The 49,259-nt window shown below is 66.4% G+C and carries 32 protein-coding genes and 1 pseudogene; 20 read left to right on the top strand and 13 right to left on the bottom strand.

Annotation, left to right across the window (positions count from 1 at the left end; all coding sequences use genetic code 11):
• The first annotated feature begins 472 nt into the window (after positions 1 to 472).
• The 3 genes from C3Y15_RS21660 to C3Y15_RS21670 are packed head-to-tail and all read left to right on the top strand — an operon-like array spanning position 473 to position 2,398.
• Complete coding sequence (locus C3Y15_RS21660; RefSeq protein ID WP_011881143.1) at positions 473 to 841, top strand: response regulator; 369 nt, start codon at positions 473 to 475, stop codon at positions 839 to 841.
• A complete protein-coding gene (locus tag C3Y15_RS21665; RefSeq protein WP_011881144.1) occupies positions 834 to 1,460 on the top strand; it encodes a chemotaxis protein CheC in 627 nt (208 codons plus the stop codon). The genes C3Y15_RS21660 and C3Y15_RS21665 overlap by 8 nt, the downstream gene beginning before the upstream one ends.
• Entirely contained in the window at positions 1,457 to 2,398 is a 942-nt protein-coding gene (locus tag C3Y15_RS21670) for a sensor domain-containing diguanylate cyclase (RefSeq protein WP_011881145.1), read from the top strand. The genes C3Y15_RS21665 and C3Y15_RS21670 overlap by 4 nt, the downstream gene beginning before the upstream one ends.
• Before the next feature lie 22 nt (positions 2,399 to 2,420).
• Here the strand turns inward: C3Y15_RS21670 and C3Y15_RS21675 are convergent, their stop codons facing one another.
• A complete protein-coding gene (locus C3Y15_RS21675; protein ID WP_011881146.1) occupies positions 2,421 to 3,305 on the bottom strand; it encodes an alpha/beta fold hydrolase in 885 nt (294 codons plus the stop codon).
• Positions 3,306 to 3,516: 211 nt separating this feature from the next.
• Here C3Y15_RS21675 and C3Y15_RS21680 point away from each other — a divergent pair, with 211 nt between their 5' ends.
• From C3Y15_RS21680 to C3Y15_RS21710, 6 genes are all read left to right on the top strand, one after another.
• Positions 3,517 to 3,849: a hypothetical protein gene (locus C3Y15_RS21680; RefSeq protein WP_011881147.1), complete on the top strand. Its 333-nt coding sequence runs from the start codon at positions 3,517 to 3,519 to the stop codon at positions 3,847 to 3,849.
• Between the two features lie 251 nt (positions 3,850 to 4,100).
• A complete protein-coding gene (gene hpnD, locus C3Y15_RS21690; protein WP_014724262.1) occupies positions 4,101 to 4,949 on the top strand; it encodes a presqualene diphosphate synthase HpnD in 849 nt (282 codons plus the stop codon).
• Positions 4,950 to 4,953: 4 nt separating this feature from the next.
• A complete protein-coding gene (gene hpnE, locus C3Y15_RS21695) occupies positions 4,954 to 6,210 on the top strand; it encodes a hydroxysqualene dehydroxylase HpnE (RefSeq protein WP_069246587.1) in 1,257 nt (418 codons plus the stop codon).
• A 15-nt stretch (positions 6,211 to 6,225) separates the two neighbouring features.
• Entirely contained in the window at positions 6,226 to 8,199 is a 1,974-nt protein-coding gene (gene shc, locus C3Y15_RS21700) for a squalene--hopene cyclase (RefSeq protein WP_014724264.1), read from the top strand.
• A gap of 3 nt (positions 8,200 to 8,202) precedes the next feature.
• Positions 8,203 to 8,910 (top strand): phosphorylase, encoded by a 708-nt coding sequence (locus C3Y15_RS21705; RefSeq protein WP_069246586.1) that lies wholly within the window; start codon positions 8,203 to 8,205, stop codon positions 8,908 to 8,910.
• A 187-nt stretch (positions 8,911 to 9,097) separates the two neighbouring features.
• Positions 9,098 to 10,261 carry a GGDEF domain-containing protein gene (locus C3Y15_RS21710; RefSeq protein WP_034193760.1) on the top strand — a complete coding sequence of 388 codons (1,164 nt, stop codon included), beginning with the start codon at positions 9,098 to 9,100 and terminating at the stop codon, positions 10,259 to 10,261.
• A 234-nt stretch (positions 10,262 to 10,495) separates the two neighbouring features.
• Here C3Y15_RS21710 and C3Y15_RS21715 read toward each other — a convergent pair whose 3' ends face one another.
• Complete coding sequence (locus C3Y15_RS21715; protein ID WP_041494040.1) at positions 10,496 to 11,563, bottom strand: VacJ family lipoprotein; 1,068 nt, start codon at positions 11,561 to 11,563, stop codon at positions 10,496 to 10,498.
• Entirely contained in the window at positions 11,556 to 14,189 is a 2,634-nt protein-coding gene (locus C3Y15_RS21720; RefSeq protein WP_059561657.1) for an MMPL family transporter, read from the bottom strand. Before C3Y15_RS21720 ends, C3Y15_RS21715 begins: the two co-directional genes overlap by 8 nt.
• A 328-nt stretch (positions 14,190 to 14,517) precedes the next feature.
• Between C3Y15_RS21720 and C3Y15_RS21725 the strand changes: the two genes are divergently transcribed.
• Positions 14,518 to 15,114, top strand: coding sequence for an ABC transporter substrate-binding protein (locus tag C3Y15_RS21725; RefSeq protein WP_011881155.1), 597 nt, complete (start codon positions 14,518 to 14,520; stop codon positions 15,112 to 15,114).
• Positions 15,115 to 15,372: 258 nt separating this feature from the next.
• On the opposite strand, the gene C3Y15_RS21730 is transcribed toward C3Y15_RS21725, so the two are convergent.
• The 5 genes and pseudogenes from C3Y15_RS21730 to C3Y15_RS21750 all read right to left on the bottom strand — a co-directional run.
• Positions 15,373 to 16,017, bottom strand: coding sequence for a response regulator transcription factor (locus C3Y15_RS21730; protein WP_011881156.1), 645 nt, complete (start codon positions 16,015 to 16,017; stop codon positions 15,373 to 15,375).
• A 32-nt stretch (positions 16,018 to 16,049) separates the two neighbouring features.
• Complete coding sequence (locus C3Y15_RS21735) at positions 16,050 to 17,432, bottom strand: cache domain-containing protein (protein WP_034193757.1); 1,383 nt, start codon at positions 17,430 to 17,432, stop codon at positions 16,050 to 16,052.
• 116 nt (positions 17,433 to 17,548) lie between these two features.
• A complete protein-coding gene (locus C3Y15_RS21740; protein ID WP_059462435.1) occupies positions 17,549 to 19,111 on the bottom strand; it encodes a GGDEF domain-containing protein in 1,563 nt (520 codons plus the stop codon).
• Between the two features lie 444 nt (positions 19,112 to 19,555).
• Entirely contained in the window at positions 19,556 to 21,730 is a 2,175-nt protein-coding gene (locus C3Y15_RS21745) for a malate synthase G (RefSeq protein ID WP_011881159.1), read from the bottom strand.
• Positions 21,727 to 21,957 (bottom strand): annotated as a pseudogene (locus C3Y15_RS21750) (heme-binding protein); the annotation flags it as partial. The pseudogene C3Y15_RS21750 and the gene C3Y15_RS21745, both read right to left, overlap by 4 nt.
• A 590-nt stretch (positions 21,958 to 22,547) precedes the next feature.
• Here C3Y15_RS21750 and C3Y15_RS21755 point away from each other — a divergent pair.
• The 9 genes from C3Y15_RS21755 (at position 22,548) to C3Y15_RS21795 (ending at position 41,348) form a co-directional block, all read left to right on the top strand.
• A complete protein-coding gene (locus C3Y15_RS21755) occupies positions 22,548 to 24,029 on the top strand; it encodes a nitronate monooxygenase (protein WP_124259654.1) in 1,482 nt (493 codons plus the stop codon).
• A 69-nt stretch (positions 24,030 to 24,098) separates the two neighbouring features.
• Complete coding sequence (locus tag C3Y15_RS21760) at positions 24,099 to 25,550, top strand: DEAD/DEAH box helicase (protein ID WP_060044734.1); 1,452 nt, start codon at positions 24,099 to 24,101, stop codon at positions 25,548 to 25,550.
• A 176-nt stretch (positions 25,551 to 25,726) separates the two neighbouring features.
• Positions 25,727 to 25,915 (top strand): hypothetical protein, encoded by a 189-nt coding sequence (locus C3Y15_RS21765; RefSeq protein WP_014724274.1) that lies wholly within the window; start codon positions 25,727 to 25,729, stop codon positions 25,913 to 25,915.
• Positions 25,916 to 26,963: 1,048 nt separating this feature from the next.
• The gene (locus C3Y15_RS21770; protein ID WP_124259655.1) at positions 26,964 to 34,805 is read left to right on the top strand and encodes a filamentous hemagglutinin N-terminal domain-containing protein; all 7,842 of its coding nucleotides are present in this window, start codon (positions 26,964 to 26,966) and stop codon (positions 34,803 to 34,805) included.
• A 25-nt stretch (positions 34,806 to 34,830) separates the two neighbouring features.
• Positions 34,831 to 35,571: a hypothetical protein gene (locus C3Y15_RS21775; RefSeq protein ID WP_124259656.1), complete on the top strand. Its 741-nt coding sequence runs from the start codon at positions 34,831 to 34,833 to the stop codon at positions 35,569 to 35,571.
• A 367-nt stretch (positions 35,572 to 35,938) separates the two neighbouring features.
• Complete coding sequence (locus C3Y15_RS21780) at positions 35,939 to 36,511, top strand: hypothetical protein (RefSeq protein ID WP_124259657.1); 573 nt, start codon at positions 35,939 to 35,941, stop codon at positions 36,509 to 36,511.
• 58 nt (positions 36,512 to 36,569) lie between these two features.
• Positions 36,570 to 38,606 carry a filamentous hemagglutinin N-terminal domain-containing protein gene (locus C3Y15_RS21785; protein WP_124259658.1) on the top strand — a complete coding sequence of 679 codons (2,037 nt, stop codon included), beginning with the start codon at positions 36,570 to 36,572 and terminating at the stop codon, positions 38,604 to 38,606.
• A 130-nt stretch (positions 38,607 to 38,736) separates the two neighbouring features.
• Positions 38,737 to 40,500 carry a ShlB/FhaC/HecB family hemolysin secretion/activation protein gene (locus C3Y15_RS21790; protein WP_124259669.1) on the top strand — a complete coding sequence of 588 codons (1,764 nt, stop codon included), beginning with the start codon at positions 38,737 to 38,739 and terminating at the stop codon, positions 40,498 to 40,500.
• A complete protein-coding gene (locus tag C3Y15_RS21795; protein WP_059568661.1) occupies positions 40,500 to 41,348 on the top strand; it encodes a peptidyl-prolyl cis-trans isomerase in 849 nt (282 codons plus the stop codon). The genes C3Y15_RS21790 and C3Y15_RS21795 overlap by 1 nt, the downstream gene beginning before the upstream one ends.
• A gap of 333 nt (positions 41,349 to 41,681) precedes the next feature.
• On the opposite strand, the gene C3Y15_RS21800 is transcribed toward C3Y15_RS21795, so the two are convergent.
• From C3Y15_RS21800 to ugpC, 5 genes are read right to left on the bottom strand one after another with little or no spacing between them, the layout of a single operon-like run.
• Complete coding sequence (locus C3Y15_RS21800; RefSeq protein ID WP_011881166.1) at positions 41,682 to 42,533, bottom strand: carbohydrate ABC transporter permease; 852 nt, start codon at positions 42,531 to 42,533, stop codon at positions 41,682 to 41,684.
• Positions 42,534 to 42,553: 20 nt separating this feature from the next.
• A complete protein-coding gene (locus C3Y15_RS21805) occupies positions 42,554 to 43,510 on the bottom strand; it encodes a sugar ABC transporter permease (RefSeq protein ID WP_046425808.1) in 957 nt (318 codons plus the stop codon).
• Positions 43,511 to 43,568: 58 nt separating this feature from the next.
• The gene (locus C3Y15_RS21810) at positions 43,569 to 44,828 is read right to left on the bottom strand and encodes an extracellular solute-binding protein (protein WP_014724276.1); all 1,260 of its coding nucleotides are present in this window, start codon (positions 44,826 to 44,828) and stop codon (positions 43,569 to 43,571) included.
• Positions 44,829 to 44,886: 58 nt separating this feature from the next.
• Entirely contained in the window at positions 44,887 to 46,866 is a 1,980-nt protein-coding gene (locus C3Y15_RS21815; RefSeq protein WP_045578348.1) for a beta-galactosidase, read from the bottom strand.
• A gap of 9 nt (positions 46,867 to 46,875) precedes the next feature.
• On the bottom strand, positions 46,876 to 48,024 hold the full coding sequence (ugpC, locus tag C3Y15_RS21820) for a sn-glycerol-3-phosphate ABC transporter ATP-binding protein UgpC (RefSeq protein ID WP_124259659.1): 1,149 nt from the start codon (positions 48,022 to 48,024) through the stop codon (positions 46,876 to 46,878).
• Positions 48,025 to 48,214: 190 nt separating this feature from the next.
• Here ugpC and C3Y15_RS21825 point away from each other — a divergent pair, with 190 nt between their 5' ends.
• Positions 48,215 to 49,249 (top strand): LacI family DNA-binding transcriptional regulator, encoded by a 1,035-nt coding sequence (locus C3Y15_RS21825; RefSeq protein WP_060090927.1) that lies wholly within the window; start codon positions 48,215 to 48,217, stop codon positions 49,247 to 49,249.
• Positions 49,250 to 49,259: the final 10 nt, after the last annotated feature.

Below are 49,259 nucleotides of genomic sequence, written 5' to 3' on the forward strand. Positions count from 1 at the left end.
TCATTGAACAGGGCGACGAGGCTGGAGTGCCCCATCATAAACGAGTTGTGCACGCCCACCGTCTCGCCCGGACGCACCCGCAAACCTGTCGAATCCGACAGGGCTGCATTGAAAGAATGAAAACGCTATGAATCCGGCAGCGCAAACGTACACAAGGAAAAATTTTGCGTGCTTATCTCGAAAATGATCGAGCCTGTTTCGACAACGCGCGGAGATCGGACCGATTCTGTTCGAAATGGTGAAAATGGCGAGTTGCACCGCCTCCGGTTTACTCCGAGAATCGCCCCTTGCTTTCCCTATGACAGATACATGCGCCCGCCGGCGATTGCGGCGCGGTGTGTCGCGTGCTTCGTGCCGCGCCGCCCGCGTGCGATTGCAAGGCGGTGCCAGCGTTTGATTGCACGGCGCCTCAAGAACGGCGCCGAGCGGTCGTTAACGCGAGAGAGACCATTCCGTACACCGCTTCGCTGCCATGCCTTTGCCGATCGTGATCGCCGACGACTCCTTGCTCGCCCGCAAGCTTTTGACCAAGGCGTTGCCGGGAGACTGGGACGTTGACGTAGCATATGCGGCGAATGGTCATGAGGCCCTGGCGCTCTATCGTGACGGCAAAGCTTCCGTAATGTTTCTGGACCTGACGATGCCCGACATGACTGGCTATCAGGTCCTCGAGACACTGCGCCACGAAGATCTGAACACGTTCGTGATCGTGGTATCCGCCGATATTCAGCCGCAGGCGCGAGCCCGCGTGCGCGAACTCGGCGCGATCGCATTCGTAGCCAAGCCCGTGACGTCGGAGGCATTGCTGCCCATTCTCAAGGAGTATGGGTTGTATGCCTGAATCGGTGTTCACGGCGGAGCAACGCGACGCGTTGCAGGAAATCGCCAACCTCGCGATGGGTCGTGCCGCTGCACGGCTCGCGCTGCTGCTCGGCCACTTCATCGAGCTGTCGGTCCCGCGCGTGCGGGTCGTCGGGGCGTCGGAAGCCGGCGCCGCGCTGCGCGAGATGACGGGGATTCACGAGAACGTGACGGCCGTACGCCAGGGCTTCCGTTCCGACATCAAGGGCGAGGCGATCGTGCTGTGCCGCACCGCCGGCGTCGCGCGGCTCATGTCGCTGATGGAGCGCACGTTCGGCGACGGCGTGTATGCCGGCATGGCGACGCAGGACGAACTCGTGTTCGACGTCGCCAACGTGCTGATGAGCGCGTGCGTCGCGTCGATTCTCGACGAACTCGGCCGCAAGCCGGTGTTCTTCCCGCCCGGGCTGCTGGGCGCGAACGTGTCGTTCGAGGACGTATTCCAGCCGAACGCGCTCGCATGGAGCGTCGCGTTGCTGCTGGAAGTGAACTTCGGCCTCGAGGATCACGGGTTCCGCGCGCACTTCGTGATGCTGATGGCCGAGGATTCGATCCGGCTGATGGGCGACGCGCTCGACGCGTTGCTGTCCGCGCTATGAATACCGCCGGCACGCCGTCGTTGAGCGATCTCGTGATCGAGCGGGTCGGTTTCGGCCTGTTCGTGCTGGATCGCGCGATGAACGTGCTGATGTGGAACCGCTTCATGCAGGACCACAGCGGCACGGTGGCCGCCGATGTGATCGGCCGCAACCTGTTCGACTGCTTTCCGGATCTGCCGCGCGCGTGGCTCGAGCGCAAGCTCCAGAGCGTGTTCCAGCTCGGCAGCTTCGCGTTCAGCTCGTGGGAGCAGCGGCCCTACCTGTTTCGCTTCGAGCACGACCGGCCGATCACCGGCGGCGTCGACTACATGCAGCAGGACTGCACGTTCATGCCGCTCACGCGCGGCCGCGACGTCGAGGCCGTGTGCGTGACGATCTCGGACGTCACGCACGTGAGCGTGATGCAGCGCGAGCGCGAGGAGGCGGTCGCGAAGCTGCGCGAGCACGCGAACGTCGATGGCCTGACCGGCATCGCGAACCGGCGCTACTTCGAGGCGCGGCTCGGCGACGAATTCGCGCGCTGGCAGCGCTACGGCGGCGACCTGTCGGTGCTGCTGTTCGATCTCGATCACTTCAAGACGATCAACGACCGCTTCGGGCATGCCGTCGGCGACGCGGTGCTGCGCGAGACCGCGCGCCGCGTGGCGTCGATCGTGCGCGCCCAGGACACGTTCGGCCGCTTCGGCGGCGAGGAATTCGCGCTGCTGCTGCCCTGCACGAATCTCGACGAGGCGCTGCTCGTCGCCGACAAGGTGCGCGACGCGATCGGCAGCACGCCGGTCGAGGCGGAAGGCGTCAGCGTGGCGGTGACCGCGAGCGTCGGCGCCGCGTACGCGACGCCTGGGCTCGCATCGTGCGACGTGCTCGTCAACGGGGCCGACACCGCGCTGTATCGTGCGAAGCGGCTCGGACGCGACCGCTCGGTCGCGTTCGGCTGAGCGCGGCGGCGCTGCGCGCCGCTCAGCTTTTCGCGATATCCGCCAGCACGCCGGCGAGCACGGCGGGCTGCGACATGAACGGCGAATGGCTGCTGTCGAGCTGATGCACGTGGGTCGGATTGTCGGGCGCGAACGCATCGGCTTCGTCGATGAAGCGTTGTTGCAACGCGGGCAGCAGCACGCGGTCGGCCAGGCACTTGATGTAATGGCGATCGATCGCGCCCCACCGCGCGGCGCTGGTCGGGATCGCGGTCGCGAACGGCGCGGCCGGCACGTCGCAGGTCATCAGGTTCGCGACTGCGTCGAAATCGGCTTGCGGCACGTCGTCGTACAGCGCCTGTTTCAACTGCGCGCGATAGGCCGCATCGCCGCTGCGCGGATCGATCCGCAGCGCGCCGGCCACGCGCGGGCTCGCCAGCATCAGCGCGCCGAGCATGTCGCCGTGGTTCTCCGGCGCACGCACGTAGTCGAGGCCGGGCACGCCCGAGGCGGGCATGAACGCCGCGAGATAGACGAGCTTCGCGATCTTCTCCGGCGCGCGTTCCGCGGCGGCCGTGATCGCGAGGCCGCCCATGCTGTGCCCGACCAGAACGACCTTGCCGCGGCCGAGCGCATACGCGTCGTCGACGGCCTGCAGCACCTGGGTCGCGTAGTCGTCGAGCGTGGTGTTCGCGACCGGCGACGGCTCCGCGCCGAACGCGTCCTTGTCGAGCGGTCGTGCGAGATACGACGCGGGAAAGCGGGCGTTGATGCCGTGCGCGGGCAGGTCGCGCGCGATCGACAGATAACCGCGCGCGGCCAGCGCGGCCGCGACCGGCGCATAGGACCATGCGCCGTGCCACGCACCGTGCACGAGCACGAAAACGGGATGGTCGGACTGCTGGGCGGCGGTTACGTTCGTCTCCATGGCGTTCGTCTTGTTCGAGAGAGGTGTCCATCTTAGACGATGCGGCGCGCGTGCAAGCATGCGGACGCACATCGCGGCACGCGCCCGCCCCGCCGTTGCGTTGCGCGCGAAATGGCGCTATTTTGTGTCGTACAGATCACATTTCATAGTGATCTGATTTCAATATGTCACGAAGCGCGCCAATTTGGCGCTTTCGTTCCGATTGCGCCCCATGAACGTCGACTATCTCTTCTACCGCAAGCCGGACAAGCCCGGCCCCTATTCCCTCGACGATCTCGGCGACGTCGCGCCACCGATCGGCCCGACAGACGCCGTGCGTGCGGGCATCACGCGCGTGTTCGACGAGATCGACTGGCACGAATCGCCCGACGTGCCCGGCGCGTGGTTCGGCACCGGCGCGTCGTCGTTCCAGTTCACCGCGGAGCCCGACGGCCGCGTGACGAGCTTCATGGGCTCGCGGCTCGATCGTCGCGCGATGCTGCAACTCACGCGCGAAATGGGCCTCATCGCGCTCGACCTGCAGCGCGACATCGTTTACGGCTGAGGCCGCCCCGATGCCATTGCACGCGGGCGCCCGCCGCGCAGGCCCCGCGCGGCGGCCCGCGACGCGCGGAGAGTCTCCGCCATCGAACTTCAAAGATTGCTATACTTTCGCCCAATTCCGGCTTCCGGCCGGTAATTTATGCCTGTCTGCGTCGATCGTTCGCATATCTCGCACGCATCCGACGCCCTGACCAACCCAGCCGGGCCTGGCCTCTTCAATCGCCCCGCGTGGGTGTCTCCGTGGAGCTCGTCTTGGCCGTTTCCAATCTCGTCGTGGACGAACAAGAAACCGACGCCGCTGCCGTCACATCGGGCAGCTCCTTCTATCTGGCGATGCGCATCCTGCCGGCCGCGCAGCGCGACGCGATGTTCCAGGTCTACGCGTTCTGTCGCGCCGTCGATGACATCGCCGACAGCGACCTGCCGCGCGCCGAGCGCAACGCGGGCCTCGACCGCTGGCGCGCGGACATCGACGCGTGCTTCGCCGGCCAGCCGCCGCGCCATCTGGTTGCGCTCGAGCGCGAGATCCGCGCGTTCGACCTGCGCCGCGAAGACTTTCACGCCATGATCGACGGCATGGCGATGGACGCCGCCGAGGATATCTGCGCGCCCGACGAGCCGACGCTCGACCTGTTCTGCGATCGCGTCGCCAGCGCGGCCGGCCGCTTGTCGGTGAGGATTTTCGGGATCCCCGAAGCGGAAGGCATCGAGCTGTCGCACCATCTCGGCCGCGCGTTGCAGCTGACGAACATCCTGCGCGACATCGACGACGACGCGGCGATCAACCGCTGCTATCTGCCGCGCGAGCTGCTCGCGCGCGAGGGCATCGCGATCGCCGATCCCGCGACGATCGTGCGCGACCCGGCGCTGCCGCGCGTGTGCGCGACGCTCGTCGAACGCGCGCTCGCGCATTTCCGCGCCGCCGATGCGGTGATGGACACCTGCACGCGCGCGCAGGTGAAGGCGCCGCGCATCATGTCGGGCGCGTATCGCTGCATTCTGGAAGCCGCGATCGCGCGCGGTTTCGCGTATCCGCGCGCGCCGCTGCGCAAGCCGAAGGCGCGCATGCTGATGATCGCCGCGCGCTACGCGCTGTTCTGAGCCGATGCCCAGAACCGTCCACGTGATCGGTGCAGGACTCGCCGGCCTGTCGGCTGCCGTCGAGCTGCAACGCCGCGGGCGGCGCATCGTGCTGCACGACGCGCATGCGCAGGCGGGCGGCCGTTGCCGCTCGTGGTTCGACGGGATGCTGAACACGACGCTCGACAGCGGGCTGCATCAGGTGTTCGCGGGACAGACGGCGATGCAGCGCTATCTGCGCGGGATCGGCGCGGCCGACCAGCTGACGGGGCCGGCGCTCGCCGAATACCCGGTGGTCGACGTCGCGTCGCAGCAGCGCTGGACGCTGCGCTTCGGCAGCGGACACTGGCCGGCCTGGCTGTTCGACGCCGCTTCGCGCGCACCGGGCACCACGCCGCTCGACTACGCGGCGCTCGCTGCGCTCGCGTTCGCGCGCCCGGGCCGCTCGCTCGCGCAGACGATGCGATGCGACGGCGTGCTGTGGGACCGCTGGCTGCGGCCGTATTTCCTCGCGGCGCTGAATGTCGAGCCGCGCCACGCGAGCGCGGAGCTCGCGCTTGCGGTGCTGTGCGGGATGTTTGCCGCGGGCGGCGCGGGCTGCCGGCCGCTCGTCGCGCGCCACGGGCTCGGCAGCGCGTTCGTCGAGCCGGCGCTGCGGATGCTGCAGCACGGCGGCGCGCAGATCCGGCTGAACTCGCGGCTCGATGCACTCGAATTCGGCGCGCACGGCAATGCGGTCGATGCGGTCGCGATCGGCGGCGAGCGCATCGATCTCGCGCCGGGCGACGCGGTCGTGCTGGCCGTGCCGCCCGAGGTCGCGCAGCCGCTCGTGCCCGAGCTCACCGCGCCCGATGCGTTCAGCGCGGTCGTGACCGCGTATTTCGCGCACGACACGCCGGCGGCAGGCAGTGCGCTGCAGACGACGGTCGTCAACGGCGTCGTCGACGCGGTGCGCAGCGGCGCCGGCGCGCTCGCCGCGACGATCCGCGATGCGGGCCGCTGGCTCGACATGCCGCGCGATGCGCTCGCGCGGCGCGTCTGGGAAGATGTCGCGCGCGTGAGCGGCGCGCGTCCGGAACCGCTTCCCGCGTGGCAGCTCGTCGTCGAGCCGCGCGCGGGCTTTGCGGCGGTGCCGTCGCAGGAAATGAAACGTCCGGCCGTGCGCACGCGCTGGACCAATCTCGTGCTGGCGGGCGACTGGATTGCCACCGGTTTGCCCGCCACGATCGAGGGCGCGATCCGTTCCGGCCAGCTGGCCGCGGACGTGCTCCAGACACAGTAAGCAACAGAGGGACCGATGAACGATCTCACCGATATGGCTAACCTGTCCGCCGGCACCGTGCCGGCCGGACTCGACGCGTCCGTCGCCCGCGCGACCGACGCGCTGCTGGCCGCACAGAACGCGGACGGACACTGGGTCTACGAACTCGAAGCCGATTCGACGATTCCCGCCGAATACGTGCTGCTCGTCCACTTTCTCGGCGAGACGCCGAATCTCGAGCTCGAACAGAAGATCGGCCGCTATCTGCGCCGCATCCAGCAGGCCGACGGCGGCTGGCCGCTGTTCACCGACGGCGCGCCGAACGTCAGCGCGAGCGTGAAGGCGTATTTCGCGCTGAAGGTGATCGGCGACGACGAGAATGCCGAGCACATGCAGCGCGCGCGGCGCGCGATCCACGCGATGGGCGGCGCCGAGATGTCGAACGTGTTCACGCGCATCCAGCTCGCGCTGTTCGGCGCGATTCCGTGGCGCGCGGTGCCGATGATGCCGGTCGAGATCATGCTGCTGCCGCAGTGGTTCCCGTTCCACCTGTCGAAGGTGTCGTACTGGGCGCGCACCGTGATCGTGCCGCTGCTGGTGCTGAACGCGAAGCGGCCGCTCGCGAAGAACCCGCGCGGCGTGCGGATCGACGAGCTGTTCATCGACCCGCCGGTCAACGCCGGGCTGCTGCCGCGTCAGGGCCACCAGAGCCCCGGCTGGTTCGCCTTCTTCCGCGTGGTCGACCATGCGCTGCGCGCGGCGGACGGCCTGTTCCCGAGCTACACGCGCGAACGCGCGATCCGCCAGGCCGTGTCGTTCGTCGACGAGCGCCTGAACGGCGAGGACGGGCTCGGCGCGATCTATCCGGCGATGGCCAACGCCGTGATGATGTACGACGTGCTCGGCTATCCCGAAGATCATCCGAATCGGGCGATCGCGCGCAAGTCGATCGAGAAGCTGCTCGTCGTGCACGACGACGAAGCGTATTGCCAGCCGTGCCTGTCGCCGGTGTGGGACACGTCGCTCGTCGCGCATGCGCTGCTCGAAACCGGCGACGCGCGTGCGGAGCAAGCTGTGCTGCGCGGCCTCGACTGGCTGCGTCCGCTGCAGATCCTCGACGTGCGCGGCGACTGGATCTCGCGCCGTCCGAACGTGCGCCCCGGCGGCTGGGCGTTCCAGTACGCGAACGCGCACTACCCCGACGTCGACGACACGGCCGTGGTCGTGATGGCGATGGATCGCGCGCAGAAGCTGCAGAACACGGACACGTATCGCGAATCGATCGCGCGCGCGCGCGAATGGGTCGTCGGCATGCAGAGCAGCGACGGCGGCTGGGGCGCGTTCGAACCGGAAAACACGCAGTACTACCTGAACAACATCCCGTTCTCCGATCATGGCGCGCTGCTCGATCCGCCGACGGCCGACGTGTCGGGCCGTTGCCTGTCGATGCTGGCGCAGCTCGGCGAAAGCGCGCTGAGCAGCGAGCCGGCCCGCCGCGCGCTCGACTACATGCTCAAGGAGCAGGAGCCGGACGGCAGCTGGTACGGGCGCTGGGGGATGAACTACGTGTACGGCACGTGGACGGCCCTGTGCTCGCTGAACGCAGCCGGCCTCGGGCCGGAAGATCCGCGCGTGAAGCGCGCCGCACAGTGGCTGCTGTCGATCCAGAACAAGGACGGCGGCTGGGGCGAGGACGGCGACAGCTACAAGCTCAACTACCGCGGCTTCGAACCGGCGCCGAGCACGGCGTCGCAGACCGCGTGGGCGCTGCTCGGCCTGATGGCCGCCGGTGAAGTGAACCACCCGGCCGTCGAGCGCGGGATCGGCTACCTGATCGCGCAGCAGAACGACGAAGGCCTGTGGGACGAGACGCGCTTCACGGCGACCGGCTTCCCGCGCGTGTTCTATCTGCGCTACCACGGCTATCGCAAGTTCTTCCCGCTGTGGGCGCTCGCGCGCTATCGCAACCTGAAGCGCGCCAACGCGACGCGCGTGACGGTCGGGATCTGACGCGTGGCTGCGACGCTGCACACCGGCACGTTGCCCGTCATCGCCGTCACGGGGATGGCGTTCGAGGCGCGCATCGCGCGCGGTCACGGCGTCGAGGCCGTATTCGCCGCACGCGCCGACCGGCTCGAGCGCGCGCTCGCCGAGGCGACCGCGCGCGGTTGTGCGGGCATCGTGAGCTTCGGCACGGCGGGCGGGCTCGCGCCCGATCTGGCGCCGGGCGCGCTCGTGATCGCGGACGCGATCGACGGGCCGTTCGGCCGCGTGCAGACCGATCCGGCCTGGAGCACGCGGCTCGTCGCCGCGTTGCACGACACGCCGGTGTGGTCGCGCGTCACGCGCGGCACGATGGCGGCCGTCGGCGCACCGGTGGTCAGCGAGCAGGAAAAGACGTCGCTGAATCGCGCCAAGGGCGCGCTCGCGGTCGACATGGAATCGCATATCGCAGCCGCGTTCGCGGCGTCGCGCGGCGTGCCGTTCGCGGTGTGCCGCGCGATCGTCGATCCCGCCTGGCGCACGCTGCCGCGCGCGGCGACGGCCGGGCTGCGCGACGACGGCAGCACGGCCATCCTGCCGATCCTGCGCGAACTGCTGAAGCAGCCGTCGCAGCTCGGCCCGCTGCTGCAGGTGGCCGCCGACGCGCGCGCGGCGCGCACGACGCTGATCCAGGCGCGGCACGCGTTCGAGCGTGCGGGCGCGATGCGGATGGTCTGAGCGGCGCGCGCCGCGTTTCGTTTCTCGTGCCGCTGCGTTGCCTGATTTCGCGCACGCGCACACGAGCGTCGTTCGCGGAAAATCGAGCGTCGGGATTGCGGCTGCCGCGATGAGCAGCACATCGTCGTCGAGATTCGCGCCGCGTTCCGCGGTAATCTGGCGAACCCCGATTTGGTCTACGACTGACATGCTCGATCCTGCCATGGCTATCGCCACGTCCGCACTCATGAGCGCGGTGCTGCTGGTGCTGCTCGGTTCGCTGCTCCGATCGGGGATACCGGGCGTGCTCGAATGGTTCGCCGCCAATGTCGCGACCGTCGTCGCTCTGCCGCTGTTCCTGATGCGGTTCAGGATTCCGGATACCCTGTCCGTCGTTGCTGCAAACATGCTGATGGCATGGGCGGCCGTCGCCTACTATGCCGGCTGTGCCCGTTTTCTGGGGCGTCCGGCCCACTGGCCGGTGCTGATGGTCTCCCTTCTGCCGCTGGGAATCGCGCTCGTCTACTGGCGCTATGCGGTCGACAGCATTCCGCTTCGTGTACTCGTCACCACGCTGTTCACTGCTGCGGTTTGCATCGCGGTCGCGCTTCTGGTGCTCCGGCACCGCCCGTCCGGACGATCGGCCTATTCCTATCGCGTGACCGCCGCGATGGCATTCCTCTTCGCGTTATGCCAGATCGCGCGCGGGATCTATTTCATGACGCTGGACGAAGCGTCGAGCCCGCTGATGTTCGCCTCCACCGGCAACGTGATCTTGCTGGTCGCGGCCGCGGCGATCATGCCGACGCTATCGATGTCCTCGATGATGATGGTGCACGACGTACTGCTCGCCGACGCGCGCGAGGCCGCGAACCGCGACTTCCTCACCGGCGCGCTTTCGCGCAAGGGCTTTGAAGCCGTTGCACACGTCCAGTTGGCGGAAGCGGGCAGGCAGGGTTCGCCGACCGCGCTGCTGATCGTCGATCTCGATCATTTCAAGGCGATCAACGATACGCTCGGCCATGCTGGCGGGGACGCCGTGCTGCGCGAATTCGTCCGCGTGACGCAGATGCAACTGAGGCGTGGCGACGTGCTTGGCCGCATGGGCGGCGAAGAATTTGCCGTGCTGCTGCCGGCAACGGCGCTGGACGACGCGCGGGCCATCGCGGAGCGGCTGCGCCATGCAGTCGCTGCCCAGCCCATGACGACCGCCGCCGGGCCGTGTCGATACAGCATCAGTTGCGGCGTGGCCGGCTGGCGAGCGGGCGAAACCCTGGACCACCTGAGCGCGAGAGCGGACGCAGCCCTCTACGAGGCGAAGCGCTCGGGACGCAACCGGGTGTGCCTTCACGGGGACCTCGCCATCGTGTAACGGCGAGCGGTTGCGCTGCGCGTCGGGCACGCGTGCGGGGGCTTCTACACGGCTTCGTGACGGCGACCTGGTAGCGATCTCGCGGGCTTGCTCGAACGGATCGCGCCATACCGCGTCAACCATGCTGCCGCCCAAAAAACAAAACCCCATGTTCCGAGAAACATGGGGTTCGTCGACGGTTCGAGCGCTGCATGATGCAGCGCTCGCCGGCATTGCGGCCGGCGCGGTGCCGCGTTACTGCGCGGCAGGCGCGCTCGCGGGGAGCGTCGGCATTGCCGGCGCGATCGGTGCGCCGTTGGCGGCCGGCGCAGTCGTTGCGCCGGTCGACGCCGATGCAGGCGTTGCCGGCGCCGCAGCGGGTGCTGCAGACACAGCAGGCACGGCGGACGCGGCAGGCACGGCAGAAGCCGCCGCCGCGCTCGCAGGCATCGCACTGTCCGCGCCCGGATCGTCGTACTGCGGCAAGCCGGCCGCGGCCGGCGCATTGTTCGGCGCTGCACCCGCTGCGCCGCCCGCGTCGCCCGGATCTTCGTAATTCGGCAGCCCCGGCGCGGACGGCGCGGCCGCCGGCGCCGCGCCCGATTCATCGGGCTGCGCGTAGTTCGGCGCTTCGGCCGACGCCGATTCGCCGTGGAACGTGAGCGACTTGCGCTGCTGCAGATACGCATCGCGGACGAACGAGTACGGATCGAGCGCCGCCTGCTTCAGCAGATCGGTCGCGCCGAGCAGGTCCGAACGCGCGCTGACGAACTGCGCGATGTACATCGGATTGCGCACGGCCGGCTCGATGTAGTTGAGCAGGTTGAAGCGCACGTCGACCGCGCGGCCGACGCCGTCGCGGATCGTGCTCGGCCCGAACACCGGCAGCACCAGGTACGGACCGGCCGGCATGCCCCAGCGCGCCATCGTCAGCCCGAAGTCCTGGTGATGCTTCGGCAGCCCTGCGGGCGTCGCGATGTCGATCAGGCCGCCGACGCCGAATACCGAGTTCATCGCGACGCGCATCAGATCCTGCGTCGCGTCGGTAATGCGCAGCTGCAACAGGTTGTTCGCGATGTTGCCGAGGTCGCCGAGGTTCGAGAAGAAGTTGCTGATCGCGGTACGCAGCGGCGTCGGCGTGATCTTCTGATAGCCCTTCGCGATCGGCTGGGCGATGTGCGTGTCGACCGTGTCGTTGAACGTGTACACCGCTCGATTCACCGGCTCGAACGGGTCGTTGGGGTTGCGGTTCGGGCCCGTCGCGCAGCCGCTCAGCAGAGCGCCGGCGGCGACGGTCACCGTCATGATTCGCACCTTATTCATTGTTTCCTTGCGATTGGTTCTTGACGCGCTTCACGCGCGGTTTGCCCATCAGAACGGGCTGAAATACCACGGCGCCGATCAGCGTGCAGGTCAACGCGAGCGCGAGCAGCTTGCCCATGCTCGACGTGCCCGGATGGTGCGATAGCCACAGGCTGCCGAACGCGGTCGCCGTCGTCGCGGCGCTGAACAGCACCGCGTGCGTGAGGCTCGAATGCAGCAGCCCCGTCTGCCCGGCGCGCCACGCCATCACGAAGTACACCTTGAACGCGACGCCGACGCCGAGCATCAGCGGCAGCGCGATGATGTTCGCGAAGTTCAGCGACATGCCGAGCACGACGCACATCTCGAGCGTCACGAGCCCCGACACGAGCAGCGGCACCAGCGTGCGCAGCACGTCGCCGAAGCGGCGCAGCGTGATCCACAACAGGATCGTGATCGAGATGATCGACCACAGCGCCGCGTGCTGGAACGCCTTGATGATCGTCTCCGCGGAATGCAGGATCGAGATCGGGCCGCCGATCGCGCCCGGCTCGGCCGCCTTCACGGCCTTCGCGAAGCGGCGCAGCATCGTGTCGTCGTTCGGGTCGACGCCCTTCGGCACCTTCGGCGAAATCTGCACGAGCGCGTGGCCGTCCGGCGCGACCCAGTCGCGCACCAGTTGCGGCGGCAACGATTCGCGCGTCACGTCCTGCGGTTGCAGCAGCGTCGCGAGCTGCTCGAGCGCGATACGCAGCGTGTCGGAGAACGCGTGTTCGGCGCGATCGCGCGTCGCGGCGTCGGCTGCGGCGAGCTTCGCGAGCGATGCCGACAAGTGCTGCGCGGCGGCCGCGCCCGGGCCCGGATGATCTTCCGCCGCGTAGCTCAGCAGGTCCGACACGCGCTTGAGCGCGGCGACGCGCTGCGCGTCGGTGGCGGGCGGCGCGGCCGGCTGCGTGAGCGCGGGCAGCAGATCGCTCGCGGCCGCGGCGATCGCCGCGCGCTTCTCCGGCTGGTCGGTCGGAATGAACGTCGACAGCGTCGTCGTGCGCCCCACTTCCGGCAGCGCGTCGAGGCGCTTGGCGGCCGCGTCGGCCGCGGCCAGCGACGGCGCGAGCAGCGTGACGTCGTTGACGGCCGCTTCGGGCGAATCCTTCAGCGCGAGCAGCGTCGCCATCGATTCGCTGTGCGGATCCTTCAGGTGCAGCGGGTTGAAGTCGAAGCGCAGGAACAGCAGCAGCGGCAGCGCGCCGATCACGACGCCGAGCGTGCCGATCAGGATCGGCTTGCGATGGCGATCGAGGAAATCGTCGACCGGCGCGAGCCACGGGAAGCCCGGCGTCTTCGATTCGCCCGGCGGCGCGAACAGGCGCAGCAGCGCCGGCAGCAGCGTGAGCGTGCTCAGCAGCGCGATGAACATCCCGACGCCCGCGATCAGGCCGAGCTCGGACACGCCGCGATAGGCGGTCGGAATGAACGAGAAGAAGCTCGCCGCGACCGCCGTGGTCGCGAGCGCGAGCGGCATGCCCATCGAGTGCGCGGCGCCGATCAGCGCGTGATCGATGCGCGGGTCGCGGAAGCGTTCCTCGCGGTACTTCACGCCGTACTGGATCGAGAAATCGACGCCGAGGCCGACGAACAGCACCATGAACGCGACCGAGATCATGTTCAGCGAACCGACCATCGCGAGGCCGAGCGCGGCCGTCACGACGAGGCCGACGAACAGCGTGACCAGCACCGAGCCGATCATCCGCTTGGAGCGCAGCGCGAGCCACAGGATCACGAGCACCGCGAGCAGCGTGAGCACGCCGTTGAGCGCGGCGCCGTCCTCGACCGAGGCGAATTCGTCGTCGGCGAGCGGCTGCTCGCCGGTGATGCGCACGACCGCGCCATAGCGTTGCGTGAGGTCGAGCGCCTTCGCGGTGTCGCGGATCACCTGCGTGGCTTGGGCGCCGGCCTTCAGCGCGCCGTAGTTCACGACCGGCTGCACCGTGACGAACGCGCGCGCCGGCTGCCGTGCGGCGTCGGCGTCGACCAGCCCGCGCCACGAAAACGCGGCCGGCTTGCCGGCCAGCACGTCGTCGACCGTCGCGGCGCTGCGTGCGAGCAGCTTGGCCATCTCGGGCAGCTTTACCTGGCCGGTCAGCAGCGGCTGGCCGAGCAGCGTGGACAGCGTCGTCGCGAGGCCCGTCAGGCTCGGGTTCTTCGCGAGCTCGTTGACGAGCGGCCGCGCGCTCGCGAGTTGCGTCGTCGTGTCCGACACTTCCTGCGGCGACAGGAACAACAGGCCGTTGTGCTCGAAGAACGGCCCGCCGCCGGGCTCGGCGACCTGGCCGATGCGGCCCGCGTCGGACTGCTTTTGCAGCGCGCCCGTGAGCGCGTGCGCGGCGGCCGTCGCGAACTCGGGCGCGGGCGCCTCGACGACCGCGAGGATCGTGCCGTTACGTTGCGGGAACGCGTTGTCGACCGCCTGACCCAGCGCGGCCCATTGCGGCTCGGCATCGACGAGCTTGCTGATGTCCGTGTTGATCTTGAAGTGCTGTGCCACGTACACGCCGCTGCATGCGGCAATGACGAGCGACAGCACGACGACCAGGACGGGGCGGCGTACCGACCATGCAACGAGTCGGATGATGAGAGATGTCACCATTTGGCGGTGGGGAGCGGCTGGCAAGGGCAAAGCAACGAGTATACCGGCGCAACGTGCGCTCGGTCGTGACGATGGCTCGTAAAGGGGCGGGAAGGATATTTGCTCCGCATAGCGGGAATCGGCCCCGCGCACCGGCAATTGGTAAGCGTGTGCTTAATAATCGGCACGCCTCGCCGCGCTATGCAGCGGCTGTGACAAAGGGGGCTGAAAGGTAACAGTCGGTCACGGCACGGCAGGCGCGCGTGCGGGCCGCTATACTTCGACCCACCGGCCGCTGCAATCGGTGCAATGCGCCGGCCGTTTTTTCTCATCGAGTGCGAATATCCGTATGAAACGTCATCTGTTTGCTTTCGTCGCGGCGGCCGCCGTGTCGGTTTCCGCTTTCGCGCAGAGCGCGCCGGTCGACGTCGTCCGCAATGCGGTCGAAGGCACCGTCAATGCGATGAAGGCCGATCCGGTCGCGCGCAGCGGCAACATGGCGAAGGTCACGCAAGTCGTCGAGCAGCGCTTCCTGCCCGCGACCAACTTCGAGCGCACGACGCGCATCGCGGTCGGCGACGCCTGGAAGCAGGCGAACCCGCAACAGCAGCAGGAGCTGTACAAGCAGTTCAAGCTGCTGATGACGCGCACCTATGCGGCGTCGCTCGCGCAGCTCGGCAGCCAGGACGCGAAGTTCTCGTTCAAGGCCGGCGGTGCATCGGGCGCCGATGCGCTGGTGCAATCGACGGTGACGACGCCCGGCGACAGCCAGTCGGTCGGCTACCGGCTCGGCAAGGTCGGCAACGACTGGAAGATCTACGACATCGACATGTCGGGCGCATGGCTGATCCAGGTCTATCAGGGCCAGTTCAAGAGCCAGCTCGCGTCGGGCGGCATCGACGGCTTGATCGCGTATCTGCAGAAGCACAACGCGCGCACGAACTGAGCGACGCGCTCGGTCGGTCCGTATGAATCAAGGGCGCTCCAGGGCGCCCTTTTTCATTGGCGTGCGGCCGAAATCCAGCTGGCGTGCGCAAGCGGTCGACGGGGTGATATACGTCGCGTGAACGGGGCGATGCCGTGGCGGGCCATCCGCTCGGCAGGCGACGACCTCCTTTTGCGGTCGCCGCCGCCGCACATGGCCACTGCGCGACGGTGGAACTGCCACGCGACGCACGCGCGCGCCCTGCCCTGCCCAGCCCCGCTACCGCCGCCGATGCTCGACCGCGAACTTGATCAGCTCCGCCTGCCCTTCGATGTCGAGCTTGCGTTTCAGATTGAGCCGGTGCGTCTCGACCGTGCGCACCGACAGCCCCGTCTGCTGCGCGATCTGCTTGCTCGACAGCCCCTCGGCCAGCGCGTCGAGGATGTCGCGTTCGCGCGGCGTCAGCCGGTCGAGCGGCGACGCGGTCGCGCTCGCGTGGATCATGCGCGCGGCCAGCCCTTCGCTGAAAAACGTCTGCCCGGCCAGCACCGCGCCGATCGCGCGCACGATCTCGCTCGCCGGCGAATCCTTCAGCAGATAACCGCTCGCGCCGGCGCGCACCGCTTGCGTCACGTATTCGAGGTTGTCGTGCATCGACAGCATCAGCACGCGAATCGCCGGAAAGCGTTCGTGGAAGACGCCGGCGAGCGTGATGCCGTTCATCCCGTTCATGCCGACGTCCATCAGCGCGAGATCGGGCTCGAGCGACGCGGCGAGCGCGAGCGCCTCGTCCGCGTTGCCGGCTTCGCCGACCACGGACAGGTCGGCGGCCTCGAGCCGCATCCGCAGCCCGTCGCGCACCAGCGGGTGATCGTCGACGAGCAGCAGTCGGGCGGCGGGCCGGGCGGTGTCGGGTGGGCTCATCGGCAAAGGTCTCCGGTTATGGTGGCGCGTCGTCACGCGGCGGCGCGCAGCGGCACGCGCGCGGCCACGACGGTGTGGCCGACCTGCGACGCGATCGTCAGCGTGCCGCCGAGCGCGTCGAGGCGCTCGCGCATGTTGCGCAGCCCGATTCCGCGGCGCGCGTCGGTTTGCGTGCGCTCGGCATCGAAGCCGCAGCCGTTGTCGGCGATGCTCAGCGTGACCGCATGCGCGCCGACGTCGAGCGTGACGGCCGCGCGCGACGCATGCGCATGATGCACGATGTTGCTGAGCGCTTCCTGTGCGATCCGGAACAGCGCCGTGTTGACGGGCGCCGGCAACGGCCGCGCGCCGCTGTGCGCGACCTGCGTGTAGCCGATGTCGATGCCGCTTTGCTCGCCGAGCTCGCGCACGAGCTGCTCGAGCGCGGCCGCGAGGCCGAGATCGTCGAGCATCGCCGGGCGCAGCGCATGGGAGATGCGCCGCACCTCGCGCAGCGTGTCGCCGAGCCGGCCGATGCCGGACGCGAGCGCCTGCTCGGCTGCGGGCATGCGCGTCGCGCCGCGCTCGAAGCGCGCGAGCGCGGATTCGAGCATCAGCTTCGCCGACACCATCATCTGGCTGATCCCGTCATGCAGTTCGCGCGACAAGCGCTCGCGCTCCTGTTCCTGCGATTCGACGACGCGCTGCGCGAGCTGCTTGAGCTTTGCGTCGGCGCTGCGCGACTCGCTGACGTTGAGCACCAGCGCGCACACGGCGATCGCCGCGGCGCCGGTCAGCGCGATCGCGGTGAGCCAGCTCATCGTGCGCTCGATGTTCGCCGACGCGCGCGCGTCGATGCGCTGCAGCGCGGTGTCGACGTCGTCGAGATAGATGCCGGTGCCGAGCATCCAGCCCCAGCGATCGAGCGCGACGACGTAGCCGAGTTTCGGCGCGATCCTGCCGGTGGACGGCCGCTGCCACGCGTAGCGCACGTAGCCGCCGCCGTGCGACGCGGCGCCGATCAGCTGCTGCATCGTCAGCGCGCCCTGCGGGTCGCGCATCGACCAGAAGTTGTGGCCGACCCGCTCGGGCTCGCGCGGATGCATCAGCGAATTGCCGTGCAGGTCGTATACGAAGAAATAGCCGTCCGGGCCGAAGTCCATCTTCTGCAGCATCGCGAGCGCCTGCGTGCGCAGCATCGCGTCGTCGCGGCCGTTGCGGCCGCTCGCTTCGTACAGCGGCATGATCGCGCTGGTCGCGAGCTCGACGTAATGCTTGAGCTCGCCTTCCTTGCTCGCCAGATACGCCGCCTCGATCGTCGCGTGCTGCGTGCGAGCGAGCGAGGTCGCCTGCTGGCGCACGCCGAAGCCGATCCCGGCGATCGCGAGCAGGAACGGCACGATGGCCAGGAGGAATATCTTCGCCTTGAGTCTCATGGTGGTCCGAAGCGGGCGCGGCGGTGCGCACGCGTGCTGCGCGCGGCGGCGCGGCGAGCCGACATTGTCGGCGATTTTGCGGTGCGCGGCGACGGTCGGTGCCGGCCGGCCGCCGCTCAGGCGCGGCGCGGTGCGCGCTCGCCGTCGGCCGCCGTGTGCACGACGACCTGGTTGCGCCCGCTCGCCTTCGCGCGATACAGCGCGTCGTCGGCGAGTTTCAGCGCGGCCTGGATGGTGTCGCCGCGTTCCGGATAGCAGGTCGTCACGCCGATGCTCGCGGTCACGCGGCCGCACATGCCCGCATCGTGGCGGATGCCGAGATCGAGGATGCCGGTGCGGATCGTCTCGGCGATCGCGACGGCGCCGTCCGTGTCGACGTCGGGCAGCACGACGACGAATTCCTCGCCGCCGTAGCGGGCCGCGTAATCGGCCGGCCGGCGCAGGCAGCCGGCGATGCAGCGGCCGACCGCGGCGAGCGCATCGTCGCCGGCCTGATGGCCCTGTGTGTCGTTGTAGCGCTTGAAATGATCGACGTCGACGAACAGCAGCGACAGCGCGTGCTGCGAGCGCGCGGCGCGCCGCCATTCGCGCGCGAGCGTGACGTCGAGCATGCGGCGGTTGTCGAGCCCGGTGAGGCCGTCGGTGCGCGCCAGCGCCTGCAGCTCGGCTTCCGCGCGCTGGCGCTTGCGCAACTGCACGTCGAGCAGCAGCGACAGCCCGATGAAGCCGATCGCGAGCGCGACCATCGCCGAGCCGATCGGGATCGCGCGGTCGTACCACGCGGCGTAGGTGTCGGCTTCGGAGCGCGCGACCATCAGGATCAGCGGCAGGTTCTCGAGGTGGCGGAACACGTACAGGCGGCGCACGCCGTCGATCGTCGCGGTGTCGGTGAAACTGCCCTCGCTTGCCGTCATGAAATGGCGGAACGTGCTTGCATGGCTGATGTCGCGGCCGACGATCGACGGATCGTACGGTTGACGCGCGACCATCCGGCCGTTGGTCTTGATCAGCGCGACCGAGCCGCGATCGCCGAGCGCCAGCCGCGCAAACAGGTTCTGGAAATATTCGAGCCGGATCGACATCACCGCGACGCCGCCGAACGACCCGTCGGGCCGCGTGATCCGTCGGCTGAGCGCGATGCTCAGGGAGCCGTCGCGCAGCCGCGAATGGTAAGGGTCGCTCACGTACAGCCCGACGTCCGGATGATCGCGATGGACGGCGAAATACGCTTCGTTGGCGAAGTTGAACTTGCGCGGGATGTCGGTCTTGCCGTCGACCGCGATGTCGCCGTTCGCGTCGAGCACGTAGATGCCGCCGAGGTATTTGGCCGTGGTCGCGCGGTCGAACAGCACCTGGCGCCGCAGCGGCATCGGCAGATTCGCGACTGCCGGGTCGTTCGCGCCGTCGACGACCGCCTGTAGCGACAGCGAGTAGATTTCGATGTTGCGCTCGATGTCCCACGACGCCATCAGCGCGATGTTCTGCTGCGTGGTGCGGGCGCGGTCGCGCGCGTCGATGCGGCCTTCGTACAGCACGATCGCGCACAGCAGCAACAGCAGCAGACCGATCAGCAGCCCCGAGTAGAAGATCAGGTGCGGCAGCAGCGCACGGCGCACGCGAGCGACGACGCGGCCGGTCCGGCGGGATTCGCGGGGCACTGCGTAGTCGGTTTCAGCCATGGCGCATGGAACGATGGGCATCGCGGCCGGACGGCGAGCCGATGCGATTATTCGTGTGACACGTAGCTGGCGGTCCGATACGCGCCCCCGGGGCGCCCGCGCTGACGGACCATCGAAAGACGAATGCCGATCGTCGGCAATCGCATCCGGGCGAACCGATCAGATCGCGTTCGCGGATGGGTTTATTCGTGAATCGAAGGTCGTACGAATCGTGCCGCAGATGGGTCCGAGTATAACGCGCGCATCAAGTGGCGCTGAATATGTCGCGCACCGTTGATTCGGATCAAATTGGGGTTTTAACCTCTACTTGCAAATTGCGCGCGGAAGGCAATTGGGTGACCGATTGCGCGGACGCGAGCCGCGATATTCATATTGAAAAACGGGCGGCCGAAATCGGCCACCCGTCTCGTCAAAACGCATGCGGGAAATCCCGCGTGCGGCTGCTTACGCGCTTTGCTGTTGCGCCTTGAACGCGAGCCGGAACCGATGCAGCAGCGGCTCGGTATAGCCGCTCGGCTGCGACGTGCCCTGCAGCGCGAGCGCGCATGCCGCGGCGAACGCGGTGGACTGCTCGTAGTCGGGCGCCATCGGCCGGTAGTTCGGATCGCCCGCGTTCTGCTGGTCGACGACGCGCGCCATCCGCTTGAACACGTCCAGCACGAACGCCTCGGTGATCACGCCGTGGCGCAGCCAGTTCGCGATGTGCTGGCTCGAGATGCGCAGCGTCGCGCGGTCTTCCATCAGGCCGACGTCGTGGATGTCCGGCACCTTCGAGCACCCGACCCCTTGTTCGACCCAGCGCACGACGTAGCCGAGGATGCCCTGCGCATTGTTCTCGACTTCGCTGAGGATCTCGCTGTCGCTCCACTCGGCGCGTTCGACCACCGGGACCGTCAGCAGCCCTTCGAGCAGCGCGTCGCGCTCGCTCGCGTACGGCGTCTTTTCGAGCGCCTGCTGGACGGCCTGCACGTCGACGAGGTGGTAATGCAGCGCGTGCAGCGTCGCCGCGGTCGGCGACGGCACCCACGCGGTGTTCGCGCCGGCGCGCGGATGCGCGATCTTCTGCTCGAGCATCGCGTGCATCAGGTCGGGCATCGCCCACATGCCCTTGCCGATCTGCGCACGGCCGCGCAGGCCGGCCGACAGGCCCGCGAGCACGTTGTTGCGCTCGTAGGCGGCGATCCACGCCGACGACTTCATGTCGCCCTTGCGGATCATCGGGCCGGCTTCCATCGCGGTGTGCATTTCGTCGCCGGTGCGGTCGAGGAAGCCGGTGTTGATGAACGCGACGCGCCCGGCCGCCGCCGCGATGCAGGCGGCGAGGTTCACGCTGGTGCGGCGCTCCTCGTCCATGATGCCCATCTTCAGCGTGTTGCGCGGCAGCCCGTACAGATCCTCGATGCGCGCGAACAGCGTGTCGGCGAACGCGACCTCGACCGGGCCGTGCATCTTCGGCTTCACGATGTAGATCGAGCCGGTGCGCGAGTTGCGCTTGGCCTTCCGGTCGTGCAGCGCGCACAGCGTCGTGACGACGCCGTCGAGGATCCCTTCCGGGATCTCGTTGCCGTCGCGATCGAGCACCGCGCCGTTGGTCATCAGATGGCCGACGTTGCGCACGAACAGCAGCGAGCGGCCGTGCAGCGTCAGCGTGCCGCCGGCCGGCGTCGTGTATTCGCGGTCGGCGTTCAGGCGGCGCGTGAAGGTCTTGCCGCCCTTCGCGACTTCCTCGACCAGCGTGCCCTGCATCAGCCCGAGCCAGTTGCGGTACAGCTGGACCTTGTCGTCGGCGTCGACCGCCGCGACCGAATCCTCGCAGTCGATGATCGTGCTGACCGCCGCTTCGAGCACGACGTCCTTCACGTTTGCGAGGTCCGCGCGGCCGATCGGTGTGGACGCATCGATCTGGATCTCGACGTGCAGGCCGTTGTGCTTCAGCAGGATCGCGGACGGCGCGCCGGCTGCGCCCTGGTAGCCGACGAACTGCGCCGGCTGCGCAAGGTGCACGACGCCGCTGGCCGTTTCGACGGCGAGCTGGCCGTCCTCCACGCGGTAGCGCAGCGCGTCGCGGTGCGAACCGCTCGCGAGCGGCGCCGCGTTGTCGAGCACGTTGCGCGCGTAGTCGATCACGCGCTGTCCGCGCGTCGGGTTGTAGGCCGTGGTGCGCTCGGCGCCGCCGTCTTCGGGCAGCGCATCGGTGCCGTACAGCGCGTCGTACAGGCTGCCCCAGCGCGCGTTCGCGGCGTTCAGCGCGTAGCGCGCGTTCGACAGCGGCACGACGAGCTGCGGGCCGGCCTGCGTCGCGATCTCGCTGTCGACGTTCGCGGTGGCTGCCGCGACGTTCGACGGGACCGGCACGAGGTAGCCGATTCGTTCGAGGAATGCGCGGTACGCGGCATGGTCGCGTACCGGGCCGGGGTGCGCGCGGTGCCACGCGTCCAGTTCGTGCTGCAGGCGCTCCCGCTCCGCGAGCAATTCGCGGTTGCGCGGCGCGAACTCGTGCACCAGCGCCGAAAAACCGCTCCAGAATGCGGCCTTGTCGATGCCGGTGCCCGGCAGTGCTTCGTCTTCAATGAACTGGCTCAGCGCTGGCGCGACTTGCAGTCCTGCTTGGTCGATCATCGTGATTCCTCCCGGGGAATGGAAAACGCGCGCGGATCAGGCCGCGACGCTTTGTATGCCGCGCGGGCGAGCCGTGCATCCGGTCCGGACTCTACGCCGGACACACCGATCGCGCCCGCAATACGGCCGCCCGCCGTGACCGGCGCGCCGCCTTCGGGCAAGCCCGCGCGCGGCGCGCCCGGAAACGCGGTGCGGCCACTGTGGATCATATCCCCATACGCGCGCGTAGCGCCCCGGGCGGCGTCAAGCCCAGGCGCGATCGTGCCCGGCGGCGCGTCAAGATCCGGTATGCGCGGGCGTGCTACTGTCGTCGATCGTGCTGCCGGTGGGTGCAGCGCCTGCCTCCGTCGGTGCGCAGACCGGGGGCGAGGCCGATCGTGGCCTTCGGGCTGGCCGGCGCGACATCAGCGCGCTTCATCGCCGCATGCGGCTGTGGAGGCGGAACGATCGCTGGCGTGCGCGGTTCTACAATGCGGTGACGGCGCATCCCTTCGGTCAGGGCCGGCAGCGCTGCTGCGCGAGCATGTCCGAGTGTGCGTTGGCTGCACCTGTGAGCGCGACGAATCGCAGCGCGTCATGCGGTCGACAGCTGCCGCTGTCGTGATCGACATGATTCGCATCGAGCGGGCCGATGCACCGTCGCCGCTGTAGCGGCGAATATCGGGCAATACCGGTTGCCGCCGCGGCCGAACGGTCGGATATGTCACAATGTGAGCAATTCGATGTGCGGCTCGCCACGCTCCGTTTCGTTGTCGCGCAATGCGCGCCGCGGGCGGTCGGCCGTGGTGCGCCGCCGATCCAGAAAGGAGGACGCTGCATGTCGATTCCGACGCGTGGCGACGGGCTCGACGCCCGCGCCGTAGAGATTCTGCATCGCCCCGTGTGCGACCTGCTCGGCTGTGCCTGGCCGATCGTGCTCGCGGGCATGGGCGGTGTCGCGCGGGCCGAGCTGGCGAGTGCGGTGAGCGCCGCCGGCGGGTTCGGTTTTCTCGGGATGGTGCGTGAGCCGGTCGCGTTGATCCGGCGCGAGGTCGAGCGGGTTCGCGCGGCCACCGCGCAACCGTTCGGCGTGAACCTGATTCCGGCGTCGACGCCGCGCGAACTGCTCGACGCGCAGCTCGATGCGTGCATCGAATTGCGGGTGCCGGTCGTCGCGCTGTTCTGGGACGTCATGCCGGACGTCGTGCGGCGCCTGCGCGATGCGGGCGTGCGCGTGGTTCATCAGGTCGGCTCGCTCGACGACGCGCAGGCGGCCGACGCGGCCGGCGCGCACGCGCTGATCGTCCAGGGGCACGAGGCCGGCGGGCATGTGCGCGGCGATCGGCCGCTCGTCGAGCTGTTGCCACAGGTGGTGCGCGCGACGCGCTTGCCGGTGCTGGCCGCGGGCGGGATCGCCGACGGCGCCGACGTGGCCGCCGCCATGGCGCTCGGCGCGCAGGGCGCGGTGATCGGCACCGCGTTCATCGCGACGCACGAGTCGTTCGCGCATCCATATCACCAGCAGCGGATCGTCGACGCACGCGACGGCGACACGCTGCTGACCGACGTCTTTCACATCAACTGGCCGCGCGGCGCGCGCGTGCGCGTGTTGCCGTCGAGCGTCACGCGCGGCGAGCGCGGCGATCCGTTCGGCGACGCGCGCGTGGTGATCGGCGACGAGGAAGGGCGGCCGATCTATCTGTTCAGCACCGATTCTCCGCTGCGCACGATGACCGGCGATTTCGAGGCGATGGCGCTGTATGCGGGCACGGGCGTCGGCCGCATCCGGGCGATCGAGCCGGCCGGCGACGTGCTGCGCCGGATCGCGCTCGATGCGGCGGCGCGCCTCGGCCAAGGCACCGGCGCGGCGCGCCCGGCCGACGCGGACGCCGACCGCAGCGCGTTGCTGGCCGCGCTCGACGAACTGCTGGAGGCTGAGCGCGCGGGCGCACGCGTCGCATCGGAGACGGCGGCCGAGATCGACGACGATCCCGACCTGCATCGGCTGATCGCGCATATTCGTCAGGACGAAGCGCACTGGTGCAGCGTGCTGGTGGACGCGATCCGCACGCTCGGCGCCACGCCGACGCGTGCGACCGGCGCGTTCTACCAAAAGGCGATGGCGATCGACGATCTGGGCGAGCGCATGGCGTTCCTGAACCGCGGGCAGCGCTGGGTCGTGCGCAGGCTGCAGGCGCTGCTGCCCACGCTCGCGAACCCGGATATCCATCACGCGTTGTCGCTGATGCTGGTCGCGCACGAGAAGAACGTCGGCGCGGTCGACATGCGGCTGCGGAAGACGGGCGCGGGCCGCGCGTAGGAATGCGCGCAGCCGCGGGCCGGCGGCGCGGCAACCGCTAGAATTGCGGTTTTAGCCCGGAATACGTCCATGTCCTTCGCCTCGCTTGGCCTGATCGATCCTCTGCTGCGCACTCTGCAGGATCTCAACTACCAGACACCGACGCCGGTGCAGGCCAACGCGATTCCTGCGGTGCTCGGCGGCAAGGACGTGATGGCCGCGGCACAAACCGGCACCGGAAAAACTGCCGGCTTTGCGCTGCCGTTGCTGCAGCGGCTGGTGCAGCATGGCCCGGCGGTGTCGAGCAACCGCGCGCGCGTGCTGGTCCTCGTGCCGACGCGCGAGCTGGCCGAGCAGGTGCTGCAGAGCTTCGTCGAATACGGCAAGGGTCTGGACCTGCGCTTTCTGGCCGCGTACGGCGGCGTCAGCATCAACCCGCAGATGATGAAGCTGCGCAAAGGCGTGGACGTGCTGGTCGCCACGCCGGGCCGTCTGCTGGACCTGAACCGCCAGAACGCGGTGCAGTTCGATCAGGTGGAAACGCTGGTGCTCGACGAAGCCGACCGCATGCTCGACCTCGGCTTTGCCCGCGAGCTCAACGCCGTGTTCGCCGCATTGCCGGCCCGGCGTCAGACCCTGCTGTTTTCCGCGACGTTCACCGACGACATCCGCGCGATGGCGGCGACCATTCTGCGCAACCCCGTCAACATCAGCGTGAGCCCGCCGAACACGACGGCCAGCCGGATCAAGCAGTGGGTGGTGCCGGTGGACAAGCGCAACAAGCCGGAACTGTTCATGCATCTGGTGGCGGAGAACAAGTGGGAGCACGCGCTGGTGTTCGTCAAGACGCGCGCGGGCGTCGATTACCTGGCGGCCATGCTCGACGAGGCCGGCTATGCGGTCGACACCATTCACGGCGACAAGCCGCAGCCGGCGCGTCTGCGCGCGCTCGAGCGCTTCAAGGCGCGCGACGTGCAGATGCTCGTCGCCACCGATGTGGCGGCGCGCGGCCTCGACATCGACGATCTGCCGATGGTGATCAACGTCGATCTGCCGATCGTCGCGCAGGACTATGTGCACCGCATCGGCCGGACTGGGCGCGCGGGCGCGAGCGGCGTCGCGGTGTCGCTCGTGTGCGCGGACGAAGCGCCGCAATTGGCTGCGATCGAGGCGCTGATCGGCAAGACGTTGCGCCGCGAGGAAGAGCCTGGATTCGAAGCCGAGCATCGCGTGCCGGAAACCAGCGCGACGGGCCAGCTCATCAAGAAACCGAAAAAGCCGAAGACGCCGAAAGTGTTGCAGGCCGCGCCGGCCGCCAAGCCGATGCCGGGCAAGCAGGCGCGGCCGCGGAGTGGGGAAGGGAGCGGCAAGCCGGGGGCGAAGCGCGCGGGCGGCGCGGGTGCGGCAAGCGGGAAAGGCGCGAAAAGCGTGATCAGCGGCAGCCCGTTCAGCGTGCAGAAGCCGCGCGGTAAATCGGGCGGCAAGCCGGGCGGTGGTTCGGGCTCGGCGGGCAAAGCGACGGGTGGGCGCGGCAAAGGCTGAGCCTGTTGCTGATCCGCGTTCGGGCGAAGGCTCGTACGCGTTGCGGCGGGTACATACGGGCGCAAGGTTCTTCCAGGCAGCGGCGGCAATCCGGCTGGCCGGCCTGCCGTCGAAGTTGCGAACCGGACCATGACAGCTAGACTGGAAGTTCCCCCATGCAAACCATCGAGGGCCACATGGCGAACATCTACGTGGTTAAAACCGGCGAGCAATTCCTCTGCACCGGCGAGGACGGCGACATCGGCCTCGCGCCCGTGATCGAGGACGCCATGTCCTTTTTGTCCTACGACGAAGCACTCGCGGCGGCGAACGAACACGCCGAACCGGGGTTCGAAATCCTGTCCGTCGATATGACGCGTCGCTGATGCGGATGTCGATGGTGAGCGGCCGGTGATGGTGCGCGAATGCCGGGCGGTTGGTCGACGCGGTGGGGCGCTGGGTTCGATGCGGTCGCTCATGCAACGTCCGACGTAGGCACGCGCCTGTCTCATCTCGTTCGTTCGGCTTGCTGAGCAGATGCCTCGAACGGTTCTTCACCTTCTTCGCTGCGGATCGATCGAGCATTCACGAGCCGTCATAGCAGCCGCTTCTTTCGGCTCGACGCTCGGGTCCGCTTGCCACACTGCCAAACGCGGCTGTCAGGCGGTCGTGAATGTGAAAACGGCATTTCGGCCGTGCCACGCGAAAGGCTGAACGGCTTCGCCGCATCGTGACGGAAGTCGGGGGACGCGCACGCGTGACCATAACGCGACCCTCTGGCGCTTCGGTACCTTCCGCACGCTGGAGATAGCCCTTCTCGACAAGATCGTTTCCTCCCGGCGCTGTCTCGATTTCAACGAGATCTCATTATGTGCGGGTCGATGGTAAATCGACATTATTCCGACGATTGGATTAGGACTTTTCCGATTGCCGAGTTAATGGCCGCGCTCGAAAGTACGGTACGGATCGCAAGGCCAGAGCCGCTGGTTGCGGTTCGTCTTATTTCATGCACGTCGATTAATGCCATTTCAACTCCTAATGCCCAGTCGATCACGATGATTGTTTTCTTGGCTGCACGATCCTGTTGTAAACGTGCCGATTCGGAGCGAAACGGTCTTTAACTTTCTCGCACATTGGTTTTTTCGGCCATATTCAGCGCAGAGCGCGCCGCCGCGGCCGGATCCCATATGAGCCAGGCCCCTCTCGGCTTCTACGACGAGAGGGATCGGTCGTTATTGAGATAAGACCATTTTTATGAATGAAGGTAATTTTTCAAAAGCGGAGTGACGTCTATTTAACAATTTTTGCGTTAGCTGCTCATGAACCTCTGTTGTGGGTAATCGTGATTCGCGACGACTCGTCTATGACAATGGTTGACCATCTTCTGAATTCTGCCGTGCAATCATTCAGAGAAAATATCGAGTGAGACCGACCATGCGTCGACTGATGCGCGAATTGGAATACCGTTGTCTTCAACGGGAAGCGCGCAAACGAGCGATTATCTTCGACCGTTCTTCGCAGAGCAGCGGAGGCCATGCGCTTTGGGTCAAGGTGACTGCATGGGTCATGTCGGTCGTGATGTATCTCGGTCCTGCAGTATTGCTCGCTGACGAAGCGGCCCACGCCGCACCGATCGTCGACCCGCGAGCGCCGATCGCATTCCAGCCGTCCGTTACGCAGACCAGCGCGGGCGTGCCCGCGGTCAATATTCCGACTGCAAACGCGAACGGAATAAGCGTTGGCCAGTATCAGTCGTTCGACATAGATTCCCGCGGCTTGGTGCTCAACAACAGCACGATTGCCGGCACGCCGTTGCTCGGCGGCACGCTCGGCGCCAACCCGAACCTGAACGGTCGGCCAGCGACAACCATCATCAATCAGGTCACCTCCAGCAACATCGCGACGCTGAACGGGCCGCTCGAGGTGTTCGGGGCACCGGCGGCCGTCATCGTGAGCGCGCCGGGCGGCGTGTCGGTCAATGGAATGGCGCTCACCAACGTTCCGGGGCTGACGCTGACGACCGGGGTGCCGCAGTTCCTGACCGGCGTCGGAGGTAGTGCTACCGATTTCGCTCATGCCGGTGCAGTGGGCTACGACGTCCGCTCCGGGAACATTTCGATCAACGGACCGGCAGGGGTCAACGGCCCGGGTGCGGGTATCGAAGGCACGGTCGGCAATATCGATCTGATTGGTCAAAGCGTGACGTTGGCGGCTCCGTTGCGCGCGGATCAGCGTGTGAACGTGGTGACCGGCAATCAGCTCGTCACGCCCACAGCCAGCGATTCAAGCGGCGCGACGTACGGCACCGCGGCGAACGGTGTGGTCAACACGGCGGCTGCGATCGGCAAAGGCATCGCGGTGGATGCGAGCCAGTATGGCTCGGTCACGTCCGGGACCGTCTATATCGTCTCCACAGCGGCCGGTATGGGGGTGAACACGCAAGGCCCCATGTCGGCGACGGCGGGCAACGTGGTCGTCAACGCGAACGGCGACATTTCCGTCGGCAAGACCTTCGCGAACCAGAACGTCAACCTGACGAGCACGGGCACCACGACGATCACCGATACCGGTCTCGCGAACCGGAACTATACGGTCGCGGCAAACGGCGACATCAACGCAGCGGGCGCGGTGTCGGCCGGGCAGAACGTGTCGATGACGGCGGGCGGCAATCTGAATGCCGCATCGGTTGCGGCGAACGGCGCGGCCAGTCTCACGGCCGGTCAGTCGATGTCGATCGGATCGCTGTCTGCACATGACATTGCGCTGCAGACTGCGAGCGGCGACCTGACGGTGGGCGGCTTGAGCGCACCGGGTAGGGTGTCGGCCAAAGCCGGGCGGGATCTGACCGTCAGCGGCGCAGTGCAGGGCGGCAGCGCAGTTGCGCTCGCGGGTGCACGTAACGTGATCGTCAATGGGCAGGTCTCGAGCGTTGGTGCGACGACGATCGCCGCGCAAACCGGATCCGCGTCCGTCAATGGCAACGTGACCAGCGGCGCAGCGCTTAGCGTCGCTGCCGGTGGCAACACGAGCGTGCAAGGCACCGCCGCATCGATCGGAGATATGACACTAGCGGCCAACGGCGGTTTGCTGACGACGACCGGCAATGTGGCGTCGCTCGGCGCGCTGACCGCAACGGGCCAACAGGGCGTGAATCTTGGCGGTACCGTGTACAGCGGTGGCAACGCGTCCATCGGCTCGGGCGCAGGTAGCGTCACCGTCGGCGGCGCGGTGTCGACGCCCGGCGCGCTGAACATCAACGCCGGCCAGGATGCCACCGTCGCCGGTACGGTCCAGAGCGGCCAGACCGCGACCATCGCCGCGACGCGGGACGCAAACTTGAACGGCGGCCTGTCGGTCGACAACGCAGGCAACGCGAACGTGACGGCGGGGCGAGACATCAACGGCACCGGTGCAATCAGCGTCGCGAATGACACGACCCTCAATGCCGGCAACAACGTTGGCGTCTCCGGCGCGATTCAGACCGGCAACAGCTTGAACGTGAGCGCCGGCAAAAACCTGTCGGTTGGCGCGACCACCGCGGTCGGTAATAGCACGCTGAGCGCGACGAACGGCAGCGTGACGCTCGCGGGCAACGCCCTCGCGGGAGGAGTGACGACGATCACGGCCGGCACCGACATCAATACGCAGGGCAGTGTCGAGAGCCTTGGCGATCTGTCGGTCAGCGCTAAATCCGGCAATTTGAACGCGAGCAGCCCGGTATCGACAGCCGGCAACGCGAACCTGAACGCCGGCCAGAACCTCACCTTGAATGGCCCGACCACCGTCTCGAAGAATGCGAGCCTCACGGCGGCCAACATCACGACGCAGAACGTAGCCGTCGGCGGCAATCTGACGGCCGCGGCCACGAGCAACCTCGACACCTCGGCTGGCCAGCTCAACCAACCCTTCAGCGCAATCGCACCCGCCTTGTCGGTGGGCGGCAACGCGACGCTGTCGGGCGCGAACGTGACCACCGCGAATGCCGTAGTTGGTGGCACGACGCAGATCAGCGGCACGCAAAGCCTGACAACGGGCGGCACGGCGGCATTCAAGGGCGATGCGACGCTTTCCGGCGGCACGGTCTCGAACGTCGGTACGCAAATGGCGGCAGGCAACCTCAACGTGTCGGGCTCGATCGTTTCAAACACTGGCAGCCTGTCGTCGCTGCAGACCGCGACGATCAATGCGACGGACATCACGAACCGTGGAACCGTGTATGGGCCGACCGTGAACGTGACGGCCGGCAACAGCGTCACGAATGCCGGCGCGGTGATGGCGACGAACGCACTGAACTTGACGACCACGACGCTGAGCAATCGTGGCGGGACGATTTTCGCGGGCGATGTCCAGAACCCGAGTGCGGCGACGGGCGACGCGAATGTCACCGTGAACGGCGGTGCTGGCGCGTTCGACGGTACGTCGGGGAGCATCCTTGCGCATCGCAATGCCACGTTCACCGCGTCCAACCTGACGTTCGATCCGCTTGCCGCGACGAGCGGCACGATGCTGGCCGGGCAAACGCTGACGCTCAATCCGCTGTCGCTGACGAACACGGGGGCGTGGAATCTCGGTACGGCCAATGTCGCTGGCCAAACGCTGGTCATCAATTCGTCCAATATCAGCAACACGGGCTCGATCACGAGCGCGGGCGACATCTCGCTGAATGGATCGACGACCAACGCGGGTTCGATCACCGGCCGCAACGTTTCGGCGTCGGGCAGCTTGACGAACCAGAAAGGCGCGACGCTGCACGCGAACGTCGACGCGCAGCTCGACGGCGCGACGATCAACCAGGGCACCGTCGAAGCGGCGAACGACCTGCACTTGACGGGCACCAGTTACGACAATTCGAATGCCACGACCCAGGCCGGCCATGACGTGACGGCGAATCTGAGCGGGGCACTCGCCAATGTCGTCGGTAAGTTCACCGCCGGCAATGACATGACGATCCAGGCGGCGAGCGTCAACAACAACGCCGTGTCGCCGAACGCGGGCAGTGCCGGCAACAGCACGACGACGATCGTCTCGGATCCGGCGCTGCTGAATGCGATTTTGCTGGGCAGCGAAACGGTCTTTACGGTGCGCGACTACGGTGGCAGTGGCGGGACGCAGACCGTTGAAAGCTGGCCGGGTGCGCAAGGTCCGCTGTCCGACTTGAATCCGAACTATACGACCGGCACGATCACGCTGCTGACGGCAAAAGATTTCCAGAGCGATCCGCAGGGCGCGTACTCGTACTATCCGGATTCCGGAAACGTCTACGTCGTCGACAACGCGGCAGCGCACCAGGGTTCGGGCCTGCAGCAAGACACACCGATCGTGCTGAATCTGCCGACCATTTCGTTGACGGTGTCGGGCTCGCAAGCGGTGACGAACCCGAGCGTGATGGCCGCGGGTCATGACCTGAGCATTACCGCGAACAGCCTGGCGAACGAGAGCAGCACGATCACGGCCACCCACAACGTTGACCTGAACGTGCAGTCGCTGGACAACGGGCCGGCGCCGTCGACCGCACTGGGCAAATCGGTCGAGCAGGTGAACCAGCAGGAACTCGACACGCTGATCGCCCAGCTGAGAAAGCTTGGCGCAGTCACGATCCCGGGTTCCGGCTTGTTTTACCACACGTCCGACGGCATGGCGCTGGCACCGGACAACACCTTTTCGGTGAACAGCTCGGTCGTTGCGCCGAGCCGGGTCAGCACCGTCACGCAAGCGCCGCCTGCGCCGGGGACGATCGCCGCCGGCAACAACGTGACGGTGTCGGGTGGCAACCTGACCAACGGTGGGACGATCGCCGGGCAGGTCGACGTGATCGTCGACGCAGCGAGCTTCACGAACCAGGGGCGCAGTACGTCGACCCTCGTGACGAACGCCGGTTGTGCGGCAGGGGTCTCGGATGCCGACTGCAATCACGGCTTTTCGACCTTCAACCCGAATCCGTACACGAGCCAGGTCTACACGCCAGGCGCACCCAGCTACGCGACGGTATCGGCGGGGCGCGATCTCGTGATCGCGAGCAATACCACAAGCAACAACCTTGGCCAGTTGGTCGCCGGTCAGGACGTGACGATCGGCGGGGCCGGGACGACGGCGGCCAACGCCACGCAATCGTCGAGCGTCACGAATACGTCCGGCACGATCCAATCCGGCCGCGACCTGACGATCGTCACGAACGCGCTGACGAACACGATCGCCGACCCCGTCAAGGCGCACGAGAACTATGGCGCGCAGTCGACCTACGGCTGCTCGATGACCGGCGCGACGCCCGACTGCGAGGCGATGGTCGACAACCAGTCGGGGCCGCCCTCGATCATTAACGCAGGCCGCAATCTGGGTGTCACGGCCGGCTCGATGCTGAATACCGGCAGCGTCGTGACGGCTGGACAGGCCGCGACGATCAACCTGTCATCGGCCAATGCGTTGACGAACCAGGATCAGGTGCTCAACGCGTACTGGCATTCGCATTCGAACGAGGTGATCAACGGCTCGTACGTCTGGCACGACAACTACGGCTGTACGGATCTGGCGAGCTGTCAGCAGATGTGGGGGAGTGCGTGGACTGGCACGAACGAGCCGCTGAGTCCGCCGTCGCCGATCGGCACGATCTACGGGCTGATTCAGGCGCCGACACTCACGGTGCAATCGCAAGGCAACATCGTCAACAGCGGCAACGTCATCGGCAACACGATCGCGATGTCGGGCCTGCATCTGGTGAACGGCTACACGGGCAACGTGTATACGCCGCCGGGTGTTGCACCGACGCAGGTCGTATCGCTCGCGCCGCTAGGGGTGCCCGCCGTGGCGGCAACGGCGCAGGGTGTCGCGGGGCAGGCAGCGACCGCGGCCGCGCAGGCGTCGAACGTCGGCGGTCAGGTTTCGGCGCCGGTCCAGGGAGGAATTCAAGCTGCGAACGTCGGCAAACCCGGTTCGCCCGGCGGCGCATCGGTCCAGACCATCGCGGGGGCGTCGTCGCCGGTTGCGTATCTGATCAACAATCCGGCCGCGCAGGTGGTCGGCGGGATCGGGCCGTCGTATCTGATCAGCCAGCTGCCGAGCAACCTGCAACCGGGCAGCGTGCCCTTCTACTACAACCCGTTCGACGAGAACCAGGCCCTGCAGACGGCGGCGCTCCAGCGCCTGGGCAAGGCGAGTTTCATCGACGGGCTCGCGTACGACAACGCGTATCAGACGACGGTCGTCGATCAGGAAAAGTATGCGCTGTACGCGAACGCGGTCGACTATGCGAAGGCGCATGACCTGAAGCTTGGCGTGGCATTGTCGGCCGAGCAACTGGCGTCGCTCGACAAACCGATGCTCTGGTACGTCGAGCAGGCAGTGCCGCAGCCCGGATGTACGGCCACGGGCGGAGCAGTGTGCCCGACCGTCGATGCACTGATGCCGCAGGTGTATCTGCCGCAAGGCTATAACGCGGTGAATCCGGATGGGGTGATCAATGGCCACGACGTGACGCTGGCGTTCCACGACGCGAACCGTCCGGACGACATCACGAACACAGGGTCGATCACGGCGACCGGCACGCTGTCGACGCCGGGTGCACGCATCACGAACCTCGAGCGTTCGGTCGACATCGGTTCGTACTACGCGCAAGCCGGTGACGACGGATACACACGCACGACCGGCACCGTCCTGCAGCAGGGCGGTTTCATGAGCGCGGCGGACTTCGCGAACAACGCCGCGATGATCGACAACATCGGCGGCCAGATCCAGAAGATCGGTGCGAGTGGCTCGATCGATCAAGCGGGCACCGCGGCGGAACTCGCGCAGCTCAAGTCGCGACTCGGCGGCAATTTCCAGCAGAGCACGGTCAGTGATCACCTGAACAGCGAGTATCAATCGGACGGCCACAACGGTGGCGTCGCGATGGTATTCCAGGCAGCGATGGCGGTTGCGTTCTCGTACGTGCTCGGACCGATCGGCGGAGCGTTGGCGACGTCGATCATGCAGCAGGAGATCGCGAACGGGGGCGTGAATCTCGGTGCGCTCGCGAAGGCGGTGGGCACGGCATATCTCACACAGTTCGCCGATTCCGCGCTGAACCTGAACGGGTTCAGCAACCTTGGCAACGGGGCAGTTGCAGCAGACACGACGGTGACGCTGACGAACCTCGGCAATACGGCAGCGACGATCGCTGAACGTGCCGTGGTGAACGGCGCGATCACTACGGCGATCAATGGCGGTAGTTATGGAACCGCCATGTTGACGAGTGCAGTCAATGACGTAGCGGCGGTCGCCAACAATGCGATCGGACTGTCCTCGACGAGTTCCGACTCGCTCCTCGCGAAGGACACGCTCGGCTTTGTGCTGGCGCACGCAGTGGTTGGGTGTGCATCGGGGGCGGCGTTGGGGCAAGGCTGCGGCGGCGGAGCCATCGGTGCGGCTACGAGCGCGGTGCTTGGATCGATTCTGGTGGGCCAGGCCGGTGGCGTACAGAATCTGCGCCCCGATCAAATCGCAGCGATCGTCACCGCCACGACGTTGCTGGGCGGGCTCGCGGCGAACGCCGCTGGACAGAACGGCGTTGCCGGCGCCAACGCTGCAACAAGCGAGGCGATCAACAATGCGACGAATCCGGAAGATATTGCCCATGGCAAGGACCTGATCCCGCTCGGTGGCGATATTGGAACCGGGCTGGGTGGTCTCGGTGGCGGCGGCGGGATGCAAGCCGGTGAAGTCGCAGGAACTGCAGAAAAAGCAATCGCAGATGCGTTTGGCTCTTTGGAAAAGGGTATTGTCGACGCCGTTGAAGGGCAGGTTGCCTCTGTTGAACAACAGTTTGCAAGAATCCGAAACAGCATTGGCAACTCGACAAGCTCGACTATTTCCGCGAATAACGCGACAGGAAGAGCCGCCGAGATAGACGCTGCAAATTATGTCAAAGATCAACCTGGCGTCAGCGTTCAATCGCAAGTGAGCCTTTCGAGCGACACCACCCGTGCAGTTGCAGATATTGCAGTGAATGGCCCTCCAAATGGGGTTGTAAAATTGCCCCCGGGATTCATTGCCGAGGATATAAATGGCAATGCACTGGTGGATACGGGAGGAAATCCGATCACGTCGATTAAACTTAACCCGCAAGGGCAGGCCATTTTAGAAGTTAAGACGGGCAATGCTACTACGACATCGAATCAGGGCACGGTCTACCCATCTGTGCAATCTGGCACAGCAACTGGAACTGGGCCTGGTACGAATGCCGGCAGAGCCAATATGAGCGGATCACTACCGCCGACGCCCGTGGTTGTTTTGCGGCGCCGGTAATGGAATATGTTTAAGGAGTTGGATTGTGGCCACTTTTAAAGAGCAGATCAATGAAATTGGGTTGAGTGTGGCCAATGAATTCGACGGGTGGAGTTATTCATCTGGAAAATTCAAGAATAAATCTATTAAATTCGCTGAGCTGATTATTGATTTTGGCGTTAGCTTTGATCGCGGATTCGGTCATTTACAGCCATGTATTGCTGTAAATAATAAAAGAACGACTAAATTAATGAAGGATTTGTTGGGGTATTCCATCCACACGTCGTCGGTGGATTTTCAGAAAACCAATGCACTATTGAGCGGTGTGACGGGGTTGCCGGTGCCTCCTGTATTGATTTGCCAGGATAAGTCAAAATTTATTGAAATGATTGGCGAGTCAGGGGAATTCTCTAAGGATTCGATTTCTGGAATAAGCAAAAATTCGATCGACCTTATAGAAATTCCGTCAATTTTTCGTGGGATAGTGGAGGCTGGTATTGCATTTATAAACAGCCATTATGTCTTTCGTGGTGAGAGAGAGTTTCTCGAGAATTTGCCTGCAAAATACGAAACAAGAAATGAAATTATCTATGACGAATGGGAACGTCAAAAGGGGGTGTTGATGTGTATCGCCCGAATAATTCTTGGGGATTTCGATTTTGTTGAAAGGTATCGTAGCGACAATTTCAAGACAATATTCCCAAAGCGACTTGATGAAATAGATAAAATAATTTCTGTTCTTCCGGATATAAAGCGGCGATATAAAGAATCAGATTTTGTGATTTAAATTCAGGTCGCGAGAATTGGGCAATTTCGAGTGCGATCGACGATATATCGATCGAATTTACCGACAAGCTCACCGGCGACAAGTGCTGCAAGCGCAAAAGCAAACTAATTGTTCGAAGGGCGGATCATGAACGGAGCCGCCGCACAACATACATGCAAGGAGGATAGGGATGTCACGGCATCGGGAGCGATACCTATTGCCCGCAATACTTGTGGTTGCATGGTGCGGGTGTACGCCGGTTGCTGGCGCGGCCGGTATCGCTCCAGACGGCAGGACGGCGACGTCCGTGTCGAGTGGCGCAACTGGCCGCCAAACCGTCAACATCGCCGCCGCCATCGGCGGCGTCTCGACAAAAGGCATTTGAAAAATGAAAAGGATACATTTTTTTGCAACAAAAAATGATGTCTTGCTGATAACTGACTTCATAGAAAGCAAAGGTGATGTGAAATACATTATCTCGCATCATCACTTCTTTCAAGAATATGGGGCGGAAGCGCCTATTTTCAATTCGGCTAGAAATATTCCGGATTTGGGCGTGGCCGCCAAAAGCCAAACTGGCAGTTGCAAAGATTATATTTTAGTAGGGCGATCGGTGGCGGTCGAGTCAATGTCCCGATTCATTGGGGAAAATCTCCCGGAGGGCGGGAGGTGGTATGCCGCCTACGAATCGGGAAATTGCAACGAAGGCGTGGCTTTCAATGCTGGTGGTTTTTGGTCAGATGGCACACTGATCAACGGTCTAATACAAACCTGGTCGGATGATTCGGCTGCGCAAAAGATTATGAGGCAGGCCGCGTCCGCCTTTAAAAAATATTATCCTGCCAAGATCAATGTATTTTGGATCGGCCCAGAGGCATATGAGTTGCTGAAAAGCGGGCGGCGCCTGACCCAGAATGTGGCGGCTAGTCCGGAATTTGATTTGAAAATTACGAACGCTTGATTTGATTCATCGAACACCACCTCGCAATAAAGAAGTTAGCTACGCCGAGGGGAGGAACGTGGAAAAGACGACTATCCGGCGAACATTCGCGTTGGTCTGGGCTGCTGCGACGTGCTCAGCCTACGCGGCAGGGATCGTTCCCGACGGCGGCACTGCGACGTCTGTATTGACTGGCGCTGGTGGACGGCAGACGGTCAACATCGCCCCCACCATCGGTGGCGTCTCGAACAACACCTACTCATCCTTCAACGTCCCGAAAGCCGGTGCTGACCTGAACAACGTCGGCATCAACGCTCGCACGATCGTCAACCAGGTCACGAGCACGAACCCGTCGTTGATCCAGGGCAACATCAACGTCCTCGGCCCGCGCGCGAACGTGATCCTGGCGAATCCGAACGGTGTCACGGTCGACGGCGGCAGTTTCACGAATACTGGCCACGTCGTGCTCTCTACAGGGCAGGTCGGTTTCACCGACCTGACGCTCGCGCCCGGCGTCGTACAGCGCAACGTAGTGCTGACGACCGACCGCGGCGCGATCGCGATCGGTCCTGGCGGGCTGTCGGGCACGCTGGTCAACCTCGACCTGATCGCCAAGCAGTTGAGCATCAACGGCCCGGTAACGAACGATTTCACCAGTTCGACGAGCGGCATCCGCGCGCTCGTCGGCGACAGCACCTCAACGTACGACACGAGTTTCTCGCCGTCCGACAACGGCCACGACTGGCTGATCGGCACATCATCGCCGGGCGCCAAAAGCAACGCCGTCGCCGTCGATATCACCGCAGCGGGCGGCCTGACGGCCGGCCGCGTTCAGCTGATCGTCACCGACCAGGGCGCTGGCGTTCACAGCCTCGGCAAGATCTACGCGAACGCCGGCGACGTCGTGGTCGCGGCGAATGGCGACATCGCGATTGCCGACGGCTCCTTGAAGGCCGAGCGCGACGTCGCGCTGACGACACCCGGTACCGTATCGCTGCAGGGCGCGCAGTTGACCGCCGCGAACAATGCGAACCTCCAGGCCGGCAATATCGTGCTGTCCGACGACGCCACCGGCCCGACCACCGTCAGTGCCGGCAACACAGTCGAACTGACGAGCAGCGGCGCGATCACGAACACCGGCAGCCTGATTCAGGCCGGCGCGACAGCAAGCGACGGCACGACGACCGGTGGCGACGTGATCGTCAACGCAGCAGGCGACATCACGAATCGCTCCAGCGCGGACAACCTCGCGATCCTGTTCGCCGCGAACGGCCGGACCAGGCTGACGGCCGGCGGCAACATCATCAACGCCAACGCCCGCATCCTGTCGAATGACGCAGTGGATCTCACCGCGGCCGGCGACGTGCAGAACATCATCGACCATACCGGCGGCACGAACGGCGGCCAGCCCACCGCCTATTCCGATCGCGGCGGCAGCTTCCTGTTCTTCACGCATACGACGAGCGGCTTCAACGTCGATTACGGCACGATCGGCGACCCGAATCAGCTCGCCTATATCGCAGCCGTCCACGGCCCGGTGACGATCGCGAGCCGCAATTTCACGAATGCCGGCGGGATCGTTCAATCGAACGACGGCGACGTCAACCTCACCGCGCAGAACGCGTTCACCAACGCCGCCGTCTTCACGGGCAAGGCGAGCTATACGCGCAGCTGCTGGATCTTCTGCCACGCCGACGCATCGAGCGACGTCACACCGTACGGCGGCACGATCCAGGCCGGCGGCAACATCGGCATCAAGGCCGGCACGGTCGCCCGCAACGTCGGCGGGAACGTCTTCGCGAACGGCGACATCAAGGTCGATGCACCGCTCACCTACGCACAGGGCGTGACCGGCTATTCCGCGATCAACCAGCATCGCGGCTTCAAGGCATTCTTCGGCAGCACGTGGGCCCAGATCATCGCGATGGACATCGGCGGCGGCTTCGCCGCGAACGGCAGCGTGACGCTGACCGGCGACGGCGTGATCGACGGCGGCTCGTTCAGCGGCGCAAACGGCGTGACGGCCGCTGGCGGCATCACGACGCTACGTACTCCTGCACGCACGCCCGTCCAGATCGACCAGCATCTCGGCCTGACGACGTGGTGGTGGCGGTAACGGATCGACTATCGAACGAGAAATCGACTCGGGGTCGCTGTCGTCATGGCACGGCAGCGCGAACGCCTGGACACCCGCACGCACAATAACGATGAAACCACGCGCATTCCCTCGGCTGAAGCTGCCACTGTTGGTCGCGAGTGTCCTCGCGGCATGTCATGTACCGACGCACGCGCAGACGCCGCCTCCCGCCGCCCGTCCGGTGCAGGATCCGGCGCAACTGATCATCGAGCAGCAGCGCGAGCAGGCGCGCCAACGCCAGCTCGAACAGCCGCCGGCGTCCGTGACGATCGCGCCGACGCCGGAGACGACGCTCGACATCCCGGTGGATACACCGGTCGATGCGATCGTCGAAACGGGACCGACCTTCGCCGTCAAGCGGATCCTGCTCCAGGCGCCGGACGGTAAGCCCTTCGAGCCGCCTCGCGGGATCTCGGCCCAGCAACTCGCTGTGATTGTCGAGCCGTTCGCGGGCCGCGAGCTCGGCTCGCACCGCATCAACGTGCTGCTGAAGCGCATCACGGACGTCTTCGTCGCGAATGGCCTCGTGACGACGCGTGCACTGCTCGGGCCGCAGAACCTTGCCACCGGCACCCTCAGGATCACGATCCAGATCGGCACCATCGAGGCCTTCACGGTCAACGGCAAGCCGATTCACCGGCTGAAGGCGGGCGAAGCGTCGGCAGGCGGCGGCTGGTTCACGGACGCCGGTTACGACAACGCGTTTCCGGCGGCGTCGGGCGATCCGCTGCGCCTTGCGGATATCGATCAGGGCGTCGCGCAGATCAACCGTCTGCGCCGCAACCAGGCGACGGTGCAGATCCTGCCGGGCCGGAATCCCGGCGAATCGATCGTCGACATCGGCAACAAGCCGGGCGATCGCGTGTACTACACGCTGGGCGTCGACAACTACGGCAGCTCGGCGACCGGCGTCACGCGCTATCGCGCCGGCGTCGAGGCCGACAACCTGCTCGGCCTGCAGGAATCGCTCAGCGTGAACTTTCTCGACAGCCTGGACAGCAATGCGATCGTCGGTTCGTTCGCCGTGCCCTTCGGCCGTCACACGTTCAGCTATACGATCTCCGATTCGGAATACCAGCAGCTGATCGGCACGACCGCGCTCGAATACGGTCGCACGCTGTCGCACATCTTCGGCTGGAACTATCTGGTCAGCCGTAGCATGAGCGACATCACCAGCGTGGACGCCACGATGTCATGGCGCCGTACCGACCGCGAGATCAACGGCATCGATCTCGATCCTCAGCGCGTCGCGGTATTGCGGCTGGCCGGCAACTGGCTGCACAAGTTCGTGATCAACGATGCGCAGGGCAATCTGACGCTCGACGGCGGCGTGTCGCAGGGCCTGCCATGGTTCGGCGCGAACCACGATCCGCACGGCATCGCGCGCGACGAGGCGCACAGCCAGTTCACGAAGGTCGATGCGACGGCCGCGTTTACGCTGCCGCTGCCGAAGCTCGGTCCTGCGATGATCGCGTACCGGGGCGTGCTCGGCGGGCAGTACACGAACATGGCGCTGTTCGGGTCCGAGCAGCTGTATCTCGGCGGGATGGACACGGTGCGCGGCTTTCGCTCGGGCGAGATCGTGGGCGACCGCGGCTTCTATTCGCGCAACGAACTCGCATGGGTCAATGCGCCGGCATGGAACAATGGCCGAATCGAACCGTATGCGTTCGTCGACGCCGGCAAGGCGAGCCTGATCGCGGTTCCGGGATTCCCGACGCTCGCCGGCGCGGGCGCCGGGCTGCGCGCGCAATGGCAGTGGCACAAACAGATGCTTTCGGGCGAGTTGCTGGTCGGGCGTGCGCTCACGCAGCCGGCCGCTCTCGGACCGAAAGCCACCCTCGTACTGGCAACCTTGAATTGGACAATGTGATGAAGCTTCGTCAGTGGAAATCTCTTATCGCGGCCGCCGCGCTTGGTGCAGGCATCGTCGGTCACGCGCACGCTCAAGCGCCCGCCTCGCCGACGTCGACGGCCGGCACTGTGGCAACCGTCAACGGCACTGCGATCACGCAGGCGGAAGTCGATGCGGTATTGCGCGCATCGCGCCAGCCGGATACGCCGCAGGTACGCCAGGCGATCAAGAATCAGCTGATCGCGCGGGTGCTGATCCAGCAGGCTGCGGAGAAGGCGAACTACGGCAGCAAACCGGAAGTTCAGGCGGCGATGCAGGTCGCGAAGGCGAATGCGGAGACGCAGTTGTATCTGAGGGACAACGTGAAACCGGAGCCGGTCACGGATGCGCAGATCAAGGCGCGCTATGACGAGATCGTCGCGTCGCTCGGCAAGGATGAATACAAGCCGCGTCTGATCGTGGTGAAGGACGCGGCGACGGCCGCGACCGTGCTGAGCGAGCTGAAGGCCGGTAAGCCGTTCGATAGTCTCGCACGGCAATACAGCATCGCACCGAGCCGCGATGCCGGCGGCGAGCTGCCGTGGGTGAGCTTCAAGGCGCCGGCGACGGAGGGCAAGACATCCGGTTTGCCGGTCGCCGTCGCACAGGCGCTGGAAAAGCTGCCGGCAGGCGCGATGACGCCCGAGTCGATTCCGGTCGATGGTGCAAGAGTGATCGTGAAGCTCGACGCGAAGCGCCCGACGCAGGTGCCGTCGTTCAATGCGGCCAAGACGACGATCCAGCAGCAGTTGCAGGCGCTCGCGGTGGAGAAGGCGAGTGCGGCATTCGTGGGTAGCCTGCTGAAGAGCGCGACGATTCAGCAATAGGTTACAGATCCCTATGCCGGGAAAACGGTCCGGTTGTCGGTTCGAAGGGCGGTGATGCATCGAAGATGATGCGCGCCAGGGCGCCCTTCAAAAAATCGGAGCTGCGCTAGTTCGTCAGGCGGTGCGGCGTCGCGCGCCGGGCTGGTCTGATCGACGCGTGCGATCACGTCGATTGCCGGCGTTTCGAAGCATTCGGCGATGTCCTTCGTGAACGGTTCCACGCACCCAGAAAAAAGCCCGCCGAAGCGGGCAACCTCTCGATGAAGAGGACGAACTCCTGATCTGCGACCGCCACCGCGCACCGCGCACCGCGCACCGCGCACCGCGCCACCCTCACCCCTTCGTCGCCCCGAACGTCAGCCCCGCGACGAAGTGCTTCTGCATCGCGAAGAACATCGCGACCGACGGCAACGCCGCGAGGATCGACCCGGCCGACACGAGGTTCCACGACGTCGTCCATTGCCCCTTCAGCGCCGCGACGCCCGCCGTGATCGGCGCGGCCTCGTCGCCTTGCGTGAGGCACAGCGCCCAGAAGTAGTCGTTCCACACGAACGTGAACACCAGAATCGCGAGCGCAGCCAACGCTGGCCGGATCAACGGCAAAACGATCCGCCAGAACACCGTCCACTCGCCCGCGCCTTCGATGCGCGCTGCCTCGATCAGCTCGAACGGCAGCTGCTTGATGAAGTTGCGCAGAAACAGCGTGCAAAAGCCCGTCTGAAACGCGACGTGAAACAGGATCAGCGCCTCGACCGTATTGAACACCCCGAGCCGCAGCGACAGATCGCGCACCGGAATCATCAGCACCTGCACCGGCACGAAATTTCCCGCGACGAACGTGCCGAACAATGCGGTATTGCCGCGAAACCGATACGTCGCGAGCGCGAAGCCGGCCATCGCCGCGAGCGCGATCGAACCGAGCACCGACGGCACCGTGATCTGCACGCTGTTCCAGAAGTAATGCAGCATCGGCGACGTGGTCAGCGCATCGCGATAGTTCTCGATCATCGAGAAATGCCGCGGCCAGCCCCAGTAGTGGCCTTCGACCAGCTCCTCGGTCGAGCGCACCGACGTGACGAACACGGCGATCATCGGCAGCAGCCAGATCACGAGCGCGACGGGCAGCGACAGCTTGTACAGCCGGCGCGATACCGGCTTCCACTGGGCAACGGGTGTCGGAAACATGATGAGTGAACTCCCGAAAGTCACTGCTCGTTGCGCAGCATGCGGCGCAACTGGAACACGATGTAGACGAGCATGATCGCGAACAGCACGACCGCGATCGACGCGGAATAGCCGAGCCGGTAGTACTTGATCGCCTGGTCGTACATGTAATACGCGAGCACGGTCGAACTCTCGAACGGGCCGCCGCCCGTCATCACCGAGATCAGGTCGAAGCTGCGCAGCGCGCCGATCACCGTGACGACGATCGCCATGAACGTGGTCGGCCGCAACTGCGGCAGCACGACGTGCCACAGCAGCGCGAAGCCGCGCGCGCCTTCCATGCGCGCCGCTTCGATCTGCTCGGGGTTCACCGACGTGAGGCCGGTGAGGTACAGGATCATGCAGTACGCGGTCTGCGGCCACAGTGCGGCGAGCACGATGCCGAACGTCGCGTAGCGCGCATCGCCGAGCACCGGAATGCCGTGCCCGGCGATCAGCGCGAGCAGCCCGAAGGTCGGATCGTAGAACCACGAGAAGATCAGCCCGACGACCACGCCCGACAGCACGAACGGCGCGAAGAACAGCGACTTCACGAGCCGGATGCCGGCCACGGCCTGATTCAGGTACAGCGCCAGCGCGAGGCCGAGCGGCGGCGCGAGCATGAACATCGCGAGCCAGATCACGTTGTTGCGCAGCGCGGTGTAGAACGTCGGCGCGTGCAGCAGCTCGGCGTAGTTCGCGAGGCCGACGAAGGTGCGCTCGGTCATCCCGTCCCAGTTGCACAGGCTCAACCACAGCGTCGACAGGATCGGCCAGATCACATAGACGGCCACCATCGCGCAGGCCGGCGCGAGAAACAGCCAGGCGGCGCGCCGCTGCCGCCGCGCGGCAGGCGACGGGCGGCGCGCGGGCAGCGCGGCGCTCGGCCCGCGCGCCGGCGGCGCGGCGGCCGCGCCGGCAGGCGTTCGAACGGATCGGGACGTGATCGGACTGGACACGGCAAGCCTCCTGAAACAACGGATGCGGCGGCGCGGGGCCCCCGCACGGGTCGCGCGGTTACTTCTTGTAGATCCGCTTGCGGGTCTGCTCGAGTTGCGCGAGCACGCTGTCGAGCTGCGCGGGATTCGAGACGAACTGCTGCATCGCCTTCATCCCTTCGTCGGCCATTTCCTTCGTCATGTCGCGATCGTAGAACTGCGCGACGCCGCCCTTGGTGTCGGCGAGGATCCGGAAACCGATCCGCGAGATCGGATCGGCCGGCTCCGGCGACTTGCTGTTCGCCGACAGCGAGCCGAGCCCTTCCGCGAGCTTCGCGCCCATCTCCGGCGTCTCGACGAACGCGAGGAACGTATGCGCATCGGCCTTGTTCTTCGCCTTGGTCGGGATGTGCAGCGATTCGACCGGGCCGTCCTCGGCGGTCGGCACCTTCGGGTCGATGATGGGGAAGCGGTAATAGCCCATCTCCTGCTTCACGTTCGGCGGAAAGCCCGCCGCGATGAAGGTGCCCATCAGCATCATCGCGGCCTTGCCCTGGAACAGGAACGGCTGCGCGCCGTCGAGATCGTAGGACAGCGCGTTGTCGATGAAGTAGCCCGCGTCGATCAGCGACTTCCACGTCGTGTAGACCTTCTTCACGCGCGCGTCGGTGTACGGCACGTCGCCGGCCATCAGCTGCTGGTGGAACGCGTTGCCGTTCAGGCGCAGGTCCAGATAGTCGAACCAGCCGGCGAGCGTCCATGCGTCGCGGCCGCCCACCGCGATCGGCGTGATGCCGGCCGCCTTCAGCTTCTTGCACGCATCGAGAAACTGGTCCCAGGTCTTCGGCTCGTCGGCGATGCCGACCTTGCCGAACAGGTCCTTGCGATAAAAGAGGCCCCACGAGTAGTAGACGGTCGGCGCCGCGTACTGCTTGCCGTTGTACGACGATGCGCTGCGCGTCGACGCGTACATCGCATCCCAGCCGTTCTTCTTCCAGTCGCCGCTCAGGTCCTCGAACAGCCCGCGCCGCGCGTAGTACGCCATCCGTTCGCCTGCGTGCCAATTGACGACGTCGGGCGCGACGGTGGTGAGCCATGCGGGAAGCTGCACCTTGTACGCTTCCTCGTCGACGTAGGTGGGCTTCACGTCGATGTCCGGATGCGCCTTGTGGAACGCGTCGATGGTCGACTGCCAGACCGCGCGCTGGCTCGCGCCCTTGAACGCGATGTTGATCGTCAGCGTGCCGGCGTCGGCGGGCGCCGCGGCGCCGAGCGAGGCGAACGCGATGGCGGCGGCGCTCGCCAGCCGGGCGGCAACGCGAAGGGGGCGATGTGTCATGTCTGTCTCCATTCCTGTATGTCGTTGTGCGTGACCGGCGCGTGCGCCGGGGGCGATGCTACGGACGGCTTCGATACACGGCGACGCCTTGCGGCTCGACCTGCGCGGCGCCGACCACGAACGCGGACGGCGCCACCGCATCGATCGTGTGCGGTGTGCTGCCGTAGTTGAACACGTAGGTCAGGCCGCCGCGCCGGCTCACGCGCACGTCGTCGCCAAGCGGCGTCGGCGTGAGGCCCGCTTCGGCCGCGACGTCGGCGAACCCGCGCAACGCGGTCGCATCGTCGAACAGCGCGGCCCAATAGTGAAACGCGCCGTGCGACACCCACGCGGGATGGCCGTCGGCGAAGCGCGCGTGCACGACGCTGCGCGCCTCGTCGTGCAGCTCGACGAGGTCGCGCCAGTGGCGCGCGTCGCCGCTCAGCGGCGAGCCGTCGCGCAGCGCGCCGTCGATGCGCTCGGTCACGTTCGGGCGCAGCGATTCGACGCGCCACACGCGCAACGGCAGGAGCGACGCGAGCGGGCCGGGCGGCAGCGCCGGCGGAATCTGCAGGTCGACGGTCTTCGATCCGGTGCGCGGGCCGAACACGGCATGCGCGCCCGAGGCGGCGAGCCGCGCCGCGAAGTCGTCCGGCACGACGGGCAGCGGCGGCACGACGACGAGCCGGTAGCCGTCGAGCGGCGCGTGCGCCGAGACGATGTCGACGTCGAGGCCGAGCGCGCGCAGCGCCGAGTAATACTCGAACGCGAAGCGCGGGTAGTGGAAATCGGCGCCCTGCGGCTGGACTTCGAGCAGCCACTTCGCTTCGTAGTCGAACACGAGCGCGACGGGGGCGCGCACCGCGCCGTCGGCATCGGCGTCGAGCACGGCGGCGATTTCGCCCGCGACCCGCTGCGCTTCGCGGCCGCCTTCGTCGAGCCGATCGTCGGGCGTGTGCAGGCCCGCGTGCATCTGCTCCTGCGCGAACGGCGCCTGCCGCCAGCGGAAATACGACACGCAGCCGGCGCCGTGCGCGAACGCTTCCCAGCTCCAGAGACGCACCATCCCCGGCAGCGGCGCCGGGTTCCAGTGCGCCCAGTTCACCGGGCCCGGCTGCTGCTCCATCACCCAGAACGGCTGCTTCGACATGCCGCGATACAGGTCGTGATTGAACGACGCGAAGTCCGGGTGGCCGGTGCGCAGCCAGCGCGCCTTCACGTCGGGCGCGAACCACAGCTCCTCCAGCGCGCCGAGCGGATAGCTGTCCCAGGTCGCGACGTCGAGGTCGCGCGCGACCGCATAGTGGTCGAACTCGGTGAACAGCTGCATGAAGTTGTGCGCGACGGGGCGGCCCGGCGAATGCGCGCGGATCACGTCGACCTGCATCCGGTGATAGCGCGCCAGCTCGTCGGACGCGAAGCGGCGGTAGTCGAGGCGATGCGACGGATGCGCTTCGGTCACGGTGCCCACCGGCGCATCGACCTCGTCGAAATGCCGGTACTCCATGCTCCAGAACACGGTGCCCCACGCGCGGTTCAGAGCGTCGATCGTGCCGTAGCGCGCCTTCAGCCAGGCGCGAAAACGCAGGAGCGCGGCCGGCGAGTAGCTGACGACGGTCTGGTGGCAGCCGAGCTCGTTGTCGGTCTGCCAGTAGCGCACGGCCGGATGGCGGCCGTAGCGTTCGGCCACCGCGGTGCAGATGCGGCGCGACGCTTCCAGATAGGTCGGCGACGAGAAGTCGTAATGGCGGCGCGAGCCGAACTTGCGCGGCAGGCCGTCGGCGCCGATAGCGAGGATGTCGGGATGACGATCGACGAGCCATTTCGGCGGCGTCGCCGTCGGCGTGCACATCACGATCTCGAGGCCGGCCGCGCCGAGCACGTCGATCGCGCGGTCGAGCCAGCCCCACGCGTATTCTCCCGGCGACGGCTCGATGCGGCTCCATGCGAACTCGCCGATCCGCACCTGCGCGATGCCGAGCGCCTTCATGCGGCGGGCGTCGTCGGCCCACATCGATTCCGGCCAGTGTTCCGGGTAGTAACAGACTCCGAGGCGCATGCCCGATCCTTATGCGTAATGGTGGACGGGAAGGTCGGCGCACGCGGGCACCGCGCGGCCGTCTTCATTGAACAGATGACACGCGGCCGCCGCTGCATGCACGTGCACGCGCTCGCCGGCGTGCACGGCCGCGTCGCCGGGCACTTTCGCGATCAGCGGCGTGCCGCCGGGCTGATCGAGATGCACGTAGGTCTGCTCGCCGAGACGCTCGACCAGCGCGACGTCGCGCGCGAGCGTCGTCGCGTCGGGCGCGGCGCCGAGCGTCAGATGTTCGGGGCGGATGCCGAGCGTGACGGCTGCGCCCGGTGCGAGCGCGGAGCCGTCGCGCGGCAGCGTGAACGATTCGCCGGACGCCACGAGCGTGACGGTCGTGCGCCGCGCGTCGCAGGCGACGACGACGGCCGGCAGGAAGTTCATCCGCGGCGAGCCGATGAAGCCGGCGACGAAGCGGCTGGCCGGATGGTGATAGAGGTCGAGCGGCGCGCCGACCTGCGCGATGCTGCCGTGCCGCGCGGTGTCGGCGCCCGTGTGCAGCAGCACGATCTTGTCGGCGAGCGTCATCGCCTCGGTCTGGTCGTGCGTCACGTAGACGACGCTCGCGCGCTCGAACTGCCGATGCAGCTTCGCGATCTCGATGCGCGTCTGGCCGCGCAATGCCGCGTCGAGGTTCGACAGCGGTTCGTCGAACAGGAACACGCCGGGCTCGCGCACGATCGCGCGGCCGATCGCGACGCGCTGCCGCTGTCCGCCGGACAGCGCCTTCGGCTTGCGCTCGAGCAGCGTGTCGAGCTGCAGGATCCGCGCGGCGTCGCGCACCTTGCGGTCGATCTCGGCCTTCGGCACGCGCGCGAGCTTCAGGCCGAACGCCATGTTCTCGTAGACGGTCATGTGCGGAAACAGCGCGTAGCTCTGGAACACCATCGCGACGCCGCGCTCGGCGGCCGGCACGTCGTTGACGCGGCGGCCGTCGATCGACAGCTCGCCGTCGCTCAGATCCTCGAGGCCCGCGATCATCCGCAGCAACGTCGACTTGCCGCAGCCCGACGGGCCCAGGAACACGCAGAACTCGTGCGCGCCGATGTCCAGATCGACGTCGCGTATGACCGGCGCGTGCTCGCCATAAGCCTTCTGCACGCGACGCATCGAGATGCTCGCCATTGTCTCCGCTCCATGTTTTAATGCGCTTCGATCGATGCTTAAGCGCTTAATCATCGCGATCAAAAAAATAGGCGATTGCGATCGCGGCCGAGTCGCGCTCGTCGGTCGAGCGGCAGGGTGTGCGGCGATAGTGCGCTGCTTCGGGTAGCGAAGCAAATACTGGATTCACCTCTCATATAGTGGGCAAATCATGGCGACACTCGACGAAGTGGCGCGTCGCGCCGGCGTGACGGCCGCGACGGTGTCGAACGTGCTGCGCGATCGCGGGCGGGTCGGCGAAGCGACGCGCGCGCGGGTGCTCGAGGCCGTGCAGGCGCTCGGCTACCGGCCGCATCTGGCGGCGCGCGCGCTCGCGGAAGGGCGCGCGCCGACGGTCGCGCTGATGGTGTCGAGCATCGCGAACCCGTTCTATCCGGAGTTCGCGCTGGCGGTCGAGCGCGCGGTGCGGCGCAACGGGCAGTTCCTGATCGTCTGCAACACGAATGAAGATCCGTTGCAGGGGCGCGCGTATCTCGACCAGATCGCCGGCACGATTTCGGAGGGCATTCTGGTGACGAACGCGAACCTGCATCTGCCCGACCTCGCCGACGTCGCGCGCCGCGGCGTGCCGGTCGTGCTGTGTCTGTGGGAGCGGCCCGATGCGCCGCCCGACGGGTTGCCGTGCGTGGCGGTGGATTTCCGCGAGGCGGGGCGGATCGCGACGCGGCATCTGGTCGAGCTCGGGCATCGGGCGATCGGCGTGATCGTCGGCGGCTCGGCGAGCGGCGTGCAGGCGGCGCGCTACGACGGTTTCGTCGACGTGATGCGCGAAGCGGGGCTCGACGCGTCGATCGTCGCGGCCGAGCCCGATTCGATCGAAGGCGGCGTGCGCGCGGCCGGCCGGCTGCTCGATGCGCATCCCGAGTTGACCGCGCTGGTCGCGACCAACGATCTGCCGGCGATCGGCGCGCTGCACGCGGCGGCCGATCGCGGCAGGCGCGTGCCCGACGATCTGTCGATCGTCGGCATCACCGACATTCACCTCGCGCGCGACACGCGGCCGACGCTGACGACGGTCGCGATTCCGACCGCCGAGGCGGCGGCGCTCGCGGTCGAGTTGCTCAATACGCTGCGCGAGGCGGGCGGCCGGATCGACGACGGGTCGCGCGTGCGGATCGCGTCGACGCCGCGGTTGGTCGTGCGCGGGACGACCAGTGCGGTGCCGGGGATGTGGGGGGATGGGTAGTGGTGGTGGA

Source organism: Burkholderia sp. B10, assembly GCF_004368385.1.
Classification (GTDB): Bacteria; Pseudomonadota; Gammaproteobacteria; order Burkholderiales; family Burkholderiaceae; genus Burkholderia; species Burkholderia vietnamiensis.

Bases quoted from the DNA above. Each gene is read 5' to 3' on its own strand.
- C3Y15_RS21735 (WP_034193757.1), bottom strand. From the start codon at position 17,432: ATGAGACTCAAGGCGAAGATATTCCTCCTGGCCATCGTGCCGTTCCTG.
- C3Y15_RS21770 (WP_124259655.1), top strand. From the start codon at position 26,964: ATGCGTCGACTGATGCGCGAATTGGAATACCGTTGTCTTCAACGGGAA.
- C3Y15_RS21665 (WP_011881144.1), top strand. From the start codon at position 834: ATGCCTGAATCGGTGTTCACGGCGGAGCAACGCGACGCGTTGCAGGAA.
- C3Y15_RS21710 (WP_034193760.1), top strand. From the start codon at position 9,098: ATGCTCGATCCTGCCATGGCTATCGCCACGTCCGCACTCATGAGCGCG.
- C3Y15_RS21815 (WP_045578348.1), bottom strand. From the start codon at position 46,866: ATGCGCCTCGGAGTCTGTTACTACCCGGAACACTGGCCGGAATCGATG.
- C3Y15_RS21725 (WP_011881155.1), top strand. From the start codon at position 14,518: ATGAAACGTCATCTGTTTGCTTTCGTCGCGGCGGCCGCCGTGTCGGTT.
- C3Y15_RS21730 (WP_011881156.1), bottom strand. From the start codon at position 16,017: ATGAGCCCACCCGACACCGCCCGGCCCGCCGCCCGACTGCTGCTCGTC.
- C3Y15_RS21715 (WP_041494040.1), bottom strand. From the start codon at position 11,563: ATGAATAAGGTGCGAATCATGACGGTGACCGTCGCCGCCGGCGCTCTG.
- C3Y15_RS21755 (WP_124259654.1), top strand. From the start codon at position 22,548: ATGTCGATTCCGACGCGTGGCGACGGGCTCGACGCCCGCGCCGTAGAG.
- C3Y15_RS21720 (WP_059561657.1), bottom strand. From the start codon at position 14,189: ATGGTGACATCTCTCATCATCCGACTCGTTGCATGGTCGGTACGCCGC.
- hpnE (WP_069246587.1), top strand. From the start codon at position 4,954: ATGCCCAGAACCGTCCACGTGATCGGTGCAGGACTCGCCGGCCTGTCG.
- C3Y15_RS21795 (WP_059568661.1), top strand. From the start codon at position 40,500: ATGAAGCTTCGTCAGTGGAAATCTCTTATCGCGGCCGCCGCGCTTGGT.
- C3Y15_RS21740 (WP_059462435.1), bottom strand. From the start codon at position 19,111: ATGGCTGAAACCGACTACGCAGTGCCCCGCGAATCCCGCCGGACCGGC.
- C3Y15_RS21745 (WP_011881159.1), bottom strand. From the start codon at position 21,730: ATGATCGACCAAGCAGGACTGCAAGTCGCGCCAGCGCTGAGCCAGTTC.
- shc (WP_014724264.1), top strand. From the start codon at position 6,226: ATGAACGATCTCACCGATATGGCTAACCTGTCCGCCGGCACCGTGCCG.
- C3Y15_RS21660 (WP_011881143.1), top strand. From the start codon at position 473: ATGCCTTTGCCGATCGTGATCGCCGACGACTCCTTGCTCGCCCGCAAG.
- C3Y15_RS21670 (WP_011881145.1), top strand. From the start codon at position 1,457: ATGAATACCGCCGGCACGCCGTCGTTGAGCGATCTCGTGATCGAGCGG.
- C3Y15_RS21760 (WP_060044734.1), top strand. From the start codon at position 24,099: ATGTCCTTCGCCTCGCTTGGCCTGATCGATCCTCTGCTGCGCACTCTG.
- C3Y15_RS21810 (WP_014724276.1), bottom strand. From the start codon at position 44,828: ATGACACATCGCCCCCTTCGCGTTGCCGCCCGGCTGGCGAGCGCCGCC.
- C3Y15_RS21765 (WP_014724274.1), top strand. From the start codon at position 25,727: ATGGCGAACATCTACGTGGTTAAAACCGGCGAGCAATTCCTCTGCACC.
- C3Y15_RS21675 (WP_011881146.1), bottom strand. From the start codon at position 3,305: ATGGAGACGAACGTAACCGCCGCCCAGCAGTCCGACCATCCCGTTTTC.
- ugpC (WP_124259659.1), bottom strand. From the start codon at position 48,024: ATGGCGAGCATCTCGATGCGTCGCGTGCAGAAGGCTTATGGCGAGCAC.
- C3Y15_RS21825 (WP_060090927.1), top strand. From the start codon at position 48,215: ATGGCGACACTCGACGAAGTGGCGCGTCGCGCCGGCGTGACGGCCGCG.
- C3Y15_RS21780 (WP_124259657.1), top strand. From the start codon at position 35,939: ATGAAAAGGATACATTTTTTTGCAACAAAAAATGATGTCTTGCTGATA.
- C3Y15_RS21800 (WP_011881166.1), bottom strand. From the start codon at position 42,533: ATGTTTCCGACACCCGTTGCCCAGTGGAAGCCGGTATCGCGCCGGCTG.
- C3Y15_RS21680 (WP_011881147.1), top strand. From the start codon at position 3,517: ATGAACGTCGACTATCTCTTCTACCGCAAGCCGGACAAGCCCGGCCCC.